Raw genomic sequence first — 55817 nt, 5'->3', positions numbered from 1 at the left:
CGCGGCGGCTGCGGGCCGGCGGGGTGGGCGTCAACACCGTCGGCCGCAACATGGAGGCCCCGTTCGGCGGCTTCAAACGCAGCGGGGTCGGCCGGGACGTGGGCTCCTACGCGCTGCACGCCTACAGCGAGGTGCAGTCGATCGTGTGGCCGGGGTGAGGGGCACCACGGTCATTGGTGTCACTGGGAGAAGTACGACGCCGGGTGCCGGGGGTCGGCCGCGCAGACGAACAGACCGGCGTGGCTGCCGCGGCCGACGGTCATGCCGACCGGTTCCAGGGCCGCCTGCCACTCCGGGCCGCGCGGCTCCAGATGGCGTTCCTCCAGGGGCTGGAAGCGGTGGGGCGCGCCGTCGGGGCCCCAGGTGCCGATGGCGTACTCGCAGGTGTCGAACTGGAGGAACAGCTCCAGCGGGGCCTGGCACTCACCGCACTCCAGGGCCTCCGGCAGGTCCGTCGTGCACCAGTTCATGTAGCCGCCGAGCTTGTAGCCGGGGACGGTGGTGAGGTCGTCGCGCAGGTTCCGTTCCCTCAGCCAGGCCTCGAAGCGCTCCCCGAGACCGTCCGGCAGCTCCTCGCTGTCCGGGTAGTCCGGGAGCCGCTCCGGGTGCAGCACACAGGCGCGCGGGATCATGTCCCAGTCGTGGTCCCAGTGTTCCTCGGGGTCCGGCTGCTCGGTGAGCGGGTCGGTGACCCGGTCGGCGCGGCGCCAGAACAGCCGGCAGGCCTGGCCCCAGCCCGCCGGATGCGGCTGGTCGTGCCACTCCGGGCACCACAGCAGCTGGACCAGGTCCGTGCCGTCCGGGAAGCGGATCTCCGGGAAGTCCGCCGCCGTCAGCTGGGCCACCGCGACCATCGGCATGCTGTAGGCGCGGCCGTTGACGTCCTTGTGGTCGGCGCACTCCGGCCAGGGCTCGGCGGCCGGCCAGAGCAGCGGGCCGCCGATGTGGCTGTCGCGCGGTCCGGGGGTGCCGCGGCGCGGATGCAGCCGTACGGCCGGGCGGGCGTGCGGCAGCAACTCCGGGAAGTCGCGGGCGGGTTCCAGGGCGGACGGGGCGGTGGTGAGCTTCACGGCCGCAGTCTTTCCCGGCTCAGTCGGCCAGGTCCACCCGGATGGTCAGCAGGCCGGTGCCGAAGGCCCGGACCGCCGCGCTGTTGAAGCGGGGCAGGGTGCGCAGACGGGCGACCGGGTCGTCGTCGGGCAGGAGGTGGGCGGTGCCGTGGTGCCAGCGGCCGGCGAGCCGGACGCGGACCCGGGGGTCGGCCTGGATGTTCCGGACGTACTGGGAGCGGTGCCCGAACTCCGAGACCAGCCAGAAGGACCGGCCCACCCGGCGCCCGCCGACCGGGGTCCGGCGGGGCAGCCCGGAGCTGCGGCCGGTGGTCTCCAGCAGGGTCTGGAAGGGCATGCGCCGGGCCAGGGGGTTGGCCAGGTGCCGCTGGAAGCGGGTCACGAGCCGGTGTTTGAGGTCGCTGCGGGGTGCCATGTCTCTCGCTTCCGTCGCTCTCGGGGCTCAGCCGGCCCCGAGGAAGACCGGGTTGGTGAACGCCGCCATCATCCCCGGCACCGGGCCGAGCGCCGACTCGTGCCGTACCTCGGCGCGCACATGGGCCGCGTGCGCGGGCGTGGTGCGCCACTCGACGGTGCCCGACCCCGCCACCGGCAGCGGCCCGCCGGTGCACAGCACGCCCTGGTCGGTGACGAACCGGACGGTGCAGCGCGGCGCCCCGGTGACCGCCAGCCGGACGGTCACCGGCTCGTCGGCCCCGGCCGCCAGCCGTTCGCCGACCCCGGCCCGCGCACCGCTCGCGGCGGTCGCGGTGAGGGACAGCGCCACCCGCCGGGACTCGGCGACGTACGACCGCCCGGCCCGCAGCCCCTGCTGGATCGCCTCCCGGGTGAGGTCGTCGGCGAGGACCACCGTCTGCGGGTGCCCGACCGTGTCCGGGGGCCGGTGCGCGTCACTGCCGCCCATCGCCGGAAGCCAGGGCCGCCCCTCGGACGCGGCGGCCCCCAGCAGCCCGTCCCAGGCGGCCAGCGCCACCTCGTCGTCGGGCGTCCACGGCCCGTTCCACACCTCGAGCACGTCCGCGTCCGCGAACCCGAACTTCCAGGCGCAGCCGACGCAGGGGGCGTACGGATGGGCCGGTACGACCAGTCCGCCCGCGCCGTGGATCCGGTCGGCGAAGCGGGCCCTGCGGTGGTCCCGGGCCCGGTGGCGCCAGTCGACGAAGGTGCCCGGGTCGGTGCCGAGGGCGAGGACGTGGCCGTTCCTGGTGGTGACCTCCTCGCCCAGCAGCACCAGCAGGTCCTCGCCCGCCGCGTCGGCCCAGTGGGCGTGCGAGGCGTGGGTGTTGTGGTCGGAGCTGTTGACGAAGTCCAGCCCGGCCGCGCGGGCGAGCGAGGCGATCTGTGCCGGGGTGCGGGTGCCGTCGGAGTGCCGGGAGTGCAGATGGCAGTCGCCCCGGTACCAGTCCCGGCCCCGGCCCCGGGCGCGGGACGGCGGATACCGGGGCGGCGGGGTGGGCGCCGGCTCCCCCTCCGTGAGGGTCACCCTCACGTCGTACGACAGTCCCTGCGGCGCGATCGTGTACGGGCCGAGCGCGATGTGCCAGACGCCGGGGTTCAGCGGGCCGGGGAGATAGCCCGGGGTCGCCGTGTCGCCGCGTACGGAGAACTCGCTCCGCGCCCCGCCCGACCAGCCCCGGAACCCCTCCTCGACCCCCCGCTCGTCGAAGAGCCCGATGTCGAGCGCGTTGCCCGGGACTCCGCCGGGGGTGGCGGGCCGGTCGTAGCGGTAGGAGACATGCAGCCCGGCGGTGCGGGGCGGCACCTCGAAGGGGAGGTAGACGTAGTCCGGTGAACCTGGTGCGAGTCTGCCGCGCAAGCTGGTCACAAGGCCCACGCTAGGCGCCGGGAGGCCGCATGAGGAACCACACGTCCACGACAGGTGACCAACCAGTCGGTACGATGGCTCATGCGTATCGCCGTCACGATCTTCCTCACCGACGAGACCGTCACCCCCGTGCGCCTCGCCCCCGAGCTGGAAGCGCGCGGTTTCTCCGGGCTGTATCTGCCCGAGCACACCCATATCCCCGTCGAGCGCACCACTCCGTATCCGGGCGGGGGCGAGCTGCCGCCCGAGTACGGCCGTACCCTCGATCCCTTCGTCGCCCTCGGCCAGGCCGCGGCCGTCACCTCGCGGCTCGGGCTGGGGACCGGGATCACTCTGCTGGCCCAGCACGACCCGATCGTCCTCGCCAAGCAGATCGCCACCCTGGACCACCTCTCCGGCGGCCGCTTCACCCTCGGCCTCGGCTACGGGTGGAACGTGGAGGAGGCCGCCGACCACGGCGTGGACTGGCGTACGCGCCGGGACCTGGTGCGGGACCGGGTGCGGATCATGCAGGCGCTGTGGTCCGCGGAACCGACCGCGTACCAGGGCGCGTTCGGGGGCGTGCGGGCCAGCTTCGCGCACCCCAAGCCGGTGCGGCGGCCGCGCGGCCCGGTGGTCGGCCCGCGCACCCTGGTGGGCGGGGCCGCCGGACCCCGGCTGTTCGCGCACATCGCCGAGTACGCCGACGGCTGGCTGCCGATCGGCGGGCGCGGCCTCACCGAGTCCCTGCCGCGGCTGCGCGCCGCCTGGGCCGACGCGGGCCGCGATCCGGCCGATCTCCAGGTCGTCCCGTACGCGGTCCACCCCAGCCCCGGCAAGCTCGCCCACTACGCCGAGCTGGGCATCGAGGAGGTGGTGGTGCAGCTGCCGCCGGCCGGGGAGGCGGAGGTGCTGCGGGCGCTCGACTCATACGCGACCTTCCTGCCGGGCAACCAGTCTCAGGCGTGATCGCCGCTTCCGTATCCTCGAGAGATGACCACTTCCGCGACCTCCGGAACCGGCCCCACCGAGAACTCCATGCGTCGCGCCCTCAAACGCGCCCGGGACGGCGTCGCCCTCGACGTCACCGAGGCGGCGGTGCTGCTCCAGGCCCGCGGCGAGGCCCTGACCGACCTCGCCGCGTCCGCCGCCCGGGTGCGGGACGCGGGCCTCGCCCAGGCGGGCCGCCCCGGGGTCATCACGTATTCGAAGAGCGTCTTCATCCCGCTCACCCGGCTGTGCCGGGACAAGTGCCACTACTGCACCTTCGTCACCGTCCCCGGCAAGCTGCGCCGCGCCGGGCACGGCATGTTCATGTCCCCCGACGAGGTGCTGGACATCGCCCGCCGCGGCGCCGAACTCGGCTGCAAGGAAGCCCTGATCACCCTCGGCGACAAGCCGGAGGACCGCTGGCCGGAGGCGCGCGAGTGGCTCGACGCGCACGGCTACGACGACACCATCGCCTATGTCCGCGCGATCTCCATCCGCATCCTGGAGGAGACGGGCCTGCTGCCCCACCTCAACCCGGGCGTGCTGACCTGGACGGACTTCCAGCGGCTCAAGCCGGTCGCGCCGTCCATGGGGATGATGCTGGAGACCACCGCGACCCGCCTGTGGTCCGAGCCCGGCGGCCCGCACCACGGCTCCCCGGACAAGGAACCCGCCGTACGGCTGCGGGTGCTGGAGGACGCGGGCCGGTCCTCGGTGCCCTTCACCTCCGGCCTGTTGATCGGCATCGGGGAGACCTACGAGGAGCGTGCGGAGTCCCTGTTCGCGCTGCGCAAGGTCGCCCGCGCCTACCACGGCATCCAGGAACTGATCATCCAGAACTTCCGCGCCAAGCCCGACACGGCGATGCGCGGCATGCCGGACGCCGAGCTCGACGACCTCGTCGCCACGGTCGCCGTCGCCCGGCACCTCATGGGCCCCTCCGCCTGCCTCCAGGCCCCGCCGAACCTCGTCGCCGGCGAGTACGAGCGGCTGATCGGCGCGGGCATCGACGACTGGGGCGGGGTCTCCCCGCTCACCATCGACCACGTCAACCCCGAGCGCCCCTGGCCGCAGATCGAGGAGCTGGCCGAGCGCTCGGCGACGGCCGGTTTCGAGCTGCGGGAACGGCTGTGCGTGTACCCGGAGTTCGTGCGCCGCGGCGAACCCTGGCTGGACCCCCGGCTGCGCCCGCACGTCGCCGCGCTCGCCGACCCGGAGACCGGCCTGGCCCGGCCCGACGCCCGCCCCCGGGGCCTGCCCTGGCAGGAACCGGAGGAGGTGTTCGTCCCCTCCGGCCGCACCGAGCTGCACCGCACGATCGACACCGAGGGCCGTACCGCCGACCGGCGCGACGACTTCGACGAGGTGTACGGCGACTGGGCGGCCCTGCGCGAGGCGGCCGCCCCCGGCATGGCGCCGGAACGGATCGACACCGACGTACGGCAGGCCCTGCGCACGGCGGCCGACGACCCGACGAAGCTGACCGACGCGGAGGCCCTCGCCCTGCTGCACGCGGACGGCCCGGCGCTGGACGCGCTGTGCCGGGTGGCCGACGACGTGCGCCGCTCGGCGGTCGGCGACGAGGTGACGTACATCGTCACCCGGAACATCAACTTCACCAACGTCTGCTACACCGGCTGCCGCTTCTGCGCCTTCGCCCAGCGCCGCACCGACGCGGACGCCTACACCCTCTCCCTGGAGCAGGTCGCCGACCGGGCCCGGCAGGCGTGGGACGTCGGTGCGGTCGAGGTGTGCATGCAGGGCGGTATCCACCCCGACCTGCCCGGCACCGCCTACTTCGACATCGCGCGGGCGGTGAAGGCCGCCGTCCCCGGCATGCATGTGCACGCCTTCTCCCCGATGGAGGTGGTGAACGGCGCCACCCGTACCGGCATGCCGGTCCGCGAGTGGCTGACGGCGGCGAAGGAGGCCGGCCTGGACACCATCCCGGGCACGGCCGCGGAGATCCTGGACGACGAGGTCCGCTGGGTGCTGACCAAGGGCAAGCTGCCCACGGCCACCTGGATCGAGGTGATCCGGACCGCCCACGAGCTGGGCATCCGCTCCTCCTCGACGATGATGTACGGCCATGTCGACCAGCCCCGCCACTGGCTCGGCCATCTGCGCACCCTCGCCGGGATCCAGCAGGAGACGGGCGGTTTCACCGAGTTCGTCACCCTCCCGTTCATCCACACCAACGCGCCGGTGTATCTGGCGGGCATCGCCCGTCCGGGCCCGACGACCCGGGACAACCGCGCGGTGACGGCCATGGCCCGGCTGCTGCTGCACCCCTGGATCCCGAACATCCAGACCAGCTGGGTCAAGCTGGGCACCGAGGGCGCGGCGGAGATGCTCCGCTCCGGCGCCAACGACCTGGGCGGGACCCTGATGGAGGAGACGATCTCCCGGATGGCGGGCTCGTCGTACGGCTCGTACAAGTCGGTCCGCGACCTGGTGGCCGTGGCCGAGGCGGCCGGCCGCCCGGCGAAGCCGCGCACCACGCTCTACGGCGAGGTCCCGCAGGAGCGGCAGCGGGCGGCCGAGGCCTCCGACGGCCACCTGCCCGAGCTGCTGCCCGTACTGGACTGAGTACGATGATCCGACCCCCGAACCGAGCGGGGGCCCCGTAGCGGAGGAGATGCGTACCCGTGGCTGCCCGACTGCCCTCCTGGGCCTGGGTCACCGGTCTGACGGCTGGGGCGACCGCGGCCGTCATCGCCCTCGCCGTCCAGGCGAACCACGGGCCGCATCCCACGGCCGCCGTGGCGAAGCCCAGCCCGTCGGCGTCCGCGGGCAGCCACGCGCCCGCCGACCCGAAGCCCTCGGGCCCGCCCGCCCTGCCCGAGGCGTCGGGACAGGGCCGCCGGATCGTCTACTCGCTCGCCGGGAAGCGGGTGTGGCTGGTCGACGCGACCGGCCGGGCCTCCCGCAGCTTCACGGTGTGGCCGGGCACGGTCGCCCCGCAGCCCGGCCGCTACTCGGTCACCCTGCGCATCCAGTCCCTGAAGGGCTCGGACGGGGTGGAGATCGAGCACGTCATGTACTTCACCAAGGCGGAGGGCGTGAACATAGCGTTCTCCAACGCCCTGGACGGCTCCTCGCCGCCCCCGGCCGACGGCAGCAAGAAGCTGGGCGGCATCCGGATGCACAAGGAGGACGGCGCCGCCCTGTGGGCCTTCGGCGACGCCGGTACCAAGGTGATGGTCGTCCCGTAAGGGGCTGCCGGTCGTCCGGCAGGGGTCAGTCCCGGGTGCGGGACGGCAGCTGGTTGACGATCAGCGCGACTCCGCTGAGCAGGAAGATCCGGGTGGCGGCGTCCAGCCCGTTCCAGCTCTTCGACTGCCACATCGAGAACCACTCGCCGCCGATCGCGATGAACCCGGCACCGAACAGCACCAGCAGCATCAGCAGCCCGTAGGTGGACCAGCGCCGGGCGGCCGCCTCGTCCCGGCCCCGCGCCCACAGCCAGGTGCCCCACACCAGCACCAGGGCGGCCGCGGTCTCCCACGCGATGATGAGGACGTACGCGGTGTCCTCCAGCCCCTTGCTGGTCACGGCCCGCCACATCAGGCGGTCGTCCCCGAACGTGGTGTCCATCGCCAGGACATGCCGTACGAACTGCTGGTTGGTGCCGAAGTCGGTGATGTTGCCGAGCGCTACCAGGGCGATGTAGAGCGCGAGTATGCCGGTGAGCACACCGGCGGCAAGCCTGAGGCCCGAGTTACTGGTGGGGGTGGTGGTCATGGCTGGATTCTGCCTGACGAACGCCCCGTCCCGGCACGCGCATTGAGCCACAATGAACCCTGGCCGGGGGAGGTCGGGGCATGGCGCAGGGGCAGGCACGGCGACCATCGATGCACGAGCTGATCGGGCGGCGCAGACGCGCGGGGTTCATCGGCCGCAGCGACGAACGGGCCGCCTTCCGGGAGAACCTGGACCTGGCCCCGGAGGACGAGCGGCACCGCTTCCTCTTCCACATCCACGGCCAGGCCGGCGTCGGAAAGACCTTCCTGGTCCGGGAGCTGGAGCAGATCGCCCGGGAGCGCGGCGCGGTCACCGCGTACGTGGACGAGAGCGCCGGCAGCGTGCCCGAGGCGCTCACCGCGATCAGCCGCCGACTCGCCGAACAGGGCCACCGGTTGAAGAAGCTGGAGGAACGTCTCGCCGCCCACCGGGAGCGCCGGCACGAGGCCGAGGCCGAGGTCGCCACCCTGGAACCCGCCCCGGACCTGCCCGGCGGCCCGTCCCCGCTCACCACCACGGCGGTACGGCTGGGCATGGCGGGCCTGGGCGCCCTGGTCCCCGGCGCCGGCGCCTTCGTGGGCGCGGTGGACGCGGCCCAGCTCGCGGAGGGCGCGACCCGGCTGAAGGCCCGGCTCAGCGCGCGCTTCCGCGACCAGGAGGACGTCCAGCTGGTGCTGTCCCCGGAGCGGGTCCTGACCCCCCGGCTGCTGGAGGAGCTGCCGGCGGTCACCTCCGCCGTCCCCTGGCTCGTCCTGTTCTTCGACACCTACGAACGCACCGGCCCGTTCCTCGACGCCTGGCTGCACACCCTGATGACCACCGACCGGTACGGCGCCCTGCCCGCCAACGTCATCGTCGTCACCGCCGGTCAGCGGCCCTTCGACACCGCCCGCTGGGGCGGCTTCGCCGACTTCATGACGGACCTGCCGATCGGGCCGTTCACGGAGGCGGAGGCGCGCGGGCTGCTCGCGGACCGGGGGGTGCTGGACGAGCCGGTGGTCGCGGAGGTGCTCCGGCTGACCGGCGGCCTGCCCGTCCTCGTCTCCACCCTCGCCGCGACCCGCCCGGCCGACCCCGACGACGTGGGCGACCCGAGCGCCACCGCCGTGGACCGCTTCCTGAAGTGGGAATCCGACCCGGTACGGCGGTCCGTCGCCCTCGCCTGCGCGCTGCCCCGGCGCCTGGACGCCGACGTGTTCCGGGCCGTCACCGACTGCCCCGAGACGGAGGCCGACGCCCTGTACGACTGGCTGCGCGGGATGCCGTTCGTCAGCGAGCGCGCCGACCGGGTCCAGTACCACGACGTCGTACGGGCACCGATGCTGCGGTTGCAGCGCAGCCGGTCGCCGCGCGGCTGGGCGCGGCGCCAGCAACGGCTGGCGGAGGTGCACGCGGCCTGGCGGGAGGAGCGCGCGGCCGGGCTGGACGACCAGTGGGCCGACGACAGATGGCGCGAACTGCGGCTGGCGGAGGCCTACCACCGGCTGTGCGCGGGCGAGCCGACGGCACTGCCGTCGGCCCTTCGGGCCGTGGTGCGGGCCTGCCGCCGGGGGGACGAGGAGGCCCGCCGCTGGGCCCGGATGCTCGCGGAGGCGGGGGAGGACGCCCAGGACGCGGCACCGGCCCGCTGGGGCCGCGACCTGCTGACCGCCCTCCAGGCACCGAACACCGCCCCAGCGCTCGCCCTGCTCCTGGACCGGGCCCCGCTCGACACCACCTCCCGGATCCGCGCGCACCTCTTCCGCGGCGAGATCTTCCACGCCGGTGAGGACTACGACCACGCGCTGGCCGAGTTCGACAGGGCCGTCGCGCTCGACCCCGGGCAGGCCCGCACCTACACCGTCCGGGCCCTCACCCGGGCGAACGTGGGCGATGTCGAGGCGGCCCTGGCCGACCTGGACCGGGCGGTCGAGCTGGACCCCGAGGACGCCGCCTCCCTGGGCTTCCGCGGCGAGCACCGCAGGCGGGCCGGCCGCTACGAGGAAGCGCTCGCGGACCTCGACCGGGCGCTCCGACTCGACCCGGCCCTGACCCTCGCCCGTGCCACGCGGGGCGCCCTGCGGCACGTACTCGGCCAGGACGACCTGGCCCTCACCGACCTGGACCGGGCGCTGGCGGCCGACCCCGGCTATGTGTGGGCCCTGGTCGTCCGGGCCCGGGTCCGGCGCTCCCGCGGCGAACGCGCACAGCAACTGGCCGACCTCGACCGCGCGGCCGAACTCGACCCCGAGGCGCCGTGGGTGCTGTGCGAGCGAGGCGACGCGCTCGCCGCCGCGGGCCGCGAGACGGAGGCACTCGCCGACTACGCGAAAGCCATCGGCCTCGACCCCCGGTACGCCTCCGCCTACGCCAGCCGGGGCGCCCTGCACAGCCGGCACGGCCGGGACGCGGAGGCGCTCGCGGACCTCGACCACGCGCTCGGCCTCGCCCCGGACTATCCCTGGGCCCTGGTGCACCGCTCCCAGGTCCACCGCCGCCGGCGCGCCTACGACCGGGCACTCGCCGACGCCCACCGCGCGGTGGAACTCGACCCGCGGGGCGCCTGGGCCCTCACCAACGCGATCCGGACGAACATCGCGGTGGGCCGCCTGGAGCAGGCCCGCACGGACCTGGAGCGGCTCCCCTCCCTGAGCGACGACCCCGCGTGGGCCCGCTACCAGCTGGCCTGTGTGCATGTGCTGGAAGGCCGGTTCGCCGAGGCGCTCGCAGAGTCCGACCCGGCCCCCACCCGGTGCGCCGTCCATCTGCGGCTGCGCGACTGGGACCTGGCCCGGCAGGCCGCCGAGGAGTGGCGGACCGAGGACGAGCCGATGGGCCTGCTGCACCTCGCCCTGGCCGTCGGCGGCAGCCGGGGCATCGCCGCCGCCCGCCCGCTGTGGGCCCGCCTGGCCCACGACATCCGGCACCGCACCGACCACCCCGCGCAGGACAGGGCGGTCCTCGAGGCCACGACGAGCGCGGCCCTCGGGGACTGGCCCCGCCTGGACACCGTCCTCCACCACGGCCCCACCGAGTACGACGCCCTCTGCCTCCTGGCCGACTCCCTCACCCTCCTGCTCCACACCCCCGGCACCGACCGCCCGAGACTCACCCCCCGGCTGACGAGGGTCGCCGGAGCCAGGGACGGGCTGCGGGCGCGCTTCGCCGAGTGGCCGGTGTCGGACCTTGTGTGATGAAGCGACGGAGATTGACGCCATGCGGCGGCCTGTTTGACCGTACGGGGCCGGTTTGCCCCACTGAACGGGGTGTTCACGGTCGATTACAGTGCCTACGGTCGTACGGGCGCACGGTGCCGTAAGGAGGTTCGGGTGGGTGGGACGTCCGGTGCCGTCTGGGGCCGTTCCGAGCAGCAGGACTACCGCAGCCGGGTGCGCGGCGCGCTGCTCGGGGTCGCCCTGGGGGACGCGCTCGGCGGGCCGGCCGACGCGCTGTCCCTGGAGGAGATCCGGGCCGCGTACGGCCCCGAGGGGCTGCTCGACCTCGCCTTCGGGCACGGGCGGCGCGGCAGCATCACCCACCACACCCAGCTGACCCTGTTCACCGTGGACGGGCTGATCCGGGCCCAGGTGCGCCGGGACACCGGTGCCTGGCACCCGCCGACCGATCTGCACCGGGCCTATCTGCGCTGGGCGGCCACCCAGCGGGACTGGGGCCCGGACGAGCGCCGCAAGGACGACGGCTGGCTGGCGCGGGAGGAGTGGCTGTACGCCCGCCGGGAGCCCAGCCGCGCGCTGCTCATCGGGTTCGGCGACGAGGTCATGGGGACGCTGGAGCGGCCGAAGAACCCGGGCGAGATGGGGCCGGAGGCGGTCGCCCGGTCGGCGCCGTTCGGGCTGCTGGTCGGCTGGGAGCCGCAGCTGGTGGTGCAGCTGGCGGTGGAGTGCGCCGCGCAGAGCCATGGCCATCCGCTGGCCTGTCTGTCGGCGGGCGCCTACGCGGTGATCGTGCACACGCTGGCGCGCGGGGAGAGCCTGGACGCCGCCGTGCAGCGGGCGCTGGCGCTGCTCGCCGCCCGCCCCGGCCACCAGCCCGTCGCGGACGCGTTGCAGCACGCGCTGGGTGCGGTGCGGCAGGGGATCCCGAGCGCCACGCGGGTGGAGGAGCTGGCCGGGGACGGCACGGCGGACGGGCTGCTGGCCGCGTCGGTGTACTGCGCGCTGGTGGGCGAGGACGTACGGCACGGGCTGTGCCTCGCGGTGAACCAGGGCGGCCCCTCCGCCGCGGCCGGTGCGCTGACCGGCGGCCTCCTCGGGGCCCTGCACGGCGAGACGGCCCTCCCGCCGGCCTGGCTGGCCGAGCTGGAGGGCCGGCAGACGATGCTGGAACTCGCCGACGACTTCGCCATGGAGATGACGCAGGGCCCCGCCCTGCACGGCCCGGCGGGTTCGTCACCGGGCTGGCTGGCGCGGTATCCGCGGGCCTGACGGCCGACCGGCCCGGTCGGTCGTCAGGCGCGGACGGCGTGGTGGACCGTCATGCTGCCGCTGGCGTCGAAGTGCCGGATGCGCAGCCCGGACTGCCGGGTGTACTGCACGTCCAGGCGCTGGCCGGAGGCCGTGCCGGACTCGCCGGGCGGCTGCCAGGGCAGGCTGAGGGAGACGGAGTCCGCGACCCGGGCGGGCACGTTCTCGGCGGCGGCGGTCGGTCCCGCGGTGCCGCCCATGTCCTTGGGGACGCTGATCCGGAGCCGGCCGCCCTGGAGCGTCCAGGTGCCCTTCTCGGAGCCGCCGTGGCCGTTCAGCGCCCAGGTGCCGTCGGCGATGGTCATGGTGTAGCCGAAGGGCGACTCGTGGGGCGCCTGTGTGGTGACCTTCCAGGTGCCGCGCACGAAGGACGCGAAGGCCCTGCCGGTGACGCCGGAGGCGGGGGAGGGCGACGAGGTGTGCGTGCGGTGCGATCCCCACCTGGTCTTGGAGGTCTTCTTCCCCTTTCCGCCGCTGTGGGAGGTGCTGCTCTTGCATGCCGCGAGCACCGACCCCCCGACGCCGACGGCGAGAAGACGCAGGGCGGTCCGGCGGCCCACCAGCCGGGTGGCCGCGCGCCATGCTTGGATGCTCATCAATTCCCCGTTCGTGCCGATCCGTTGGGCAACCGGCACCCTACAGCGGCTGGTGGGGCGCTCCGACCGTGTCCTCCCCGGTGCCGGCCGGTACGGCCGCACCGGCCTGGCCGGCGTCCACATCTGTGTTGATCCGCTCGATGAGGGCGAGGCGCTCCGGGGTGTCCTCCGGCTTGAGGTAGCCGATCGCGATGTAGAGGACCAGGGAGACGGCGAGCGGCACGGAGACCTGGTACTGGAGCGGCACTCCGCCCGATATCTGCCAGCTGATGGGGTAGTTGACCAGCCAGAAGGCGAGCAGGCCGAGGGCCCAGCTGGTCAGCGCCGCGGTCGGGCCGGAGCGGCGGAACGGGCGGAGCAGGCCCAGCATCATCGGGATCGCGATCGGTCCCATGAGTCCCGCCACCCACTTGATCACGACCGTGATGATGTCGTGGAAGGTGGGGGAGTTGACCTGGGTCGCCACCGCCATGGACAGGCCGAGGAAGACCACCGTCGTGACCCGGGCCGCGACCAGACCGGAGCGTTCGCCCCAGGTGCGGGCCCGCGCGGAGACCACCGGCGCCACGTCCCGGGTGAACACGGCGGCGATGGCGTTCGCGTCGGAGGAGCACATGGCCATGGTGTGGGAGAAGAAGCCGACGACGACCAGGCCCAGCAGACCGTGCGGGAGCAGCTGTTCGGTCATCAGGCCGTAGGAGTCGGAGCCGTCCGGCTTGTGGGCGTGGACCAGGAGCGGGGACATCCACATCGGGAAGAACAGCACCACCGGCCAGACCAGCCAGAGCGCGGCCGACAGCCGTGCCGAGCGCTCGGCCGCGTGGGCGCTGCCGGTGGCCATGTAGCGCTGGGCCTGGTTGAGCATGCCGCCGTTGTACTCGAAGAGCTTGATGAAGAGGAAGGCCAGCAGGAAGACGGTGCCGTAGGGGCCGACCAGGGGCTTGCCGTGGCCGTGCAGTTCGGGCCGGTTCCAGGCGTCGAGGAAGCCGATGTGCCGGTCGGCGAGCTTGGCCACCACGGCGACGAACATCGACAGGCCGGCCAGTAACTGGATGACGAACTGGCCGAGTTCGGTGAGCGCGTCCGCCCACAGGCCGCCGATGGTGCAGTAGACGGCGGTGATCGCGCCGGTGATGAGGATGCCCTGGTTCAGGGAGATCCCGGTGAACACGGACAGCAGGGTGGCGATCGCCGCCCACTTGGCGCCCACGTCCACGATCTTCAGCAGCATGCCGGACCAGGCGAGGGCCTGCTGGGTGGGCAGGTCGTAGCGGTTCTTGAGGTATTCGAGGGGGGAGGCCACATGGAGGCGGGAGCGCAGCCGGTTGATGCGCGGGGCGAACAGCTTCGAGCCGATGGCGATGCCGAGCGCGATGGGGAAGGACCAGGTGACGAAGGAGGTGACGCCGTAGGTGTAGGCGATGCCCGCGTACCCGGTGAACATCACCGCGCTGTAACCCGACATGTGGTGCGAGATGCCGGACAGCCACCAGGGCATCTTGCCGCCGGCCGTGAAGAAGTCGGAGACGTTGTCGACGCGCTTGTGCGACCAGACGCCGATCGCGACCATCACACCGAAGTAGCCGATGAGCACGGCCCAGTCGAGACTGTTCATATGCCCGATCGTGAGTGCGGTCACATGAACACGACAAGCAACGGTAAGGTCAAGTCGCGGTAAAAATGTTCGGTGTGGTGACTCACGTTCAGCCACATGAACGGCTCATATGAAGCCCGGTTGGTCGCTCACCGCATCAACTCCCCCGCGTTGACCAGCAGCGACTGTCCCGTGATGGCCCGCGCCCGGTCCGAGGCGAGGAACACCGCCGCGTCCGCCACATCGGCGTCCGTGGCCAGCTCCGGCAGCGCCGTCCGCTCGGTCAGCCGCCCCAGCACCTCCGCCTCCGGCACGCCCTCCGCGTGGGCGGTGAACCGGACGTACGCCTCCACCGGCGGCCCCCACATCCAGCCCGGCAGCACCGAGTTGACCCGGATGCGGTACGGGCCCAGCTCGCGGGCGAGGGAGTACATCGCGCTCGTCAGCGCCCCCTTCGACGCGGCGTACGCGGCCTGCCGCACCTGCGAGGGCGCGGCGACGGCCGACTGGGTGCCGATGAACACCACCGCACCGCCCCCGCCCGCCTTCAGCGCCGGCAGGCAGGCCCGGGTCATCCGCAGGGTGCCGAGCAGATTGACGTCCATGACCGACTGCCAGGTCGCGAAGTCCGCGTCCTCCAGTCCGCCGAAGCAGGAGTCCCAGGCGGCCACGTGCACCACGGCGTCGATCCCGCCGAACCGCTCGCGCGCCAGCTCCGCCAGCGCCGCGCACCGGCCCTCGTCCGTGATGTCGGTCGCCCGGTACGCCGTGTGCCCGCCCTCCGGATCGATCCCGGCCGCGCTCTTCACCAGGTTCGCCTCGGTGCGCGCCCCGAGGACCGCGTTCCCGCCGTCCCGTACGACGGCCGCGGCCACCTGGTGGCCGAGACCGGCCCCGACTCCGGAGACGACGACGGTCTTGCCGCTCAGCAGGGACATGGGGTCCTCCTCCGATATGCACTCCGGTACGCACTCCGGTATGGCGCTTTATCTGACGGGGCGTCAGAGTATGGGCGACCGCAGCAGGACGGAAGCAGCAGGACGGAAGCAGCAGGACGGAAGGGGAGCCGCATGAGCGAGGAGACCCGCAGCGAGGTGTACGGCGAACTGGCCGCCGTCGGGCCGTACGGGGTGCGGCCCGGCCACGCCCTGATCACCATGGTCGAGCCGCACCCCGGCCACGAGTACGCCTACAACCGCTGGTACGAGGACGACCACTACTACGCCGGCGCGATGGCCATGCCCTGGATGTACGCGGGCCGCCGCTGGGTCGCCACCCGGGAGCTACAGCTCCTGCGCTACCCCGAGAAGTCCGCGGTCGCCCAGCCGGTCACCACCGGCTGCTACCTCTCCACCTACTGGATCACCGAGGGCCGCTACGACGACCACATGCAGTGGACCGTCGCCATCAACCGGCGCCTCAACCGCGACGCCCGCGTCCACCACGACCGCACCCACGTCTTCACCGCCTTCCAGGACCACATGGCGACGGTCTACCGGGACGGCGCCGCCGGACCCCGGGACGTCCACGCCCTCGACCACCCCTACGCCGGGCTGGTGCTGGAGGTGGTGGAGAGCGGCACCCCGGAGCAGCGCGCCGAGCTGCTGGAGTGGCTGGCCGGCCGCGGCCTGCCGCGCCGCCTCGCCGGCTCCCCGGCCGCCCTGGTGACCGTCTTCCGGCCCACCCCGCTCCCCGGCGACCGCATGACCTACGTCAAGCAGGTCGAGGGCGTCGACACCCGCCTCACCCTGCTGTGGTTCCTGGAGCGGGACCCGAGGGAGTGCTGGGCGGAGCACTTCACCGGGCTGGACGAGGAGGTCGCCGGGACCGGACTGGGCCGGGTGGAGCTGGTGGCACCGTTCATCCCCACGGTGCCGGGCACGGACCGCTATGTGACCGAGCTGCGCGACGCTCCCTGAGGGCGCGGCGCTACTTCAGCTCGTCCGGGCACGGCGTACCGCGCGGCAGCTGGTACGGCGCGGCCAGCCGGTACGTCCCCGCCCGCGGCGCCAGCAGCATGGTCCACTTGTCCCCGTTGGCGTCCTCCGGGGTCTCCATCAGACACCCGTTGACGTTGTCGTACGTCTTCGGCGTGCCCGGCGCCCGGTGCTTGGACGCCTCCGTCTCCTGCGGCGGCTTCAGGCTCTTGCCGTGCGCGTCCACGACGCTCAGCCACGGCGAGTACGGGATCCGGATCAGGATCCGCCCCGGCTTGCGCACCTCCAGCGTCATCTCGCCCTGGTCGACGACGTCCACCACCGCGTGCGGCTCGGCGAGCGGCGTCGGATCCGTCACCGCGAACAGCTGCCAGTTGGCGTCGCCCCACACCTGCCGCAGATACGGCATCCCGCGCTGGAGCAGCTGCCGCTCGCGCTGACCGCCGTCCCCGTCCGGGTCGTCCTTCGGCAGCACCACGAAGTGCACGGCCCACCGCTGGAGCCACTCGTGGTAGTTCGCCGAGTTCAGCGTGTCGTCGTAGAAGAGCGGGTTGCGCTCCATGTCGGCCTGCCGGTTCCAGCCGCGCGCCAGGTTCACGTACGGCGCGAGCGCGGAGGCCTCCCGGTGCGAGCGGGCCGGGACCACCTCGACGCGGCCCTTCTCCGCGCCGGCCTTCTGGAGCTGGTGGACCAGCGGAGCCAGCTCACGGGCCCAGGACGCGGCCGGGGTGGTGTGGATGATGTCGTCCACCGTCTTGAAGCCGACCCAGCCGGTGAAGCCCAGGAAGGCCAGCACGGTCACGTACCACTTGCGCGACTTCGGCACGGTGTACGGCAGCGCGGCGATCAGTGTCGCACCGGCGAACAGCATGGGCAGCCGGGAGATGTTCGAGCCGATCTGCGAGTTGATCAGCCAGACCAGCACCACCCCGACGCTGTACACGGCCGCCGTGAGCCGCACGGTCACCCACTGCTTCGGCACCAGGAACAGGCAGAGCAGGCCGTACAGCAGCGGCAGCACCACCGAGCCGAAGATCATCGGCTGGGTGCCGGAGAACGGGAAGAGGAAGTACGACGCGGCCACCACCAGGGACGGCGCGAGCCCCAGCGCCCAGGCGCCCGGCCGCCGCTTCTGGAGGAACAGCGCGACCGCGACCAGGCCCACGAACAGCCCGGAGACCGGCGAGGCCATGGTGGACAGCCCGGCCAGCGGAGCGGCCACCGCCGCCTTCGCCCAGCGCTTGTACCGCCACCGGTGCGGCCAGCAGAACACGGCCGCGACCGCGCCGAGCGCGAACATGGTGCCGAGCCCGAAGGTCACCCGGCCCGAGATCGCGTTGCACAGCAGCGCGAAGACCCCGGCCAGGGAGACCCAGAGCGGGTTGCGCACCGCCCGGCTGCGGATCAGCAGCAGTGTCAGCAGACCCGCCGAGGCCGTCCCGGCGATCATCATCGTCGTACGGACGCCGAGGACGGCCATCAGGTACGGCGACACCACGCTGTACGACACCGGGTGCATACCGCCGTACCACGCGAGGTTGTACGCCGAGTCCGGGTGCCGGCCGACGAACTCCGCCCAGGCGTCCTGCGCGGCGAGGTCGCCACCGCTGTTCGCGAAGGTGAAGAACCAGACGATGTGCAGGACGCCCGCGAGCGCGGTGACGGACAGCACGGGGTGCGCCAGCATGCGCCGGCGCAGCGGCTCGGCGGCGGCCAGCAGCCGCCCGAGCACACCGCCGCGTGCGGGCGCGTCGGTCCCGCCGGTTCTGTTGTTCCCGTCGGGCCGGTCGGGCCCGTCGGTCCCGTTCCCGCCGGTGTCCCGGCTGATGGTGTCAGTCGTGGACAGGCGTATTCGCGGGCCGTTTCCCGGGCCCGGATCGGCGTCGTCGGCGCGTGTCGGCTCCGCTGTGGCCACCTGAAGGCACTCCCCGTGATCCCGTCTTCTGTTCTTCTCGTCCAGTTCGCGGCCGCGTCCCTCGACCGACGACTGCCCGATTCGTGACGCTAGCACGCACCCCGCCGACGGGCCCCCCGGGTGGGGCTCCGCAGCGGGGTGCGGGGAGTGGCGGGCTCAGCCCAGACGGGTCAGCTTGGCGCCGAAGCCGGGCTCGGCCAGATCCTTCTGGAGGGTCACGGGCACCTTCACCGCGGCGGCCGTACCGTCACCCACGGTGAGCGTGCCGACCGTGGTGCCGGCCTTCGCGGTGTGCGGGACGGTACCGGCGACGAAGGACAGCTTCACCTTCAGCCCGGACCAGCCGACCGCCGTGACGTCCTTGGTGAGCACGACCGGGGTGTGGCCGCCGAGACCGTCGTCCACATACCCGACGACATCGCCCTTCTTCAGGATCGTCGCGGAGGTCAGCGCGCCCTGGGCGGCGAGCAGCGCGGTCTTGCTGACCGCGTTGGCCGTGCCGATGATCGGCGTCTTGTGCTGGCCGAGGATCGCGCCGACGATCGTGACCGTCTGGCCGCCGACCGTCTTGCGGGACGCGAAGAGCAGGTTACCGCCCGCCGCGGTGGTGCTGCCGGTCTTGATGCCGATCGCCCCGATGCGGTACGGCAGCTCGTTGACGTTGGGCCAGTTGTAGCCGGAGGGGTCCGTCCAGCTGGCGGCGCTGGTGATGGCGACCAGGGCCGGGTTCTTGACCACCGCGCGACCGAGCTTCACCTGGTCCCGGGCGGTGGAGATGGTGCTCTCCTTCAGCCCCGAGGGGTCGGTGTACGTCGTGTGGGTCATCCCCAGCTGCCTGGCGGTGGCGTTCATCTTCTTGACGAACGCCGCCTCCGAGCCCGCGTCCCAGCGCGCGAGGAGCCGCGCGATGTTGTTGGCGGAGGGGATCATGACGGCCGACAGGGCCTGCTTCTCGGTGAGGTACTGGCCGGCCTTGACGGTGTTGAGCGTGGACTCGCCGCCGCTCTTGTCGTAGCCGCCCTCCTTCTCCGCCGTCGCGTCGACCTTGATCCTCGGGCCCTCCTGGCCGGGCTTCAGCGGGTGGTCCCGGAGGATGATGTACGAGGTCATGGTCTTGGCGACGGAGCCGATCGCCGCGGGGGTCTGCTTGCCGAAGGAACCCATCGTGCCGATGCCGTCGACGTCGATCACTCCCTGGCCCTGGTTCGGCCAGGGCAGGTTCGTCGAGGCGCCGGCGAAGGTGTAGCTGTCCTTGCCGGTGAGCGCGAGGGTGGGGGACGGCAGCGGGCGTACCGCCTGGACGACCGCGAAGATGATCGCCAGGAGCAGGACCACCGGGGTCCAGATCTTGATCCGGCGAACGACCGTGCGGACCGGGGTCTCCGGGGGCGGCGGCGTGTTCGTCAGCTCCGCCAGCAGGTCCAGCGGGGGCTTCGGGGGCAGCGGCTGCTGGGTGGTGCGCTCCGGGCCGACCTGGGGGAGGGCGGTGGTCGGGGCGGTGAGGTCCGCCTTGGCGGCGGGCTTGGCGGCGGGCTTGGGGGCCGGCTTGGGGGCGGGCTTGCGGTCCGGCCTTATGTCGTCCTTGAGCTTGAGCATCGTCGTCGGCTGGTCGACGGGGGCGTCGGCCTTCGGACGTACGGCCTTGAAGACGGCGGTGGGCTGGTCCACGGGCTTGGCCTGCGGCGCCTTGGCCTGCGGCGGCTCGGCAGGCTTCGCCTCGGCTTCGCCGTCGGCGTCCTCGGCGGGGGCCGCCTCGGCTTCGCCTTCGGCGTCCTCGTTCCCACCCGCACGGGGTGCCTGCGGCGCTTCCGCGGGGGTCGCCTCGGCTTCGCCGTCGGCGTCCTCGTTCCCACCCGCACCACCCGTGCGGGATTCGTCGTCGGCTGCGGGTGGCCCCTGTGGGGTGTCCTCGCCGTCGGCGGCTTCCTCGTCGTCCTCGGCCTTCTCGTCGGCCGGGGTCTTGTCGTCCTCGGCCTCGTCGTCGGCCTCGGCCTTGTCGGCAGCCTTGGTTTCGGGGGCAGCCTCCGTCTCTGCCTCCGTCTCCTCCTCTGCCTCTGCCTCTGCCTCTTCCTCGGCCTTCGTTTCCTCTACTTCCGCCTCGTCCTTGGTCTCTGACGAGGTCTCAGCGGGGGCAGGCTTCGCGGGTGCAACCGGGTTGGTGTCGCGGACCCAGGAGGAGACGGCCTTGCGGAGGGCGGTGTCGTCGGAGTCCTCGGTGCTCTCGGCGTCGTCGGCGTCGTCGGCGTCCTTGGCGTCCTTGGCGACCTTGGCGTCCTCGGTCTTCTTCGGCGTGACCTCGCGGATGGAGAGGACCTTCGTCGCGGTGTCCGTCGTACCGTTCGAGGAATCCTTTTCGCGGGACACCGCGAGTCGCGGATCGCGCGCCTCGGGAACCGAGTCCGCGCTCCCCGGCGTCGGTTCCTCCGACGACCCGCGCTGCTTCGACCTGTCGGGGGACTCGCCCGCCACCGATGCCTCCTCATGCGCCGCACGCCCACTCGCGCGCCCTGTCCGAACCATGTACCAGTGTCCTGTGTGAGGGCCTGGCCGCTGCCGAAGACGAGAACGACATACCTACCGGTTCCCTCACGAACCGGTCACGCACCCTCGACAGACCAATGTGAGAGGGGTCACCCTGTCATTCATCCACGCGGGGAGGCATGGATGGGCAGGAGCCGCAGAACACTTCCGGAGGAGCTTCTGTTGCTCGCACTGGACCCGGCCACGGGTACCACTGCGCAGCCGCAGTCGCTCGACCTCGGTCTGGCCGGAGCACAGCTAGTGGAGCTGGCGCTGGCCGGACGGATAGCCCCAGACGGGGATCGTATCGCCGTGGTGGTGCCACGGCCGACAGGAGATCCAACCCTGGACTGCGCGTTGGAGCTGCTGCGAAGGCGCGGCGCTCCGGTGCGGGCGGTCCACTGGATCGGCGGGCCCCGGCTGGGGCTCCGTCAGACGTACCTCTCGCATCTGGAGCGGTGCGGCATGGTGCATGCCGTGGCCGGTCAGATGTGCGGGGTGCTGCCGACGACGCGCTACCAGGCGACGGACAACGAGATCAGCCGGGAGATCCGAGCCCGGCTGGATTCCGCGATCCGCACCGGCGTACCGCCGGACCCGCGGACCGCGGCGCTCGCCGCCCTGGCGCACGCCGTCGGGCTCGGCAAGCACCTGTACCCGGGGAACGAGGGACGCTCGTCCCGCTCCCGGCTGCGGGATCTCATCCGGCACGACCCCATGGGCGGGCTCGTCGCGCACGCCGTGATGGACGTGCAGAACGGCGCCGCCGCGGCGCCGCGGCGAGGCGCGGCCGCAGCCCGGCCCGAACCCGCGCGCGGTGTTCCGATGCAGCCGCGCCACGGATCCATGGCACGCGCCGTGGCTCACTGAGCCGCAGCCGTCACCACGGTCCCCCAGACCCGGTTCGGGAGCCGCTGGTCCGAGCGGGGCGGTGAGATCCTTCGCGGATCTCGCCGTCCCGCTCGACTGCGTCCCGGAGCCCGCCCGGCACCCCATCGGGTGGCGTACCGTGGCGAACTGACGCGTACGCGCCGCATATCCACCATTTCCCAGCGGTAGAAAGCACCTTGGTGGCAGTCTGCTCAACAGCAGATACGGAAAGTGTTAAGTCACAGGCAGACAGCCGGAGGTGCACGTCCCGTGGCGTCCAATGTCAATCCCACCGTCAGGCGACGCCGGCTGGGCCAGGAGCTGCGCAGGCTTCGCGAGCTCAAAGGCATGACGGCCGAGGAAGTGGCCGAGCGGCTGCTGGTGTCGCAGTCGAAGATCAGCCGGTTGGAGAACGGCCGGCGCAGCATCAGCCAGCGCGATGTGCGCGATCTGTGCGGGGTCTACGAGGTCGAGGACCAGCGGATCGTCGACTCGCTGATGGAGATGGCCCGCGACTCCCGGCAGCAGGGCTGGTGGCACACGTTCGGGGACATCCCGTACAGCGTGTACATCGGGCTGGAGACGGATGCCGAGTCGCTGCGCGTGTACGAACCCCAGCTGGTGACCGGGCTCTTGCAGACCCGTGCCTACGCCGAGGCGCTGGTGCAGGGTGCGCTGCCGGAGACGTCGACCGCCGAGATCGAGAAGCGGGTCTCGGTGCGGATGCGGCGACAGGAACGTATCACCGCCGAGAAGAACCCGCTCCGGCTGTGGGTGGTGCTGGACGAGGCGGCGCTGCGCCGGGTCGTCGGCAGCAGGCTGGTGATGCGGGAACAGCTGGAGCACCTGATCGAGATGTCCCAGCTGCCGCATGTCACCGTGCAGGTGCTGCCCTTCGACGTGGGCGCCCATCCGGGGCTCAACGGGCAGTACGCGATCCTGGAGTTCAGTGACGCGGCCGACTCCAGTGTGGTGTACCTGGAGGGCGTCACCAGCGACCTGTACCTGGAGAAGGCGCAGGACGTGCAGCGGTACGCCGTGATGTACGAGCATCTGCGGGCACAGTCCCTCAATGTGGAACAGTCCCGGCAATTCATCGACACGGTGGCGAAAGGGTACGCGGAATGAGCCGCTGACGGCGGGGGTGCCGGATCGTACACCGTCCCTCCGCTTCGGTGGAAGGCTCACCTGGAATATGCCATCCGGTCGAGTGAACGAGTACTCCGCCAGGGGCAGTTGCCCGGTAGCGTCGATCACGCCAATCAGTCGGACAGGTTGGCGTGAACCGCACCACCGCAACTCGCAACAGGAGTGGACATGGCACTGATTCAGGGCGCTTCGGAGACGTGGATGAAGTCCTCCTACTCGGCGGGCAACGGCGCCTGCGTCGAGGTCAAGTCGCCCACCGCCGCCGAGCTGGCCGTTCGTGACTCCAAGGACCTCCAGGGACCGGTCCTGGCCTTCCCCGCCGAGGCGTGGAACGCCTTCGTGGCCTCGGTCAAGGCCTGACCCAGGGGGCCTTTCTGACCCTCGACAACCGCACAGGCACCACCAGAAGAGCCCTCTCGACGAGTCGCCGTCCTTGCCGAGAGGGCTCGGCCATGTCCTCAGCCGAGCTGGGCCTCGATCGCCGAGACGATCTCGTCCGACTCCGGCTCGGTCTGCGGCGAGAAGCGGGCGACGACCGTGCCGTCCCGGCCGATCAGGAACTTCTCGAAGTTCCAGCGGATGTCGCCGCTGTACCCCTCGGCGTCGGCGAAGCCGGTCAGCCGCTCGTACAGCGGGTGCCGGCCCGCGCCGTTCACCTCGACCTTCTCGGTCAGCGGGAACGTCACGCCGTACGTCGCCGAACAGAACTCCGCGATCTCCTCGGCGGTGCCGGGCTCCTGGCCCAGGAACTGGTTGCAGGGCACGCCGAGCACGGTGAAGCCCCGGTCCGCGTACCGCTCCTGGAGCTTCTCCAGGCCCGTGTACTGCGGGGTCAGGCCGCACTTGGAGGCGACGTTCACGATGAGGACCGCCTGGCCGGCGTACTGGGAGAGGTCGGCGGGGCCGCCGGTGAGGGCGTCGATGTCTACGGTGAGGACGTTGGTCATGCCCGGATGCTATGCGCTCCGCGGGTTCGGCTGGTGAACGGCGGGGGCTGTGGGTGCGTTTTTGGCTGCGGGTTCGTTGTGGCTGGTCGCGCAGTTCCCCGCGCCCCTTACGGGGCGCGTCCCCCACCGCCGTTCGCGCAGTTCCCCGCGCCCCTGGGGGTGCGTTTTTGGCTGCGGGTTCGTTGTGGCTGGTCGCGCAGTTCCCCGCGCCCCTTTGGGGCGCCTCCGCCGCCGCCGTTCGCGCGGTTCCCCGGGCCCCTTACGGGGCCGCTTTCGCCAGTGCGTCGCCCACCGGCGTTCGCGTGTACAGCACTGACCGGCCCGAGCGGCGTCCCTCCACCAGGCCCGCTTCCCGCAGTACCCGCAGATGCCGGCCCACCGAGCCGAGTCCCTGGCCGGTGAGCGCCGTCAGGTGGGTCGTGCTCAGTGGGGTGGCCAGGAGGACCAGCACCTCCGCGCGGGCCGGTCCCAGCAGCGCGCCCAGGCCCGGTGGCACCGGCCGGGACCCGGCGTCGGCCAGGACGCCCCCGCACGGGTAGATCACCGCGTACCGCTCGCCGTCCTCCCACGCCACCCAGCCCTGGCGCTGCGGGGTGACCGGCACGAAGAGCAGTTCGGCGCCGGAGATGTCCCGGGGCGGGTACTCCTGGAGGTTGATGCGGAGCCGGTTGCCGCCGAGCCAGCGGGTGCGCCCGGGCCGCAGCGAGTCCAGCACGCTCACCCATCCGCCTCGGCTCACCTGCGCGGTCCGCGCGACGACATCGGCCTCCAGGACCCGCCGCTGCCGCCCCCAGTACGGCCGTACGGTCTCCTCCCACACCCACTCCAGCAGCGCGGCCCCCCGCTCGGGCAGGTCGTCGCGGTCCAGCTCGGCGGGGAGCGGGCCGGCGAGGGCGGTGCGCAGATGGGCGCGGGCGGCGGCCGGGGCGGTCCCGCGCACCTGGGCGACCGCGTCCGCGAACCGCTCGCCGTCCCGGGGCGTGGGGGTGAGGAAGTCGGCGATCCAGTGCCGGCCGAGCCCGGCCCGTACCAGCAGGGCCGTCACCGGGTCGGCCGCCAGCCGGGCCCGGTAGCCGGGCAGATGGCGGTCGAGCCACTCCCGCTCACCGGGGTGCGCCGCGCACCCGGCGTGCAGCAGCTTCAGCCGGGCGAAGGTCTCCGCCGACGGGGACACCACGAACCGGCTGCGGGCGAGGGTGTCCGCGTCGAGCTGCCACGACCCCACCCCGGCGCCCCCTCACGGCCGTACGACCTTTCGCACCACGGCGAAACATTAACGAGCCGGGTGCGGGGCGCCCCAGACTCCCCGGCATGCCCAGTTACCGGTCCCTTTTCCGCACCCCTGAGTTCACCCCGCTCTTCCTCGGCTCGGCGGCGCAGACCGCCGCGCAGACCGTCGGCGGACTCGCCCTCGGCACGCTCGTCTACCGGGCCACCGGCTCCCCGCTGCTGTCGGCGCTGAGCATGTTCGGCCCGTCCCTCGCCCAGGTGCTGGGCGCCACCGTCCTGCTGTCCGGCGCCGACCGGCTGCCCCCGCGGACGGCCCTCACGGCGATCGCGCTGGCCTTCGCGGCCGGTACGGCGGTGCAGGCGCTGCCCGGCCTGCCGGTGGGCGCGGTCCTCGGCGTCGTCCTCCTGCTGGGGCTCGTCGCCTCGCTCGGCGGCGGGGTCCGCTGGGGGCTGCTGAACGAGATCCTCGCCGAGGGCGGCTATCTGCCGGGGCGTTCGCTGTTCAACATGGCGAACGGGCTGATGCAGATCACCGGGTTCGCCACCGGCGGCGCACTGCTCGCCGCGCTGTCCCCGCGGGTCTGCCTGCTGCTGTCGGCGGGGCTGTATCTGGCGGCCGCGCTGGTGCTCCGGCTGGGGCTGGGCGAACGCCCGCCCCGCGCCCAGGGCCGCCCCTCCCCGGCGGCGACCTGGCGGACCAACGCGCTGCTGTGGTCGTCCCGTCCGCGCCGGCTGACCTATCTGGGCCTGTGGCTGCCCAACGGCCTGGTCGTCGGCTGCGAGTCCCTCTTCGTGCCGTACGCCCCGCACACGGCCGGGACCCTCTTCGCCTGCGCGGCGCTCGGGATGCTCGCCGGGGACGTGACGGTGGGCCGGCTGCTGCCGGGCGCGGTCCGGCGGCGGCTCGCCACGCCGCTGTTGCTGCTGCTGGCGACGCCGTACCTGGTGTTCTGCGCGCATCCGCCGCTGCCCGTGGCGGTGGTGTGCGTGATGCTGGCCTCGGCCGGGTTCGGCGCGAGTCTCGTCCAGCAGGAGCGGCTGATGGAGCTGACCCCGGGTGAACTGGCCGGGCAGGCGCTGGGGCTGCACTCGGCGGGCATGCTCACCGGGCAGGGCCTGAGCGCGGTCCTCGCCGGCGCGCTGGCCCAGCTCACCTCGCCCGCCGTCGGCATGACCGTGCTGGCGGCGGGCTCGGTGGGGGTGACGCTGGCGCTGGCTACTGCTGGGGCTCGGCGTTCTGCGGGTTCTCCTGGGCCGGAGCCGGAGCCGGAGCCGGAGCCTGCGGAGCCGGAGCCTGCGGCGCCCGAGGCGTGCTGAGGTCGGCGTCGATCTTCTGCACGGCCCGGTCGAAGTAGCGCAGCAGCTCCACCGGGAACGGCATCACGAGCGTGGAGTTCTTCTCCGCGGCGACCTCGACGACGGTCTGGAGCAGGCGCAGCTGCATGGCCTCCGGGGTGTCCGCCATGATCCGGGAGGCGTTGGCGAGCTGCTGCGCGGCCTGGAACTCACCGTCGGCGGTGATGACCCGGGCCCGCCGCTCCCGCTCGGCCTCGGCCTGGCGGGACATGGACCGCTTCAGCGACTCCGGCAGCTGTACGTCCTTGATCTCGACGCGGTCGATGTGGATGCCCCAGCCGGCTGCCGGGCTGTCGATCATCAGGGCCAGCCCCTCGTGCAGCCGCTCCCGGTCGCTCAGCAGGTCGTCCAGGTCGCTCTTGCCGATGATGGAGCGCAGCGAGGACTGGGCGACCTGGCCGACGGCGAACATGTAGTCCTGCACCTCGATGGCGGCCCGGACCGGGTCCGTCACCCGGAAGTAGACGACCGCGTCGACCTTCACCGACACGTTGTCCTTGGTGATGCCCTCCTGGGTGGGCACCGGCATGGTGATGACCTGCACGTTCACCTTGCGCATCCGGTCGGCGAACGGGATGAGGAAGGTGACGCCGGGCTGCCGGAAGTGGGGCAGCGCCTTGCCCCACCGGAACACGACCCCGCGCTCCACCTGGTTGACCACGCGCATCCCGCTCTTCAGCACGAGCAGCACGAACACGGCCACGACCACCACTGCGACGACGGTGCCTTCCATGGCACTCCCATCTCCGACACGCTCTTCCGTCCGGTACAGGACAACCGGGAGGACAGCGAGGAGGGTCGTCCCGGATCCCGTTCCGATGTCAGGGATGCGTAAAGAAAACGCATGGACGTCATTGAGTCCACGGCCGCTGCCGCCCGTAACACGGTCTGACCCGACACGCGGCAGCCGTTCAGGATGCGTTCAGGCGACCTGTGCCACGGTCGAGGGTCACGGCCGTCCGAACACGGGAGTTGATGTGGAGAAACCAGAGGTCCTCACCGACCTCGACGTGCCGCGCGCGTCGAACAGGACCGGGTCGGTGATGAAGAAGCTGCCCGAGGTCACGCTGGCTTTCTGGATCATGAAGATCGCCGCGACGACCCTGGGCGAGACGGCGGGCGACCTCTTCGCGCAGACCCTGAAGCTGGGCTACTTCCTGACCACGGTCGTCCTGTTCCTGGTCTTCGTGGTGACGCTGGTGGTCCAGCTGCGCTCCAGCCACTACAACCCGTTCTTCTACTGGACCGTGATCCTGTCCACCTCCATGGCCGGCACGACCATGTCCGACTTCATGAACCGCGACGCCAGTGCCAAGTACCTCTCGAACGGCGCGACGAAACTGGGCTGGGGACCGCAGGGCCTGGGCCTCGGCTATCCGGAGGGAGCGGCGATCCTGCTCTCGATCCTCCTGGTGATCTTCGTCGCCTGGAAGCTGAGCGGGATGACGTTCCAGATCCGCGACATCGTCACCTTCCGGGGCGAGGCACTGTTCTGGTCGGCGATCCTCGTCTCCAACACCCTCGGCACCTCGATGGGCGACTTCCTCTCCGACAGCTCCGGCCTCGGCTACCTGGGCGGCGCGTTGCTCGTCACCGGGGTGCTGGCCGTGCTGGTGGCGCTGATGAAGGTCCCCGTGGTGCCGAACGTGCTGCTGTTCTGGATCGCGTTCGTCCTCACCCGTCCGCTGGGCGCCACCGCCGGCGACTTCCTCACCAAGCCGGTCGCCAAGGGCGGCCTCAACCTGGGGACCATGGGCTCGTCCGCCGTGCTCCTCGCCGTCCTGTTCGGGCTGATGGCCTACGCCCAGGTGCAGGAACGCCGCTCGGGGCGGGAGGGGCGGACGCCGGTCACCCGGCGGGCAGACTGACCGTGAACCGGGCGCCCGGGGTGTGCCGGGGGTCGTAGGACACCTCGCCGCCGACGGCGCGGGCCAGACGGCGCGCGAGCGGCAGCCCCAGGCCCGCGCCGTCGTGTCCGTCGCCGGGATCGGCACGCCGGCCCGGCTGGAACAGCTCGTCCCGGAAGGTCTCCGGCACACCGGGGCCGTCGTCGACGACGTCGATCCGTACGGCTCCGGGCACCCGCCGGGCGGACACGGTCACCCGGGAGCGGGCGTACCGGGCGGCGTTGGTGAGCAGGGGGCTGAGGATGCGTTCGAGGGGAGCGGGGGCGACACCCGCCTCCAGCACCGGCGCTTCCGCCTCCACCGCGGTCCGCACCCGGTCCGGGGGGCCGAGGTGCCGGAGCAGGCGGTCCAGGACGGGCAGTACGTCGGTCGTCCCGGGGACCGTCGCCGGGCGCACCGCGTTCTCGCGGGCGTCGTTCAGCAGCGTGTCGCAGATGGCCCGCATGGACCGGGCGGCCTCGGCGATCACGTCCTGGGCGGCGCGGGTCTCGGCGTCCGTGCGGGGCCGGGCCCGCCACCAGTCGAGTTCCATGACGATCCGGGTGAGCGGGGTGCGCAGTTCGTGGGACAGCTCTCCGGTCAGCTGCTGCTCGTGGCGCAGGACGGTGCGTATGCGGTCCAGGAGTGCGTCCAGGGAGGCGCCGAGGCGGGCGAGTTCGGCCGGGTGGTCCTCCGTACCGAAGCGCTCGTCGGAACCCACCGCGCTCCACTGGGTGGCCTGGTCGGTCATCGTCCGCACCGGGCGCAGCGCCCGGCCGACGGCCAGCCGGGTGAGGACGTAGGTGCAGCCCAGCATCACGCCGTCCAGGACGAGTGATCCCACGAGCAGGGTGCCGGCCGAACTGCGGTACGGGGTCAGGTCCAGGGCGGTGACGACGGTGGCGGTGGCGCGGCGGCCCGGGATGTGCTGGGCGCACAGCCGTACGGGCCGGTGACCGGGTGCCTGAACCGTCGCGCAGGCGTCCCCCGGCCGGGCGGCCAGTCGGCCGGCGGCACGGGCCGTCGGGTCGCCGGCCGTCGCGGACGGCGGCTTCTCCAGCAGCCGGGTGCCGGCGTAGATCCACACGTTGGTGTCGAGGAGGCGGTCGTCCGCGCCTTCCAGGACCCGCACCCGGGGCCCGGTGGTGTCGACGGTCGCGGCCACCGCCGCCGCCCGGGTGCGCAGTTCGTCGTCCGCCCGGTGCTGGAGGTGCCGGGCCATCACGGCGTTGAACACGACGGTCAGGACCGTCATCAGCAGGGCCGCGGCGGTCAGCGCCACCAGGGAGAGCCGGCCGCGCAGGGTGCGCGGGGCGAGGCGCCGCAGGGCACGCGAGGCACGGTTCACGACAGCCGGTGTCCGATCCCGCGCGCCGTACCGATCGTCAGCCCGCTGCCCGCCTCCCGCAGTTTGCGGCGCAGCCGGCTCAGGTACTGGTCCAGGGTGTTGTCGCTGACCTGCGCGCCCTCGGGCCAGCCGGCCCGCACCAGCTCACGGCGGCGTACGAGGGTCCCGTGCGCGGCGACCAGGGTGGCCAGCAGCCGGAACTCGGTCGGGGACAGGGCGACCCGGGCGCCGCGCACGCTCGCGCTGTGGTCCACCGGGTCCAGGACCAGGTCACCGGCCGAGACCACCGCCGCGCCGGCCGTCCGCCGCAGGACGGCCCGCAGCCGGGCGGCGAGTTCGGCCAGGTGGAAGGGCTTGGGCAGATAGTCGTCGCCCCCGGCGGAGAAGCCGGACAGGCGGTCGGTGAGCCGGTGCCGGGCGGTCAGGAAGATCACCGGTCCGGGGAAGCCGTTGGCGCGCATCGCCTGGCACACGTCCCGGCCGTCCGCATCGGGCAGGCCCACGTCCAGGACGGCCGCCGCGACGTCGTCCGTGGCGAGCCGGAGGGCGGTGGCTCCGTCGGCGGCCGGCACCGGGGCGAAGTCCTCCTCGTACAGGCCGCGGCGCAGGGCGTCACGCAGGACGTGATCGTCCTCCACCACGAGGATCTTGGGGCGCATGGTCCTCCGTCGGCTCGGCGGCCGGACACTTACCGTCTACAGCTCCGTAGACGGTCTACGGAACTGTAGACGATCGCGGACGGAGGAGCGTTCCCCTGAGCCGGGCAAAGACCCGGCGAGGAGAAGGGTCAGGACGGGGGGTGGAGGACCGTGTCGATGACGTAGATGGTGGCGTTGGCGGCCTTGATGTTGCCGCAGACGATTTTCGCCGTGCCGTTGACCTTGAAGTCGGTACCCGACCCCGACGTGGTCAGTTTGCTGCCCTCCACCGTCGTGAAGGAGCCCTTGGAGAGTTCGTCCGGGGCGATCTGCTTGTCCACGACGTGATAGGTCAGCACCTTCTTCAGCTGCCCCTCGTTGCGGAGCAGCGAGGCGAGCTGCGACACGGTCACCTTCTGGAACGCCTGTTGGTCGGGAGCGAAGACCGTGATGTGCGGCTTCCCGTCGAGCCTGTTACTCAGCCCGGCCCTGACCGCGGCGGAGACCAGCTGGCTGAGCTGCGGATATGCGGCCGCAGCTTCCATCACCTTGTCCTTGGCCGTGTTGGCCTTCTGGCCGATCTTCGAACAGCCGGGACCGAAGGTCCCCGAAGGGCTGGGAGACGCATCCCGTGCGTGGCTCTGCGACGCCAGACCGCCAAGACTCAGCGGGATGGCCATCGCCACTGCCACGGCGGTCTGTGCCGTACGTGTGCGGGAGAACCTCATCGCAACCTTCCTCTCGTGGAGGTGTGAACACAGAGGGTTCCGCTGCGGAAGTCTTCGTTTCCCCGGGTGGTGGGGGCGGCTGACGAGCCACGGCCCGGGCGATCGCCACCGGGCCACTCAGCGAGCGTATCCAGCAGGTGGTGGTGACCGCATCCGGAGGCCCGGACCCCCGCGAGTCCCGCGGTGGCGGCGTCCATGAGCGCGCGGCGCGGCCCGCGTTCATCCCCACGGCGTCTCCAGGGAGCTCCGCGGTCAGGCCTCTCCGGCTGCGCCGACCGGCAAGTCGGGGGAGGATGGTCGCTGGGGGAGGGGCTGCGCGGCCGAGTCCGGAGATCTTGCCCGTGATGCGGTGGAGCGAAGGGGTGCCGAAATGCCCGAACCATCACAGAGCCCTGTCTGGCGGCGGATCCCCGAGGAGGTGGCCGGCGCCGCGGCCACGGCGGCGCGGGCCGCCGGACGCGCGGTCCTGCACCCCGTGTCCACGATCGACCGCGCCCGCCGTCTGCCCGAGATCGTGCCCGCCCTGGGCCAAGCCGTGAAGCCGATCCTGACGGGGCGCATGGACGACTGGCGCGGCGAGTACGCCTACACACTCGGTGAGCAGGCGTTCGTCTACGGGTTTCCGTACATGTACAACGCGCGGCTGCGGTACGACTGGGTGACGCAGCCGCGGAACCCGTCGACGGTTCCGTACGCGCCCGTCAACCACTTCTGGCACGCCGAGAGGCTGCTGGACGCGACCTACCAGGACGGCGGGTGTCCCAACAACGACACGATGTACTCGGAGGCGTGGGTACATCTCGGCGACGAGCCGGTCATCCTCTCCCACCCGGACATGGGCGACCGGTACTTCGCCTTCGAGCTGGTGGGGATCACGTCCGACAACTTCGACTACGTCGGTCAGCGCACCACTGGTTCCGGGGCGGGCAGCTTCGCCCTCGTCGGCCCGGGCTGGGACGGAAAGCTGCCCGACGGGGTGCGGCGCCTGAAGCAGGCCCCCAGCCCCTGGGTGCTGGTCCTCGGCCGCACCCTGGTAGACGGCCCGGACGACGTGCCACGCGTCCGTGCGCTTCAGGAACAGTTCCGGCTCGTGCCGCTCAGCCTGTACGGCCGGCCGGACGCGCAGGTCCCCGAGAACCGTGACGTGCTTCCTCCGATCTCGGCGGAGGAGGATCCCCTGGGACCGTGGAAGACCCTGAACGCGATGCTGGCCGAGAACCCCCCACCGCCCCATCACCAGCCCCTCCTCGAGCAGTTCGCCCAGATCGGCATAGGTCCCGGCCTCGATGTCGAGGCACAGCCCGAGGTGGTCAGACGAAGTCTGGTCCGGGCCGCCGCTGTCGGCGCTCCCCTGCTCAAACAGCAGATGCTCAGCGGCGACTGGGCCCAGGTCGTCAACGGCTGGCGTTACCCGCCCCCGCAGATGGGACGCTTCGGCGACGACTTCCTCAAACGCGCCGCCGACCAGTCGCTGCTCGGCGTCGCCGCCAACGACCCGGCCGAAGCGGTCTACTTGCTCAACTTCGACGACGCGGACGGCGACAAGCTGGTTGCCGCGGGCCGGTACGAACTGCACTTCCCCAGCGGCGCCCTGCCGCCGGTCGACGCCTTCTGGTCCCTGTCCGCCTACGGGGAGGACCTGAACCTCATCGCCAACCCGGCCGACCGCTACTCGTTGGGTGACCGCAGCCCCGGTCTGCGTGCGGACCCGGACGGCGGACTGACCATCTACCTGCAGACGGAACCGCCCGAGGAGGGCAGGCAAGCGAACTGGCTGCCCTCGGCGAAGGACGGCACCTGGTTCGTGGCCCTTCGCATGTACCGGCCCCGCCCCGAAGTGATCGACGCCACCTGGGAATGCCCGCCACTGGTCCGCGTCGCCTGACGAGGCGGCATGCCCGCACGGGTAAGGGAACTTGCCGAGCAGGAAGGCCAGGACATAGGGCCGGCCGTGGGTGACCGGGGTCAGGATGGCCAGAAGGGCCCAGACCGAGGGCAGCGCCAGAGCCAGCCAAGCCGCCCAGGGGACCCCCGCCTGCGCACCATCGCCCCAAGAAGTACGGCGGTGGCCACGGCCCAGAGACCGAGTACGGCATCGAAGAAGACGGCGTTGTATGCGCCCAGGGTGAAAGCGGGCCACCACACGACGAGGGTTCCGCCCGTTGACGCGGCCGCCACAGCGCGCAGGGTCGGGCCCAGCTCGGGCAGGCTGCGCTTCGGCTTCGCGCTGGAATCGCGTCGTGGGTCATCGGCCATGTTCGGCTTACCGTCCGACGAGAGAGTGACGGAGAACCGCTGCCGGGTGCGGCGAACGGCGGCAGGAAGTCAGAGCAGGACCAGTGCGGCGAGCATGGCCAGACCGGTGACGGCGGCGATCGCCATGACCGCGCGCGACCGTGTCGGGGCGAAGACTCCGCAGTCCAGTTGTCTGCCGACGGACCGGTAGCGCGTCGTGCCGTAAAGGGCGACCAGCAGGCCGCTGAAGACGAGGATTGCGGCTGAGGCCACGGCGTGAGCGCCTCTCTGCGGGGCGAACTTGGCGATGGCCACGCCGAGGCCCGCCACAGCGATGCCCGTACGCAGCCACGCCAGGTACGTGCGCTCATTGGCGAGGTGGTCCCGAGCGCGGCTTCCGGTGTTCGGTGTGGCGTCACGCGGAATGTCCCGGTCCATTCAGCCTCCCTCAGCGCGTCCCTGTGTCTGTCGACCGTTCTCAGCCTGCCGGGTCCACGCCCTGCGGGCGTGTCCTGTCGCCTGGACGGGTGGGTCTCCGATGGCCGGTGTGCTGCTCACTGGCTAGCATGACGAAAGAGTGGTAAAGCGCCGGCCGGGCGGAAGAGCCCCGTCGAGGAACGCGACGGTGCCCGCTCCCTTTTACGTGCTCCGAATCGCTGAATGCCGACTCAATCTGCGTATACGGCGCCCTCGGCGCGCGGCTCCCTGAATTCAAGCCCCTTTGGGAATGGTCACCGCGACCGGGAGGAACAGGCAGATGACGGCGAAAGAGTACAAGCCGGGGGCCGCCTTTCCCGGCGTGATCGGCCGCACGGCCGACGAATCGACGCCCGCATGGCCACAGCCGGTCAGGGCCGTTCCGGGAACACCGAACGTCCTGTTCATCACCCTCGACGACACCGGATACGGCCAACTCGGGTGCTACGGCGGCCCCATCGCGACACCGAACATCGACTCCCTGGCCGCGAACGGGCTGTTGTACAACAACATGCACACCACCGCTCTGTGCTCTCCCTCGCGTTCCTGCATCATCACCGGGCGGAACCACCACGCCAACGCCATGGCCCTGGTCACGGAGTTCTCCACCGGATATCCCGGCTACAACGGCCGTATCCCGTTCGAGAACGGGTTCATCTCCGAGATGCTGGTGGAGCAGGGATACAACACCTACGCGATCGGCAAATGGCACCTGGTGCCCTCGGAGTTCGAATCCGCGGCCGGCCCCTACGACCGGTGGCCACTGGGCCGTGGCTTCGACCGGTTCTACGGTTTCCTCGGCGGTGACAGCAGCCAGTGGTACCCGGACCTCGTCTACGACAACCACCAGACAGAGCCGCCCGCCACGCCGGAGGAGGGGTACCACCTGACCCCCGACCTGGTGGACAGGGCGATCGCCTTCGTCGCCGACGCCAAGCAGGTCGCCCCGGACAAGCCGTTCTTCCTCTACTTCTGCCCCGGTGCGACGCACGCGCCGCACCACGTCCCCAAGGAGTGGGCGGACCGCTACCGCGGCCAGTTCGACGACGGCTGGGACGCCTACCGCGAGGCTGCCTTCGCGCGGCAGAAGCGGCTGGGGGTCGCGCCGCCCGACGCCCGGCTGTCCCGGCACGACCCGGACGTGCCGGAGTGGGACTCGCTGTCGCCCGACGCCCGCCGTCTCGCCGCCCGCATGATGGAGGTCTACGCCGGATTCCTGAGCCACACCGACCACCACATCGGACGGCTGCTGGACTTCCTCAAGGAGACCGGCGAGCTCGACAACACCCTGATCATGCTGGTCTCCGACAACGGCGCCAGCGCCGAGGGCGGCGTCACCGGGACGACGAACGAGTCGCAGTTCTTCAACAACGCCCCCGAGCCGATCGAGGACAGCCTCCGGTCCCTCGACGAGATCGGCGGACCGAACACGTTCAACCACTACCCCTGGGGCTGGACCTGGGCCGGCAACACCCCCTTCCGCAGGTGGAAGCGCGAGACCTACCGGGGCGGCGCCAGCGACCCGTTCCTCGTGCACTGGCCCCAGGGCATCAAGGCCCGCGGCGAGGTGCGTACCCAGTACGCACACATCATCGACATGGTCCCCACCGTGCTCGACGTGCTCGGCATCGAGCCCCCGGCCGCCATCAAGGGCGTCCCCCAGTCACCGCTCCACGGCGTGAGCTTCGCCCACACCTTCGACAGCGCCTCCGCACCGACGCTCCATCACACGCAGTACTTCGAGATGATGGGTCACCGCGCCATCGACCACGACGGCTGGCGGGCGGTCTGCCCCTGGCCGGGCCCCTCCTTCACCGAGGCGGGCAAGCCCTTCGGCACCCCCATCGACTCGGAGACCCTCGCCAAGCTGGACCACGAGGGCTGGGAGCTCTACCACATCGACCAGGACTTCGCCGAGACCAGCGACGTGGCAGCCGAGAACCCGGCCAGGCGTGTGGAGATGGTGTCCCTCTGGTACGTGGAGGCCGGAAAGTACGGCGTCCTGCCCATCGACGCCAGCGGCGTGCAGCGACTGATGACCGAGCGGCCGCAGATCTTCGCCGAACGGACCAGCTACACGTTCCGGCCGGGCACCGAGACACTGCCCGCCGCGGTCGCACCCCGCGTCCTCAACAGGCCTTTCGCCATCACCGCCGACGCGGAGATCCCCGCAGCCGGCGCCGAGGGTGTCTTCCTCTGCCAGGGAACCAACGTGGGCGGCTTCACCTTCTACCTGAAGGACCGCAAGCTGCACTACGCGCACAACTACCTCCGACGCGCGATGTACGGCGTCACCTCCACCGAGGAGGTACCCGAAGGGCGGCACGAGCTGCGCTTCGAATTCGAACCGACCGGAAAGCCCGACATACCCGCGGGCAAGGGCGTCCCGGGCCGCGCCCAGCTCTACATCGACCGTCGCCTGGTCGGCGAGACCGAGATCCCGGTCACCACACCGATCATGTTCAACCCGGGCGGCATGACGTGTGGCGCCAACCCGGGCTCACCGGTGACATCCGACTACAAGCCGCCCTTCCGGTTCACCGGAACGCTGCACACGGTGGCCGTCGACCTGTCCGGCGAACTGATCACCGACGCCGACAGCGAGCTGCGCATGCATCTGGCCCGCCAGTAGGCCGACCGCACGCGAGGGCTTCAGCGGCCGTTGCGGCTCAGGAGCCCTCCGCGCCCCAGTGCAACTGAATCTCCAGCCACTGGCTCTCCTGCCGCCAGGCATCCAGCACGGACACCAGGTGCCGGCTCAGTCCGGCCGCAGTCAGGGACTGCCACCGGACACCAGCCAGGAACCGGTTCAGCACGGCGATCCGCTCATCCTGACGGGCAACCCGTGCCACCCCCTCGATCACATGGGGCTCGACCGCGCCGAGAACACGGCGGCTGACCGCCTCGGGCGTGAAGCCCTGCCACGCATACGGGGCCAGTGCCGCGGTCACGGCGCCGACCCGCGGGTCGTCCGGGGCGACGAGTCGCACCATCTGAGGATGCCCTTCGCAGAGATTTCGGACAGATGGTACGACATTCACATATGCATGGCTACCCTCTGAAAGGGCCCGGACACCATGACCCGCCAGCTGCGCCCCGAAGATCCGGGCTTCATCGATCACGCCCCCTTCCGCCAGACCTGCACCCGGGACCTGCGCGCTTCCGCCGGCGTGATCTTCGAGCAGCTCGCCGCACGGCCGGAGAACTGGCCCCGCTGGTTCGCCCCGGCGGACGACGTCCACTTCGAAGGCTCACCCCCCTACGGCGTGGGCTCCCTTCGCTTCTTCCGCCTGTACCGCGTGATCCGGGCGCGCGAACGGATCACCGTGTGGGATCCCGGCAAACGCTTCGCCTACTGTGCTGTGGAAACGAACGCGCCCGGCGTCTCGGCGCTGGTGGAACTGTGGACACTGACGCCCTCCGCGGACACCCGAACGACCGTGACCTGGACGCTCGCCATCGACTCCAGCCCCCTGGTCGGTCTGCTCCTGCGGGCGAGTCGACGCCCCATCGAAGGCGTCTTCCGTGAGGCGATCCAACGGCTGGAAGCCCTGTGCCGTGACCGGTGAAAGGCCCCTCGGAGACGACTTCGGGAGGTCTTTGCGGCGCGGAGGCCGGCTCAGGAGCAGGTGGCGTCGTTCACGGTCTCTCGTATCTCCAGCACGGCGTCGGTTCCGGTGATCGCAAACAGGCGCTGAAGCTGCCTCGGCGGCGCTGCCACGCGCACGGTGCCCGTCTGGTGGGCACGGATCAACAGGTTGAGGAACGACGAGTCCGCGAAGTCGATGCCGGAGGCGTCCAGGACCACCTTCGCGTGCTTCCTGACAGCGGCGTTCAGTGCCGCCTCCAGAGGCGGGACCGAGTGGATGTCGTAGGAGCCCTGAGCGGCGATCACCCAGGCTCCGTCGCATTCGTACTGCTGCAACGCAGCCGCTGCTCCTGGCCCACCGACCTGGTCCGCCCCCTGCGTGGCACCGGCGCTACTCATGAGCTTTGGCATGACGGCCTCCAGGACACCTTCGATGCCCCTTCTCGCTGCGCGCAGCGCGGAGCACGTCGTCAGTTACCGGAAAAGTATGTCATGTATCTGGCTTCGTCAATGAGGGTCCCCTAAAATGCTGGGCATGGTTGGAGTGCCCGAACCTCACAGCGGATGGACGTTCATCACCAGCCACGCGCGCGTACTGGCGGCCATCGCCGACAACCCGAACGTCCGGATCCGCGACATCGCCGCCCGCTGCCGGCTCACGGAGCGCGCCGTCCAGCGCATCATCGCCGATCTCGAGCAGGACGGTTACCTCTCCCACACTCGGGACGGGCGCACGAACACCTACCGCATCGAGTCCGACAAGGTGCTGCGCCATCCGGCAGAAGCCGGCCTCTCCGTGGCCTCCCTGCTGTCCCTGCTCGTGCAGGATGAAACCGATCGGGGCACAGCGCCGGGGCCGACCATGGCGCACACCCCCTGAACCCACCATTGCCCGGCGGAGTGGAGCGCAGCCGGGGCTTGAGGGCCGGCGCGGCGTCTTGCGGCGCACTGCCGGGCAGCCGCCGTCCCTGCGTTCAGTGCGGGTGCGAAACCTGGGCCAGGAGGTCTCTGATCTCCCTCAGTGTCGACCCGACGCTTCCGTCACCGTCCCTGTCGGCGATCTTCTCGAAGTGTTGCGCGGCCGTCTCGAGGTCGCCCCTGCGGCGGGCGAGGATGCCGGCGTAGCGGTTGCCGTGCAGGTGGCCCGGGTACTCCTCCAGAATCCTCGCCACGACGTCTGCGGCCTCCTCGTCCTGCTCCGACTTCATCAGCAGTTCGGCGAGTTCGGGCCGGGGATCGGGCCTGTTGAACCCGTACCGTTCACGCTCGAACTCCGCATACCGCTCGACGGCGCGCCGCAGCCACTCGACGGCCTCCGCCTCGCGCCCGAGACCGCGCAGCGCACGCCCCAAGTGGTACGACGCCTCGACGATGCCCTCGTCCCAGGCCATCACCAGCCATCGTTCCGCCTCGGCATGGCGGCCGTACCGGACCATGCTCATGCCCGCCAGGTAGGCCGGCCGGGCCAGGCCCGTCTTCGCCGCCCGTACGGCTGCCCAGCTCGGCGCCCCGCGCGTACCACTCCTGAGCCCCGGACCGATCCCCTGCCTCCTTCAGCAGTGAGTGGTCAGATCTGGCCGAGGTCGATCTGCACCGGGAAGGGGGCCGCTACCTTGAGGACGCCGGTGAACACGTCTCCGTCCCGGTAGGCCTTCGTCGCGGGGTCGAGGACGTAGGTGTACACGAGAGGAACACCTGTCGCGGCCTGCTCGATCCGCCAGTAGAAGCCGATGCCTGCCTTGGCGTACTGGTCGACCTTCACGATCCGGTCGGTGGTCTCCGATCCTGGTGACACCACCTCCGCGACCAACAGCACGTGCTCCGGGCGGGTGGGGGTGATGTCGATCGTGTCTGCGCGGTACACGATGACGTCCGGGCGGCGATTGGTGAGCGGGACGTCCTGAAGCCGGACGTCGAAGTCAGTGTCGGCGTTCCACTCCGGGCCCGCGGCGGCATCCAGGGCGTTCGCCAGCATCCGCGCGAGCCGGTTGTGCCGCTTGGACGCACTCGGACTCACGACGACCATCCCGTCCACGATCTCGATACCGGCGCACTGGTCCTCGGACCAGGAGTCGTACTCCTCCGCCGTGATCTGCTCATGCATCCACGCCGGGGCCACCATTTCGGCCGTCATGAAGCACCTCCCGGACACTGGGCCGCGGGCCCGATCCCGCTGGGTTCAGCGTACTGTCTGCCGTCCTTCCGGCACGCTGATCTCGCTCACGCCCACTCCCGTCGGCCGACATCGACGGACATGTCTTCGTCGGCAGCTCACGGGCCGCGGGCACGTAGTGGCACGTCCGTGGCACGACCCTCAACAAGGCGAAGGGCCAGCCTGGGAGGACACCCCTCCTGAGCTGGCCCTTCTGTTGGTGCCCCCGGCAGGATTCGAACCTGCGACACCCGCTTTAGGAGTTTTCCCTGGGCGGGGCTGTGACCTGCGGAGATGTCGGTCGGAGTGCGTCTGGCCTGGGAAAACACCACTCCGTAGTTCTCCAGTGTTCACGGGGCTTCCCGACTTCATGTGTGCTGGATCGGTTTCGTCGGGGGCGGGGCGGGAGGGCGGGCGATCTGCGGACGTCGGTGAGTGTGGCGCCAGGAGTAGCGTGGGAGGTGCGGGGCGGGGTCCCGTCGTCGCACCGGCCCTACCGACGGGTGGTCCTCATGACCAGCTCGGACACACCACCTGTTCCCCGGCGTCTGCCCAGTGGCGTCCACGAGGCCGTGCGACCGGGATCTGCGCTTCTGCGGCCTGGAGGCGACCGCATCACGCAGAGGCGTCCTCGACGGCGCGTGGTGGCCGCGCTCGCGCGACATCGGTGCCGAGCTGCCCGCCCTGTTGGGTGCCCTCGTCGCCCACGTCGGCCCCGTGTCGCGTGTGGGGCTGGATGCCGCCGATTGGGAGGGTCTGCCGACGCGTATCGTCGTGGACGACCGGGTGGTGCACATCGACTCCTTCCCGGTCGGTGACGACACGGTCCTGATCACCCGGGGTGACCGGGACATCTTCTCGTTGCTGGTCGTCCCGCCCGACGCGGCACGGGATGCCGCCCGTGCCGCGATGGCCCGGGCGGTCCGGGTGGACAACGTCAGCGACGCGGAACAGATCCTCATCGACACCGGGAGCGGGCGTGGTCCTGTCGGCTGACAGGGCGGCGCGGGGAAAGACGGGCGTACGGCTTGACCGGCGCACCAACGCCTCCCGTCCGGTGGCCCGTTCCCTGGGGTGCTTCTGTCGACGTCAGGCCCGCTGAGGGCGCGCCCCTTTCGGCTTCATCGGGTAGAGCAGACCGTCGGAGCCCGTGTCCATGAGCAGTCGTTCGGTCTGTGCGGATGGGTGGTGCAGCAGGAGGAACGCCTGGGACTCGGCGGCATGCTCGGACACGTCGAGGAAGACGCGCAGGCCGCTGTCGTCACAGCGGTCGACAGTGGTCAGATCGACGTCGATGAGGGTGATGCCGTCCCGAAGACACTGCTCGAGAGCGGCGCGCACCCGGGGCGCGGTGACGGGGTCGATCACACCGGCCAGGGTGACCAGGGCCCGCGCCCCCCGGTCGTGGCGGTAGATGTTCAGCCGCGGAAGAGTCATGACGCCTCGGTTCAGTCGCTCGGATCCTCGGGTGCTCCGGAGCCTGCGTCCACGCCCCGGGATCGCGTCGCCGCGGGCCGGGTGGGTGCCGGGGCGGGGCTGCCGGGTCGCCTGTCGGACGTCCGGACGCCGGCCCAGGGCGCGGGGTGCGGCTGGGGCGCGACACGACCACGGCGACCGGGCCGGGGGGTGCTGTACCGGTACGCCGCGATCCTGTCGGCGTGCTGGAGCCCGAGCCGGTGGATCACGTACGCCGCCACCGCGACGAGGACCAGGAAGGCGACGATCGTCAGGAAGGCGGTCATGGCGGCCACCTCACATACCGACGATCAGCCGGCTGGCCGCCCCCGGCGGACCGGCCTGCCCGGGAACGGCCGCGGGTACCGCCGAGGCGCCGCCCTCGTACTCCCACATGTCGTCCGGGCGCCCTGGCCGGTCGTTGCCCGGGACGTCGTCGAGGGCATCGTCCGCGGCGATGAGCGCGCTCGCGGTCAGCGGCGGCCCGTCGTGCCCGGACGCGGCCGCCATCAGCCGGGCCGCCGACGCCGCCCCGGTCTCGGGCGGAATGACGAGGAGGTCCCAGCGGCCGGTGCCGTACGAGAGCAGCAGCAGCTTGTGGGGGTCGAGTTCCGGGGTGAACCAGCCGGCCTTGACGATGTGCCCGGCCACGGGGATCTTGCGCGGGATGGCAGGCCAGTGCTCGGGGTTGACGGCGATACGGGTGATGCGGCCCCAGAGGGGATCCAGTACGTCCATGAGCGCCGGGAGTTCGTGCAGCAGGTCTCGGGACCTGGGCCACCACGCTCCGTCCAGGAGTCCCCGGGGGCCGTCGGTCTTCAGGGCGAGGCGCGCGGCCGGGGCTGCGGCGGGCTCGGCGTGCGCCAGGGTGGGAAGCAAGGTCGCCGACATGATGCGGACCCGTCTCCGGGCCGCTTCTGCGGCGGCCCGGGTTTCTTCGTTCGCCGGGAACGACCCGGCGTGGAAGCCGGTGTGCGAAATGCCCTCGGTACGGACCACACTACTCCGCGTTCCGTCGCGGTGCGGAGGGGCCGTGTGGCGAGAAGCGCTCACGAGGGGGCGGCCGTTCCCCGATCACGCGTCGCGCGGCTTCTACGGCGCCGTCGTCGAGCCGGACGGTGGCGGACCGGCGTGACCGCTCGCCGGGCGTGACACCGGCCTGTACTCCTCCCGCCCGTCCGGGTGGCCGCCCTGCTGGGGGACGGATCCGAGCCCTGTTCCCCGCTCCGGCGACGGCCCGTCGCATCGACGCGTACCGCGCCGCAGGAGGTGGGGCAGGAACGCGTAGAAGCGGTCGGGAAGGAACACCGCGTCGGCGACGATCATCGTGCCCGAGAAGAGCGGCAGTCCGAGCACCACGGCGATGGCGACGTGCATGCCCAGGAGCACGGTCAGGACCGGGTACTTGAGCCGGCCGAAGAGCACGAACGGAAAGGCGACCTGGGTGAGGACGGTCAGGTAGCCGGCGACCGCCATCGCGAGCGGATACCGGTCCATGGCGTGGGAGAGCGCGGGCCACGGCTGGAAGAGCTCCAGGTTCAGCACGTAGTGCAGGGCGGTGCCGTCGTCCCAGAACGAGCCCTGGACCTTGTACAGACCGGCCGATCCGTACAGGAAGCAGACCTGTGCCGCGATCACGAGGACGCCGCAGTTGTGCACCACGGTGACCAGCGTCCGCCGGGCCGCACGCAGGTCCTGGGCGACGACGTGGCGCGTGCGGGCGACGTCCGTACGCGCCGCTTTGATCCGCGCGCGGCGTGCGTCCAGTGACCAGCACCGACCGCACGCGGTGAGCGTGAGGTAGAGGGCCATCAGCAGCAGGAGATTGTCGCCGCCGTCCGTCATGAAGATCGCCCGGGCGTGGAAGGAGACCACCACGCCCGCGAACAGCACGGACGTGGCCCGGGTCCGCCAGCCCAGCAGGAAGAGCACGGACGTCAGGAGAGCCAGCGCATAGCAGAGTTCGAAGTAGGCGCGGCTGTCCGACAGGAGCAGGAAGCTCCACCAGCCCGTCTGGTCGAAGAGCTGCGCCGCCAGTGAGGGTGTCCACGGGGAGCCGGGACCCCAGATCTCGTCCCGGTGGGGGAACTCCCGGAGGAGGAAGGCCAGGTAGAGCAGCCCGTACCCGATCCGCAGGACCGATGTGGCGTACAGGGACACGGGACGGCCGGTGAGGAGGTCCCAGATGCCGTCGGCCCGGGCGAGGAGCAGACGGTGGACGCGGGCCCACGCGCCGTCCTCGGACCCGCCCGGTACGGCCGTGTCGGCCGGGAGGTCGCGGACCTTCTCACTTCCCACGGGGGGTCACCTTCCACCAGGGCAGGAGCCGGTTCTCCACCGGCTCGGGGGGCCGCCGGCCGGCCGCCGTGCCAGGCGCGACGACGGGCGAGGTGACGACCCGGAGCTGGATGAACTCGAACGTGCCCGCGCGCCGACCGGCGACGCGGTCCGCGGCGATGTTGCTCAGGTACGTCTGCATCATCACGGCCCGGGGAGAGCGTGCCCTGTCGTCCGCGCCGTGTGTGTCGACGTAGGAGGTCCAGGCACGGCGCAGGAGGTTCTGCGCCGTGTGGCTGGGAAACGGGTCGTGTGCGACGGCGGCACGGTCCAGGGCGGTCAGGTCGATCCAGGGGCTGACCCGCGCTGAGCCGTCGGGCCCACTGTGCGCGGTCCTGGCCCACACCCTGCGGTTGACGGAGTCGGGGTTGGGGGCGAACAACTGCCAGTTCTGCTCGAAAAGGGGATACACCCACGCGACGACCTGCCGGCTGTACCGCTGTGAGACGGGGTTGGGAGGTGCCACGTGGAGGAAGACGGCACCGAGATGCACCAGGGTCGTCACCAGGCACACGAGGACGGCACCGCGCAGGCCCGCTCTCAGGGCCCTGGCACCCCGGACCCGCTCGCCGGGCGGACCGGCGTCCGTTCTCCGTTCCCCCGGCGGCGAGCCGCCATCGGTCCGTCGGTGTTCCTTCACGCGTGCCGCGTCAGTTCCGCTCGACACCGCCCACCTTGCTTTCTCGTGTTCCGCCGCCCGGCGTCACAGGCTGTTCGTCCACCGGCAGCGGCAGCGGCGGCGTGCGGCGGGTTCGAGAGGTCCCGCCGCACGCCGTCATCCGCGGTACGGACCCGCGATCCGCCGACTAGCTCTCGTGGTCTTCCTGACCGTCGGACTTGGGCGCGTTGCCGTAGCCGTAGTTGCCGTAGTCGTTGCCGTAGTCGTTGCCGTAGTCGTGGCCGTTGTCGTCGCCAGGCCGATCACCCTGGCCGTGGTCCGGCTTGCCCGGCGCGCCCTGGTGGTCCTCGCCTGGTTTGCGGTGGTGTTCGTACCCACCACCGACGTCCGGTCCGCCGTGTTCGCCGGGCCTGCCGTGGTGTTCGCCGGGCCGGCCGCCGCCGTGCTGGCCGGCGGTGTTCCCGGCCGTGTTGCCCGCGGTGTTCCCCGAGGTGTTCCCCTTGGTGACGTTGTTGCCGGCGGTGTTGCCCGCGGTGTTCCCGGAGGTGCCGCCGCCCGTCACGTTGACGATCGGCCCGCCCAGGAGACCACCGCTGACCAGGCCGCCGCTGACCAGGCCCCCGCCGATCGCACCGGCGGTGGTGCCGGTCGTCGATCCGGTCGTGGTGCCCGTCGTCGTGCCGGTCGTGGTACCGGTCGTCGTTCCTGTCGTCGTACCGCTGGTGGTGCCGGTGGTCGTGCCGCCGGTCGTTCCGGTCGAGCAGGAGTTGAGGAAGATCCGGTTGGTGTCGAGCGTCACGGCGCCGTTGCGGGCCAGCGCCCGGCCCTCGATGTTGGTCCCTGTGGTCACGTGGATGTCCGTCAGGGCCATGATGGTGCCCACGAAGGTGGAGTTCGTCCCGAGGGTGGCCGAACTCCCGATCTGCCAGTAGACGTTGCACGCCGAGGCGCCGTTGGTCAGAAGCACGCGGCTGGAGGAGGCCGTCGTCAGGGCCTCCGGAATCTGGAACACCCACACGGAGTTCGGGTTTCCTCCGGCGTCCAGGATCAGATCGCCGGTGATGCCGACACCCGAGGTGGCGGTGTAGACGCCCGGAAGCAGCGTCGTGCCGTTCCCGATGCCCGCTGCGAGTGCGAAGTCCGTGGCCTGACCTGCCGCGTTGTTGTACGCGGTGACCAGGTCGGACTTGGCCTGAGCCGCCACGGCGTCGGCGGCGTGCACGGCGCCGAGCACCTCGCCGGGCGGGAAGCCGGTGATGGCCGGGTTCGGGTACGTCCCGAGGTCGTGACTGATCACCGTGGGGCCGGTGTTGGTGACTCCCGCGCCCGCCAGGACGGAGAAACTCGCCGCCGTGGCCAGCGGTACCGGCGTGGCGATGGCGACTGCCTGGGCGGGCGACAGGACGACCATCGCGGCGGCGACCGTGGCGGCGAGAGCTGAGGCCAGCAAGCCCGGCAGGGAGCGCGGGCGAGCCGTCTCAGGGATTTTCAGCTTCATCAAGAGGCCATTTCCTGTGGGGGCCGTGGCGTGCCGGGCTGCAACCGAACGCCCGGAGAGCCGTGATCTGGTGGTGCATATTACGGAGGAATCTTTCTGAGCCCGCGACAATAGAAGTGCGTTTCTGGTTTTCGAGCGTTCAGCTCTGGCGTGCGGCGCAATATTGCGGAATACGTACTTATTGATTATTTGGTGATAGCGATTGGTTGCGCGGACGAACTCCCGGGACCGCGCGAGGTGATCCCGCACATGCGGACGCACGTGAAAGCGGCACATGACGACGTCACGATCCGGTTTGGCCGGTGCCCGGGCGCGATGGTATGGCGGGTGATCAACATCGCTTTCCGCGTGGCAGTCTGCGGAACAGAACGATGACGTGAACCCGGAGGTACCCCGCCCGTGGCGGCGCACATCAATCCCACCGTCAGGAGACGTCGCCTGGGGGCCGAACTGCGTCGGCTTCGCCAGGCCAGTGGACTGAAGAGCACGGAAGTGGCCGAGCGGCTGATGATCTCCCAGCCCAAGATCAGTCACCTGGAGAACGGCCGCCGCGCAATCAGTCCCCGTGACGTGCGCGACCTGTGCGCGCTGTACGGGGTGTCGGACCAGAAGGCCGTCGACGCGTTGATGGAGATGGCGAGGGAATCCGGCACACGGGGGTGGTGGCATGCCTACGGCGACATTCCCCAGAGCGTCTACATCGGCCTGGAGACGGACGCCGCCTCGGTCCACGCCTTCGAGCCCCTGGTGATCCCGGATCTTTTGCAGACCCCCGCTTACGCCCATGCGGTCATCGAGGAATCGATTCCCCGGCTCACGGCCCGGCAGGCAGCCGCACGGCTGAAGGTGCGGCTGCGCCAGCAGCACCGGATCTACGACCCGGCGGGCCCGTTGCGCTTCCGGGCTGTCCTGGACGAATCGGTCCTGCGCCGTGCCGTCGGCTCTCCCGACATCATGCGGGAGCAACTCGAACACCTGAACGCGCTCGGCGCGGAGCCCAACGTCACCGTGCAGGTCCTCCCCTTCACGGGCGGCGCTCATCCGGGCCTGTCGGGGCGGTTCTCCCTTGTGAGGTTCGCCGACGGTCCCGCGGGGGCGGTGGTCTACCTGGAACGGTTCACCAGCGACCTCTACCTGGAGAAGCCGTCCGACGTGCGGCCCTATGACGTGATGTACGCCCATCTCCAGGCCCGGGCCCTGGACCCGGTCAGCAGCCGCCGTTTCATCACCGACGCCGTCAAGTGGCACGTCGGAGCGGCGAACCGTCCCTGACCACCCCTCGGACCAGGACTCGTACGCCTCCGCCGTGACCTGCTGGATCGGTTTCGTCGGGGGCGGGGCGGGAGGGCGGGCGATCTGCGGACGTCGGTGAGTGTGGCGCCAGGAGTAGCGTGGGAGGTGCGGGGCGGGGTCCCGTCGTCGCACCGGCCCTACCGACGGGTGGTCCTCATGACCAGCTCGGACACACCACCTGTTCCCCGGCGTCTGCCCAGTGGCGTCCACGAGGCCGTGCGACCGGGATCTGCGCTTCTGCGGCCTGGAGGCGACCGCATCACGCAGAGGCGTCCTCGACGGCGCGTGGTGGCCGCGCTCGCGCGACATCGGTGCCGAGCTGCCCGCCCTGTTGGGTGCCCTCGTCGCCCACGTCGGCCCCGTGTCGCGTGTGGGGCTGGATGCCGCCGATTGGGAGGGTCTGCCGACGCGTATCGTCGTGGACGACCGGGTGGTGCACATCGACTCCTTCCCGGTCGGTGACGACACGGTCCTGATCACCCGGGGTGACCGGGACATCTTCTCGTTGCTGGTCGTCCCGCCCGACGCGGCACGGGATGCCGCCCGTGCCGCGATGGCCCGGGCGGTCCGGGTGGACAACGTCAGCGACGCGGAACAGATCCTCATCGACACCGGGAGCGGGCGTGGTCCTGTCGGCTGACAGGGCGGCGGAGCCCGTCCCTCGGGATGCTCCGGTCGACTCACCCCGCTGAGGCGGCCCCCTGCCGGCCTCACCGGGTGGAACGGACCACGAAGCCCGTGTCCTTGAGCAGCCGCTCGGTCTGCGGTCAGCCGCGCCACTCCACCATGAGCAGCGTCGCGTCGTCGCTGGTCCGTCCGCCCCGTGCCCGCTTGAGCGTGTGGGACAGCGAGCGCGTCACCGCCCGGATGCCGCGGCCGGTCCTCTCCAGCCGGTTCACACAGTCGATCAGCTGGTCCTCCCCGAACTCCTCCCCGCCGCTCTTGTGTTCCTCGACCACTCCGTCGGTGAAGCAGAGGACTCGGTCCCCGGGCACCAGCCCCAGTTCCCCGGTACTTCCACTGGTAGAGGGTCTTCACCGGCACCCCGAGATAGGCAGCGACTTCCGCCGGAGTGGCCAACGGGCCGCGCCGGGCAGCGTCGGCGGAGGAAGGGGCGTTCGCGCTGCGGAGAGAGGTATTCGGCACAGGGCTCCTTTTCGGTCTTGGACAACGTGCCTGGACAACACAGCCACACCATCCGGAGAAAAGTCCAGAGTTGTTTCTGAAACTCTGTACTGCTTCTCTCGGTGTGGCCGGTGAGACGAGAACAGTAAGGCTGGATCCCCGGTTGCCGAAATCGCTCCCGCAGAACATAAAATGTTTTGCGGCGAAGCGGTCGGTAGAGGTGCCGGAATCCGATACCCTCGCAGCTCAGAGGTAGCTCGGAGCGGCCAGATGCCACTCGCAGGGCTCGCTGGATAGTTCGGCTGATACCTGCTTAAATCACCCATCTTTGCGACGCGATGGGAAGGTAGCACGGCGTCCTCGATGAAACGGCTCGTGATGTGCCGGAATTCGATGAGAGGAACGCCACTCGGTCCCGGGATGACTTTTGTAGAGTTTAAGAACCAACTCTTGCCATAGCATCCGGTCGCAAGTTACAGCTAACTGTCATGGCAACCCGACCTGTAGAAATAGGCCCCGCCGGCCTTCACACCGTCCGCGCCATCGAGCGCCTACGCCTCGTACGCGGGCTGACTCAGCACCAACTCGCAGCCCGTTGCACCGCACTGGGCCGCCCGATGACCAATACCGCGCTCAGCCGCACCGAACGCGGCCGTCGCCGGTGCGACATCGACGACCTCGTCGCCATAGCCACCGCGCTCGGTACCCCTCCCACGACCCTGCTCCTGCCGCTCCCCTCGGCGTCCAGCGACGACCGGAGGGGGTGCTAGTTGGCACGAGTCTGGATTGAGGACCGCATAGGGCACGTGGCGTATGCGGGGGCCGTGGCGAAGGCCAAGCGGGCGGGTCGTACGCCACCGGGGCGCTACCGCGTGCGCTGGTACGGCCCCGACGGCAAGCCGAAGATGAAGACCTTCGCCCGCAAGGTCGACGCCGAGATCGAGCGGACGAGGATGGAGTCCCGACTCAACGACGGCTCCTACCGTGATCCTGCCGCCGCGCGCGTGAAATTTGCCGAGGTGGCGGAGTCCTGGCTGGCCGCGCAGATCCACCTCAAGCGCTCCACCCGGGCTCGATACCGAGGCGTCCTCGACGTCCATGTGATCCCCAAATGGGGCACCACTCCGCTGGACCGCATCCACTTCGAGGACATCGCCGAGTGGCTCGCGGACCTGTTGTCCGGCGAGGCGACCGGCGGCAGGAAGCTCAGCCCCCGCTCGGTCCGCAAGGCGTACGTCGTCCTCAGCCGCGTTCTCGGCTACGCGGTCAAGGCTCGTCGTCTGGCGGTCAACCCGGCTGTCGGCGTGCCCTTGCCGAAGGCGGCGCCGGCCGACCACGTGTACCTCGATGACATGCAGGTCGACGCGCTGGCCAACGCGTCAGGTGCCTACCGGGTGTTCATCCTGCTGCTGGCCTACACCGGCCTGCGCTGGGGCGAGGCGTCCGCCCTGAAGGTGGGCCGCGTCGACCTCGACGCCTGCAGGGCCCACATCATCGAGGCGTACGCCGAGGACAACGGCAAGCTCTACCTCGACACCCCCAAGAACCACGAGCGCCGGTCCGTACCGATCCCGCGGTTCCTGGCCGAGGAGCTGAAGCCCCACGTCCAGGGGCGGGCAGACGAGGAGTTGCTCTTCACCGCCCCGCAGAGCGGACCGCTGCGGGCCCGTAACTTCCGTCAGCGGTTCTTCGCGTCGGCGGTCGTGAAGGCCGGGCTGGGGCACCTTAATGTCACCCCGCACAAGCTGCGGCACACGGCGGCTTCGCTGGCCATCGCAAGCGGCGCGGACGTCAACGTCGTACAGACGATGCTGGGCCATAAGTCCGCGACCCTGACGTTGGACACGTATGGCCATCTCTTTCCCGACCGCCTGGACGAGGTCTCGAAGAAGATGCACAAGCGCCGTTCCAAGCAACTGGCCAAGGCGAAGGCCAAGCTGGAGAAGGCGGAGAAGAAGGCCCGCAAGGCCGCCGAGGAGGTGGCCGCCCTGGAGGACGATGCAGCGTGATGTGGGTCTGATCCGGGCCGGGGAGCCGCAACACAAGGGGCCGCGCCCCCCCCCCCCGCGGGGGGGGGCGCCCCGCCCCCCCCCCACCCCCCACTCTGGACCCGCGGGCGCGGGCGCGCACCCCCCCGCCGCGCCGGGCGGGGGGGGGCGGCCCCTTGCGTCACCCTCGACTCAGGTCATTCGCGCGGTCGCCGGCTCTCCCGCCGGGCTCGGTCGATCGCAGCAGCGGTCTCGTCGCCGGCCAGCCGCTCGATCTCCTCAGGTACCTTCCGCTCGTCCAGCACGAAGAGCCGGTCACCGACAAGACGGGTGGTGGTCTTCCAGCCGAGACGACGTCCCGCTTCCCGAGCGGCATGCCGGACGTCCTTGAGGTCGCCCAACTCCGCAAGATCGTCGCCACTCAGGATCAGCTGACCGTGGTAGCCCGGGAACTGCGGCTTAAGAGCTGCCCGCATCATGGATTCGAGCCGGTCGATCAGCTTCTCGTACCGGCGCCGGGCCAGCTCATCCCTGACGGCCATCCTGCACAGCTCCCCACCATCCGCGCGCACGGCATGTGTGCCATATGTGTGCTGCAAGCGCAGAAGCCCTCCCGTCCGCTGGACGGAAGGGCGCCTGACCTGGTGTTTCTCTGTGCCCCCGGCAGGATTCGAACCTGCGACACCCGCTTTAGGAGAGCGGTGCTCTATCCCCTGAGCTACGAAGGCGGCTGTGGTCGGCGGTCCGTGGGGACCGCTGTTCCGCCGTCAGTGTAGCGGGTGGGTCGGGGGGGAGGGTGGAAGGGCGGGTAACGAACAAGTCTGTCTGGTTTCAACTAGAGCGCCTCTCGCGCCGTAGACGAGTTCCGGTAGATTTCCGGCCTCTTCGACATCAAGTTGCCAACGGGCTGTCACAAAAAACAGGCTGGGTTGTATGATTCCACTGTGTCGCTGGTCTCGGGCCTGCGGTGCCCACATGTTGGTCACATCTTTGGTGGGAAGGCAGGTGCAGCCTGATGCAGACTCGGTCGGAACAGACCCGTCAGGCTCTCGTCCGGGCCACGGCCGAGCTGATCGCGGACGGCCCGCTCGCCGAGGCCGGGCTGGTGAACATCTGTCGCCGGGCCGGGGTGACCAGGGGGGCGCTGTATCACCACTTCCCCTCCATAGCGGCGCTCGCGGCCACCGTGTACGAGGCGGCCCGTGACCGGGTTCTCGCGTTGACGGAGAAGGCCTTCGACGGGCCGGCGGAGGACGCCCCCGAGCGCTATCTCGTGGCGCTGGGCGCGGCGTTGCGGGCGGAGACGATCGTCCGCGCGGGCATGCAGCTCGCCGTGGACGGGTCCGCCGGGCCGCCCCGGCTGCGCGACGACATGCTGGCCCTGGTCCATCAGCGGGTCGAGGAAGGGTGTCAGGACGCCGCGTTCGCGGCGGCGGACCTCGCCGATCTCGCCGTGGTCGTCGCCGCGGGGCTGGAATCGCTCGGGCGCAGCGACGTCGGCTGGTGGGACGCCAAGACCTCGCAGCGCCTCTGGGAGCTCCTGCGCCCCCTCTTCCGTCAGGTGAAGTAGGAAGAGAGGGAAGAAAAGGGGAGGGTGGGGGAGGGGCCGCAAGGCCCCGGGTGGCTTCCCCGGGCCCCCGATGGGTCCCGGCCCACGAGAGGACTGTCCCGGGCAGTCGTGTGAGTGTCCCCGGGCAGCTGTGGGAGGCCCCGGCAGTCGTGTGAGTGTCCCCAGGCAGCCGTGGGAGGCCCCGGCAGTCGTACGAATGCCCCGGCAGCCCTAGGCGCCGGCCGCGCGTAGGCGCCCGCCCGGGTTCACGCCTCCAGGGCGATTTCCGGCACCGCCGCCGGCAGCGGCGTCGTGCGCAGGCGGCCGATCAGGCCGGGGATGACCAGGCCCGGCAGCAGGAAGCGCCAGAAGACGCCGATGCGCTCGGGCAGGTCCTGTCGCTTGCTGTATGCCTGGGACATGATCTGGAGTCCGGTGAAGCAGCCGACGATCGTCGCTGCGGCCTCCCGGACGTCGACGCCCGGGAGCAGCTCCCCGCGCTCCGCGGCCTGGCCCAGCAGCTCGGTGATGGCCGTCTTGGACTGCTCGTAGGCCGTTTCCGGCGGGCAGGAGAGGGAGGTCTGCTCCACCGTCAGGCGGACGGCGGCGCGCAGGACCGGATCGTGCTGGAGGCCCTGGGCGAACTGGAGGGTCAGGTCGATGACGCTCTGGATCCGGATCGGCTGGTCCGGCGCGCCCAGGGCCTCGGCGTGCGCGTCGATCAGAGCCAGGGCGATCGCTTCCTTGGAGGGGAAGTGGTGATAGAGCGAGCCGCGGGTGAGCCTGGTCCGGGCCAGGATCTCGTTGGTGCTCGCCGCGTCGTAGCCGCGCTCGTCGAACACCTGGGCGGCGGCCTCCAGGATCGAGCGCCGGGATCGCTTGCCGCGTTCCTGTTGTGCCATGGTGCCGCATCCTTACCCGTGATCTAACAGACTTGTCTGTATAGTATCGGCAAAGGTCGGCTGTGTAATACACCTTTGCCCGAGGGGTGGGGCGACCAGGGATTATGGGTGGCCGAGGCGGAAGCCGACGCCGCGTACGGTCGTGATCCACTCGCTGGAGCCGAGCTTGCCGCGCAGCGTGCTGACGTGGGTGTCCACCGTGCGGCCCTGCGGCGACCATGCGTCGTCCCAGACCTGGGCCATGATCTGCCGCCGCGGTACGACCTTGCCGGGCTGCGAGGCGAGCAGGTACAGCAGGTCGAACTCCTTGCGGGTGAGGTCCACCCGCCGGCCGTCCAGCGTGGCGACCCGTGCGCTCGCGTCGATCCGCAGGGCGCCGTGGTGGATGATCCGCGCCGGGGCGGGGCGCGGCCGGGCGCGGCGCATCACCGCCTCCATCCGGGCCAGCAGCTCGCGGAAGCCGTACGGCTTGACCATGTAGTCGTCGGCGCCGGCCTGGAGGCCGAGGACCCGGTCGAGTTCCGAGTCGCGTGCGGTGACGGCGATGACCGGCAGGTCGCTGATCGCCCGGATGCTGCGGCAGACCTCCAGGCCGTCCAGGTCGGGCAGGTCGAGGTCGAGCAGCACCAGGTCGGCGTCCTGGTGGGCGCGCAGGGCCTCGGCGCCGGTGGCCGCGCGCTGGGTGCTGTGCCCCTGCCGGACCAGGCCCTTGAGGAGGGTCTCGGCGGCTCGGGCGTCGTTCTCCACCACGAGCACGCGCAGGGCTCCCTCGTTGGCCGCGGGCTGGGGGCCGGCGGCAGCCTGCGCGGGGAACGGGCGCCGCGGCGGCTGGACGGCGGCCTGCGGGCGGTAGGGCTGGCGGCGCTCCGTCGTCGGCTCGAGTAGATCCACGGTCTGCCGATCCATGTGCTCCTCCTGGGACATCACAGTCACGTCATGACCGGATGGTCAACGCTCACAAGCATCACGGTACCAAACAGACTTGTCTGATTGTCAACGGTTCTTGTGGGTAGCGCTGCAAGGTTTGACCTTGTGCCGCTTGGCCTGCGGTGATGGACAATTACTCCCATGCGCTGGGCAGTTGGCGCGTTATTGGCGGCCGTCGGTCGTGTCCGGTCGAGGGGGGTTTGGGGTGTCGGGTGGACCGGCAACCGTACATGCCTGCCTGTTTCGCTTGGGGGCGTGGGCAGACCGGGGCAATACATGGTGAACCGGGGAAGCGGAAGTGTGCCGTCCATGTGCGAATCAAAAATTTACTTGAAAAAACGAACTGACCTGTCTGTATCTTTGGGATCGCAGAAAGTCGGCTGCGGGGGGAATCCGGCGTACGGCCTGCTGCCCCCTGCCCCGGTCACTGACAGGAGCGCTGCACATGTCGTACACCGACCAGAGATCCAGCACATCCACCCTGCCCGACCCGGATCCGCATCCTGGCAGGCCCGCCCGCGGGCTGACCAGCACGGTCCCCCGTGAGTACGTCCACCGCGCCGCCGTGTCGGAAGTCTTCCTGACGGGCTGGGAAGTGGACGCGACCCCGGCCACCGACCGGGCCGAGGCCTTCACGGTGCGCGCCCAGTGGCCCCGCAGCCACGCCCTCTTCGCCCGCGAGGACGGCTACCAGGACCCCATGCTCCTGGTGGAGTCGGTCCGGCAGATCGGCTCGCTCCTCGCCCACGCCGAGTTCGGCGTCCCCTTCGGGCACCAGTTCCTGCTGGCGGACATCTCCTGCACCACCGCGCCGGACCTGCTCGTCGCCGGGGTCGTGCCCACGGAGGTCGAACTGCGCACCGTCTGCCGGGACATCGTCCGCAGAAACGGTTCGCTGTGCGGGATGCGCTACGACGTCACCGTGCTGCGCGACGGCCGGGAACTGGCCACCGCCGGCGCGTCCTTCCGCTGCATGAGCCCCGGCGTGTACCGGCGGGTGCGCGGCGACCGGGCGGCGGCGTACACCCCGGCCCCGCGGCCCGCCCCGCCGACGCTCGCCCCGTCCGCCGTGGGCCATGTCAGCGCCCGGCACGTCGTCCTCGCCGAGCCCGCACCCGGCGAGCGGAACCGCTGGGAGCTGTCGGTGGACACCGCCCACCCCACCTACTTCGACCACCCCGTGGACCACGTCCCCGGCATGGTGCTGCTGGAGGCCGCCCGGCAGGCCGCGCACGCCGCCTCGGGCCGGCCCGACGCCCTGGTGCTCGGCCTGCGCGGCGAGTTCGCGCGGTACGCCGAACTGGACGCACCCTGCTGGATCGAGGCCCACCCCGAGCCGTGCGGCGACACCGACGACGTACGGGTCACCGTGCGCGGCACCCAGCACGACCGGACCCTCTTCACCGCGGAGCTGACCGTCGGCTCCCGTACCTCGAACAACCCGGCCACCGCCGCCCGTACCGCCCGCACCGCCTGACACACTGAGCCGATCGCATTCGGGGGAATTGCGCATGCTCACCATCCTGATCACCGGCGCGTCCGGCTTCGTCGGCCGGCATGTCGCCCGCGCCGCAGGACGCCAGCGGGCCGCCCTACGGCTCATGTCGTACCGCCGTCCCGTCTCCTGCCCCGGCCCCGCGTCCGGCTCCCACTCCGGGGTCCGGGTCGTCCAGGCCGATCTCGCCGACCCCGCCAGCCTGCGCGGCGTGTGCGACGGCGTGGACGTGCTCATCCACTGCGCCGCCCAGATCGGCGGCAGCGTCGAGGCCAACGAGGCCGTCAACGCCCGCGGCAGCACCGCCCTGATGGCGGAGGCGCGCCGCGCGGGCGTCTCCCGCATCGTGCAGCTCAGCACCGCCTCCGTGTACGGCCGCGGCACCTATGTCGGCAGCCGGCCCGAGCAGCTCACCCGCAATCCCGGCTCGCCCACCTCCCGCACCCGTGCCATCGCCGAGGACGCCGTCCTCTCGGCGGGCGGCATCGTGCTGCGGCCCCATCTCGTCTACGGCGAGGGCGACAGCTGGGTGGGCCCGGGCCTGACCCGCCTCCTGCGCACGCTGCCCGGCACCGTGGCCGGCTGGCCCGCCCTCATGTCGGTGATCGCCGTGTCGGAGCTGGCCGAACTGCTGCTGGCCACCGCCCTCGCACCCGCCTCCGCCCTGACCGCGTCCGTCTACCACGCCGGGCACCCGGTTCCCGTCACCGCCCACCGCGTCCTGCGCGCCGTCGCCGAGTGCACCGGGACCCCCTGGCCGGACCGTGACCTCACGCCGGACGAGGCCCGTGCGATGCTCGCCGGGGACGCCCGGTCGACCGCGGTGCTCGACATGCTGACGACCGACCACTTCTTCGACTGCGCGCCGCTCTGGTGCGCCCTGGGCCGGGTGCCCCGCGACGGTTTCGAGACCGCTTTCCAGCATGCCGCGCCCTGGTACCGCGCGTCCCTCCAGGCAGCCTGAAGCCTCGGTACGTCATGAACGCAGTCAACACACGAGTCAGGAGTAGGAACATCGTGCGCAAGGTGCTCATCGCCAACCGTGGCGAAATCGCTGTCCGCGTGGCCCGGGCCTGCCGGGACGCCGGGATCGCGAGCGTGGCCGTCTACGCGGACCCGGACCGGGATGCTGTGCATGTCCGCGCGGCGGATGAGGCGTTCGCCCTGGGCGGTGACACCCCGGCCACCAGTTACCTGGTCATCGACAAGATCCTGAACGCGGCCCGGGAGTCCGGCGCGGACGCCGTCCACCCCGGCTACGGGTTCTTGTCGGAGAACGCCGAGTTCGCCCAGGCGGTCCTGGACGCGGGCCTGATCTGGATCGGGCCGCCCCCGCAGGCCATCCGCGACCTCGGCGACAAGGTCGCAGCCCGGCATATCGCGCAGCGGGC

General features: G+C 71.2%; 52 protein-coding genes, 1 tRNA gene and 4 pseudogenes (1 of these 57 running past the window's edge). 25 read left to right on the top strand and 32 right to left on the bottom strand.

Annotated elements, in window-relative coordinates:
* On the top strand, positions 1–158 hold the 3' end of the coding sequence (locus ACFVIU_RS33425) for an aldehyde dehydrogenase family protein (protein WP_385847166.1). The gene continues 1294 nt to the left of window position 1, outside the view; only the last 158 of its 1452 coding nucleotides appear in the window; the start codon falls outside the window, past its left edge; the stop codon is at positions 156–158.
* Between the two features lie 21 nt (positions 159–179).
* Here the strand turns inward: ACFVIU_RS33425 and ACFVIU_RS33420 are convergent, their stop codons facing one another.
* From ACFVIU_RS33420 to ACFVIU_RS33410, 3 genes are read right to left on the bottom strand one after another with little or no spacing between them, the layout of a single operon-like run.
* A complete protein-coding gene (locus ACFVIU_RS33420) occupies positions 180–1070 on the bottom strand; it encodes a hypothetical protein (RefSeq protein WP_385847165.1) in 891 nt (296 codons plus the stop codon).
* 19 nt (positions 1071–1089) lie between these two features.
* Entirely contained in the window at positions 1090–1485 is a 396-nt protein-coding gene (locus ACFVIU_RS33415) for a nitroreductase/quinone reductase family protein (protein WP_385847164.1), read from the bottom strand.
* A gap of 27 nt (positions 1486–1512) precedes the next feature.
* Positions 1513–2895, bottom strand: coding sequence for a CehA/McbA family metallohydrolase (locus tag ACFVIU_RS33410; protein ID WP_385847163.1), 1383 nt, complete (start codon positions 2893–2895; stop codon positions 1513–1515).
* Positions 2896–2976: 81 nt separating this feature from the next.
* Here ACFVIU_RS33410 and ACFVIU_RS33405 point away from each other — a divergent pair, with 81 nt between their 5' ends.
* Genes ACFVIU_RS33405 through ACFVIU_RS33395 form a run of 3 tightly spaced genes read left to right on the top strand, consistent with a single transcriptional unit; the run spans position 2977 to position 7079 of the window.
* Entirely contained in the window at positions 2977–3843 is an 867-nt protein-coding gene (locus ACFVIU_RS33405; protein ID WP_385847162.1) for a TIGR03619 family F420-dependent LLM class oxidoreductase, read from the top strand.
* Positions 3844–3867: 24 nt separating this feature from the next.
* Positions 3868–6453 carry a bifunctional FO biosynthesis protein CofGH gene (locus ACFVIU_RS33400; protein WP_385847161.1) on the top strand — a complete coding sequence of 862 codons (2586 nt, stop codon included), beginning with the start codon at positions 3868–3870 and terminating at the stop codon, positions 6451–6453.
* A gap of 59 nt (positions 6454–6512) precedes the next feature.
* Positions 6513–7079, top strand: a complete 567-nt coding sequence (locus ACFVIU_RS33395) for a hypothetical protein (protein WP_385847160.1) — start codon at positions 6513–6515, stop codon at positions 7077–7079.
* Between the two features lie 25 nt (positions 7080–7104).
* Here the strand turns inward: ACFVIU_RS33395 and ACFVIU_RS33390 are convergent, their stop codons facing one another.
* On the bottom strand, positions 7105–7608 hold the full coding sequence (locus ACFVIU_RS33390; protein ID WP_385847159.1) for a DUF2165 domain-containing protein: 504 nt from the start codon (positions 7606–7608) through the stop codon (positions 7105–7107).
* Between the two features lie 80 nt (positions 7609–7688).
* On the opposite strand from ACFVIU_RS33390, the gene ACFVIU_RS33385 reads away from it, so the two are divergent.
* Both ACFVIU_RS33385 and ACFVIU_RS33380 read left to right on the top strand, forming a co-directional pair.
* Positions 7689–10781, top strand: a complete 3093-nt coding sequence (locus tag ACFVIU_RS33385; protein WP_385847158.1) for a tetratricopeptide repeat protein — start codon at positions 7689–7691, stop codon at positions 10779–10781.
* A gap of 135 nt (positions 10782–10916) precedes the next feature.
* The gene (locus ACFVIU_RS33380; protein WP_385847157.1) at positions 10917–12032 is read left to right on the top strand and encodes an ADP-ribosylglycohydrolase family protein; all 1116 of its coding nucleotides are present in this window, start codon (positions 10917–10919) and stop codon (positions 12030–12032) included.
* Positions 12033–12055: 23 nt separating this feature from the next.
* Here the strand turns inward: ACFVIU_RS33380 and ACFVIU_RS33375 are convergent, their stop codons facing one another.
* From ACFVIU_RS33375 to ACFVIU_RS33365, 3 genes are all read right to left on the bottom strand, one after another.
* Positions 12056–12667, bottom strand: a complete 612-nt coding sequence (locus ACFVIU_RS33375; protein WP_385847156.1) for a hypothetical protein — start codon at positions 12665–12667, stop codon at positions 12056–12058.
* A gap of 40 nt (positions 12668–12707) precedes the next feature.
* Positions 12708–14282 (bottom strand): sodium:solute symporter family protein, encoded by a 1575-nt coding sequence (locus ACFVIU_RS33370; RefSeq protein ID WP_385847155.1) that lies wholly within the window; start codon positions 14280–14282, stop codon positions 12708–12710.
* A 128-nt stretch (positions 14283–14410) separates the two neighbouring features.
* A complete protein-coding gene (locus ACFVIU_RS33365; protein ID WP_385847154.1) occupies positions 14411–15199 on the bottom strand; it encodes an SDR family oxidoreductase in 789 nt (262 codons plus the stop codon).
* Positions 15200–15331: 132 nt separating this feature from the next.
* Here ACFVIU_RS33365 and ACFVIU_RS33360 point away from each other — a divergent pair, with 132 nt between their 5' ends.
* On the top strand, positions 15332–16180 hold the full coding sequence (locus tag ACFVIU_RS33360; protein WP_385847153.1) for a hypothetical protein: 849 nt from the start codon (positions 15332–15334) through the stop codon (positions 16178–16180).
* A gap of 10 nt (positions 16181–16190) precedes the next feature.
* Here ACFVIU_RS33360 and ACFVIU_RS33355 read toward each other — a convergent pair whose 3' ends face one another.
* Together ACFVIU_RS33355 and ACFVIU_RS33350 are read right to left on the bottom strand one after the other, a co-directional pair.
* Complete coding sequence (locus ACFVIU_RS33355) at positions 16191–18113, bottom strand: MFS transporter (protein ID WP_385847152.1); 1923 nt, start codon at positions 18111–18113, stop codon at positions 16191–16193.
* A gap of 156 nt (positions 18114–18269) precedes the next feature.
* Positions 18270–20582 carry a D-alanyl-D-alanine carboxypeptidase gene (locus ACFVIU_RS33350; RefSeq protein ID WP_385847151.1) on the bottom strand — a complete coding sequence of 771 codons (2313 nt, stop codon included), beginning with the start codon at positions 20580–20582 and terminating at the stop codon, positions 18270–18272.
* A 195-nt stretch (positions 20583–20777) separates the two neighbouring features.
* On the opposite strand from ACFVIU_RS33350, the gene ACFVIU_RS33345 reads away from it, so the two are divergent.
* The 3 genes from ACFVIU_RS33345 (at position 20778) to ACFVIU_RS33335 (ending at position 23012) form a co-directional block, all read left to right on the top strand.
* Entirely contained in the window at positions 20778–21503 is a 726-nt protein-coding gene (locus tag ACFVIU_RS33345; RefSeq protein ID WP_385847150.1) for a GPP34 family phosphoprotein, read from the top strand.
* Between the two features lie 270 nt (positions 21504–21773).
* Positions 21774–22631 carry a helix-turn-helix domain-containing protein gene (locus tag ACFVIU_RS33340; protein ID WP_385847149.1) on the top strand — a complete coding sequence of 286 codons (858 nt, stop codon included), beginning with the start codon at positions 21774–21776 and terminating at the stop codon, positions 22629–22631.
* Positions 22632–22820: 189 nt separating this feature from the next.
* A complete protein-coding gene (locus ACFVIU_RS33335; protein WP_385847148.1) occupies positions 22821–23012 on the top strand; it encodes a DUF397 domain-containing protein in 192 nt (63 codons plus the stop codon).
* Positions 23013–23110: 98 nt separating this feature from the next.
* Here the strand turns inward: ACFVIU_RS33335 and ACFVIU_RS33330 are convergent, their stop codons facing one another.
* The gene (locus ACFVIU_RS33330) at positions 23111–23599 is read right to left on the bottom strand and encodes a glutathione peroxidase (protein ID WP_385847147.1); all 489 of its coding nucleotides are present in this window, start codon (positions 23597–23599) and stop codon (positions 23111–23113) included.
* A 259-nt stretch (positions 23600–23858) separates the two neighbouring features.
* Positions 23859–24824: an ArsR/SmtB family transcription factor gene (locus ACFVIU_RS33325; protein ID WP_385847146.1), complete on the bottom strand. Its 966-nt coding sequence runs from the start codon at positions 24822–24824 to the stop codon at positions 23859–23861.
* A gap of 86 nt (positions 24825–24910) precedes the next feature.
* Here ACFVIU_RS33325 and ACFVIU_RS33320 point away from each other — a divergent pair, with 86 nt between their 5' ends.
* Positions 24911–26146, top strand: a complete 1236-nt coding sequence (locus tag ACFVIU_RS33320; RefSeq protein ID WP_385847145.1) for an MFS transporter — start codon at positions 24911–24913, stop codon at positions 26144–26146.
* Here the strand turns inward: ACFVIU_RS33320 and ACFVIU_RS33315 are convergent.
* Positions 26046–26918: a slipin family protein gene (locus tag ACFVIU_RS33315; protein ID WP_385847144.1), complete on the bottom strand. Its 873-nt coding sequence runs from the start codon at positions 26916–26918 to the stop codon at positions 26046–26048. The two genes, ACFVIU_RS33320 and ACFVIU_RS33315, sit on opposite strands and share 101 nt — an antisense overlap.
* Positions 26919–27162: 244 nt before the next feature.
* On the opposite strand from ACFVIU_RS33315, the gene ACFVIU_RS33310 reads away from it, so the two are divergent.
* A complete protein-coding gene (locus tag ACFVIU_RS33310; protein ID WP_385847143.1) occupies positions 27163–28053 on the top strand; it encodes a hypothetical protein in 891 nt (296 codons plus the stop codon).
* Here the strand turns inward: ACFVIU_RS33310 and ACFVIU_RS33305 are convergent.
* The 3 genes from ACFVIU_RS33305 to ACFVIU_RS33295 all read right to left on the bottom strand — a co-directional run bounded on the left by ACFVIU_RS33305 (position 28034) and on the right by ACFVIU_RS33295 (position 30602).
* Positions 28034–29419: a sensor histidine kinase gene (locus ACFVIU_RS33305; RefSeq protein WP_385847142.1), complete on the bottom strand. Its 1386-nt coding sequence runs from the start codon at positions 29417–29419 to the stop codon at positions 28034–28036. The two genes, ACFVIU_RS33310 and ACFVIU_RS33305, sit on opposite strands and share 20 nt — an antisense overlap.
* Entirely contained in the window at positions 29416–30078 is a 663-nt protein-coding gene (locus ACFVIU_RS33300; protein ID WP_385847141.1) for a response regulator transcription factor, read from the bottom strand. Before ACFVIU_RS33300 ends, ACFVIU_RS33305 begins: the two co-directional genes overlap by 4 nt.
* A 128-nt stretch (positions 30079–30206) precedes the next feature.
* Positions 30207–30602 carry a fasciclin domain-containing protein gene (locus ACFVIU_RS33295; RefSeq protein ID WP_385847140.1) on the bottom strand — a complete coding sequence of 132 codons (396 nt, stop codon included), beginning with the start codon at positions 30600–30602 and terminating at the stop codon, positions 30207–30209.
* Positions 30603–31155: 553 nt separating this feature from the next.
* On the opposite strand from ACFVIU_RS33295, the gene ACFVIU_RS33290 reads away from it, so the two are divergent.
* Positions 31156–32670, top strand: a complete 1515-nt coding sequence (locus tag ACFVIU_RS33290) for a DUF1254 domain-containing protein (RefSeq protein WP_385847139.1) — start codon at positions 31156–31158, stop codon at positions 32668–32670.
* Positions 32671–33110: 440 nt separating this feature from the next.
* Here ACFVIU_RS33290 and ACFVIU_RS33285 read toward each other — a convergent pair whose 3' ends face one another.
* Positions 33111–33458: a YidH family protein gene (locus ACFVIU_RS33285; RefSeq protein WP_385847138.1), complete on the bottom strand. Its 348-nt coding sequence runs from the start codon at positions 33456–33458 to the stop codon at positions 33111–33113.
* A gap of 319 nt (positions 33459–33777) precedes the next feature.
* On the opposite strand from ACFVIU_RS33285, the gene ACFVIU_RS33280 reads away from it, so the two are divergent.
* Positions 33778–36129: an arylsulfatase gene (locus ACFVIU_RS33280; protein WP_385847137.1), complete on the top strand. Its 2352-nt coding sequence runs from the start codon at positions 33778–33780 to the stop codon at positions 36127–36129.
* A 37-nt stretch (positions 36130–36166) separates the two neighbouring features.
* Here the strand turns inward: ACFVIU_RS33280 and ACFVIU_RS33275 are convergent, their stop codons facing one another.
* Positions 36167–36490: a hypothetical protein gene (locus ACFVIU_RS33275; RefSeq protein WP_385847136.1), complete on the bottom strand. Its 324-nt coding sequence runs from the start codon at positions 36488–36490 to the stop codon at positions 36167–36169.
* An 84-nt stretch (positions 36491–36574) separates the two neighbouring features.
* Between ACFVIU_RS33275 and ACFVIU_RS33270 the strand changes: the two genes are divergently transcribed.
* The gene (locus ACFVIU_RS33270; protein WP_385847135.1) at positions 36575–37066 is read left to right on the top strand and encodes an SRPBCC family protein; all 492 of its coding nucleotides are present in this window, start codon (positions 36575–36577) and stop codon (positions 37064–37066) included.
* Between the two features lie 50 nt (positions 37067–37116).
* Here ACFVIU_RS33270 and ACFVIU_RS33265 read toward each other — a convergent pair whose 3' ends face one another.
* Positions 37117–37422, bottom strand: a complete 306-nt coding sequence (locus ACFVIU_RS33265; protein WP_385847134.1) for an STAS domain-containing protein — start codon at positions 37420–37422, stop codon at positions 37117–37119.
* Between the two features lie 199 nt (positions 37423–37621).
* Between ACFVIU_RS33265 and ACFVIU_RS33260 the strand changes: the two genes are divergently transcribed.
* Complete coding sequence (locus tag ACFVIU_RS33260) at positions 37622–37966, top strand: helix-turn-helix transcriptional regulator (protein WP_385847133.1); 345 nt, start codon at positions 37622–37624, stop codon at positions 37964–37966.
* A gap of 94 nt (positions 37967–38060) precedes the next feature.
* Here ACFVIU_RS33260 and ACFVIU_RS33255 read toward each other — a convergent pair whose 3' ends face one another.
* On the bottom strand, positions 38061–38528 hold the full coding sequence (locus tag ACFVIU_RS33255) for a tetratricopeptide repeat protein (RefSeq protein WP_385847131.1): 468 nt from the start codon (positions 38526–38528) through the stop codon (positions 38061–38063).
* Between the two features lie 125 nt (positions 38529–38653).
* Positions 38654–39220: a Uma2 family endonuclease gene (locus ACFVIU_RS33250; protein WP_385847130.1), complete on the bottom strand. Its 567-nt coding sequence runs from the start codon at positions 39218–39220 to the stop codon at positions 38654–38656.
* 530 nt (positions 39221–39750) lie between these two features.
* On the opposite strand from ACFVIU_RS33250, the pseudogene ACFVIU_RS33245 reads away from it, so the two are divergent.
* Positions 39751–40234: pseudogene (locus ACFVIU_RS33245) on the top strand (DUF5994 family protein).
* Between the two features lie 93 nt (positions 40235–40327).
* Here the strand turns inward: ACFVIU_RS33245 and ACFVIU_RS33240 are convergent.
* The 6 genes from ACFVIU_RS33240 to ACFVIU_RS33215 form a co-directional block, all read right to left on the bottom strand.
* Positions 40328–40675: an STAS domain-containing protein gene (locus ACFVIU_RS33240; protein ID WP_385847128.1), complete on the bottom strand. Its 348-nt coding sequence runs from the start codon at positions 40673–40675 to the stop codon at positions 40328–40330.
* 11 nt (positions 40676–40686) lie between these two features.
* On the bottom strand, positions 40687–40980 hold the full coding sequence (locus ACFVIU_RS33235; protein WP_385847127.1) for a hypothetical protein: 294 nt from the start codon (positions 40978–40980) through the stop codon (positions 40687–40689).
* 10 nt (positions 40981–40990) lie between these two features.
* Positions 40991–41692 carry a DUF5994 family protein gene (locus ACFVIU_RS33230; protein ID WP_385847125.1) on the bottom strand — a complete coding sequence of 234 codons (702 nt, stop codon included), beginning with the start codon at positions 41690–41692 and terminating at the stop codon, positions 40991–40993.
* A gap of 93 nt (positions 41693–41785) precedes the next feature.
* The gene (locus ACFVIU_RS33225) at positions 41786–42904 is read right to left on the bottom strand and encodes an HTTM domain-containing protein (RefSeq protein ID WP_385847199.1); all 1119 of its coding nucleotides are present in this window, start codon (positions 42902–42904) and stop codon (positions 41786–41788) included.
* A gap of 76 nt (positions 42905–42980) precedes the next feature.
* Entirely contained in the window at positions 42981–43697 is a 717-nt protein-coding gene (locus ACFVIU_RS33220) for a DUF5819 family protein (RefSeq protein WP_385847124.1), read from the bottom strand.
* A 139-nt stretch (positions 43698–43836) separates the two neighbouring features.
* Positions 43837–45147: an ice-binding family protein gene (locus tag ACFVIU_RS33215; protein WP_385847123.1), complete on the bottom strand. Its 1311-nt coding sequence runs from the start codon at positions 45145–45147 to the stop codon at positions 43837–43839.
* A 399-nt stretch (positions 45148–45546) separates the two neighbouring features.
* On the opposite strand from ACFVIU_RS33215, the gene ACFVIU_RS33210 reads away from it, so the two are divergent.
* Entirely contained in the window at positions 45547–46419 is an 873-nt protein-coding gene (locus tag ACFVIU_RS33210; protein WP_385847121.1) for a helix-turn-helix domain-containing protein, read from the top strand.
* Positions 46420–46596: 177 nt separating this feature from the next.
* A pseudogene (locus ACFVIU_RS33205) lies at positions 46597–47080 on the top strand (DUF5994 family protein).
* 127 nt (positions 47081–47207) lie between these two features.
* Here ACFVIU_RS33205 and ACFVIU_RS33200 read toward each other — a convergent pair.
* Positions 47208–47447, bottom strand: a pseudogene (locus ACFVIU_RS33200) (SpoIIE family protein phosphatase); the annotation flags it as partial.
* Positions 47440–47586, bottom strand: a pseudogene (locus ACFVIU_RS33195) (DNA-binding protein); the annotation flags it as partial. The pseudogenes ACFVIU_RS33195 and ACFVIU_RS33200, both read right to left, overlap by 8 nt.
* 467 nt (positions 47587–48053) lie before the next feature.
* Here ACFVIU_RS33195 and ACFVIU_RS33190 point away from each other — a divergent pair.
* On the top strand, positions 48054–48335 hold the full coding sequence (locus tag ACFVIU_RS33190; RefSeq protein WP_385847120.1) for a helix-turn-helix domain-containing protein: 282 nt from the start codon (positions 48054–48056) through the stop codon (positions 48333–48335).
* Between the two features lie 54 nt (positions 48336–48389).
* Positions 48390–49574 carry a tyrosine-type recombinase/integrase gene (locus ACFVIU_RS33185; protein ID WP_385847119.1) on the top strand — a complete coding sequence of 395 codons (1185 nt, stop codon included), beginning with the start codon at positions 48390–48392 and terminating at the stop codon, positions 49572–49574.
* A gap of 176 nt (positions 49575–49750) precedes the next feature.
* On the opposite strand, the gene ACFVIU_RS33180 is transcribed toward ACFVIU_RS33185, so the two are convergent.
* A complete protein-coding gene (locus ACFVIU_RS33180; protein WP_385847118.1) occupies positions 49751–50095 on the bottom strand; it encodes a hypothetical protein in 345 nt (114 codons plus the stop codon).
* A gap of 113 nt (positions 50096–50208) precedes the next feature.
* A tRNA-Arg gene (locus ACFVIU_RS33175) sits at positions 50209–50281 on the bottom strand.
* 287 nt (positions 50282–50568) lie between these two features.
* On the opposite strand from ACFVIU_RS33175, the gene ACFVIU_RS33170 reads away from it, so the two are divergent.
* Entirely contained in the window at positions 50569–51123 is a 555-nt protein-coding gene (locus tag ACFVIU_RS33170; protein WP_385847116.1) for a TetR family transcriptional regulator, read from the top strand.
* Positions 51124–51368: 245 nt separating this feature from the next.
* Here ACFVIU_RS33170 and ACFVIU_RS33165 read toward each other — a convergent pair whose 3' ends face one another.
* The gene (locus ACFVIU_RS33165; RefSeq protein ID WP_385847115.1) at positions 51369–52004 is read right to left on the bottom strand and encodes a ScbR family autoregulator-binding transcription factor; all 636 of its coding nucleotides are present in this window, start codon (positions 52002–52004) and stop codon (positions 51369–51371) included.
* Positions 52005–52106: 102 nt separating this feature from the next.
* Positions 52107–52910: a response regulator transcription factor gene (locus ACFVIU_RS33160; RefSeq protein WP_385847114.1), complete on the bottom strand. Its 804-nt coding sequence runs from the start codon at positions 52908–52910 to the stop codon at positions 52107–52109.
* A gap of 466 nt (positions 52911–53376) precedes the next feature.
* On the opposite strand from ACFVIU_RS33160, the gene ACFVIU_RS33155 reads away from it, so the two are divergent.
* From ACFVIU_RS33155 to ACFVIU_RS33145, 3 genes are all read left to right on the top strand, one after another.
* Positions 53377–54408: a ScbA/BarX family gamma-butyrolactone biosynthesis protein gene (locus tag ACFVIU_RS33155; protein ID WP_385847112.1), complete on the top strand. Its 1032-nt coding sequence runs from the start codon at positions 53377–53379 to the stop codon at positions 54406–54408.
* Positions 54409–54442: 34 nt separating this feature from the next.
* Positions 54443–55390 (top strand): NAD-dependent epimerase/dehydratase family protein, encoded by a 948-nt coding sequence (locus ACFVIU_RS33150; RefSeq protein ID WP_385847111.1) that lies wholly within the window; start codon positions 54443–54445, stop codon positions 55388–55390.
* A gap of 53 nt (positions 55391–55443) precedes the next feature.
* A partial coding sequence (locus ACFVIU_RS33145; RefSeq protein WP_385847110.1) for a biotin carboxylase N-terminal domain-containing protein occupies positions 55444–55817 on the top strand: 374 nt, incomplete at its 3' end.

It is taken from the genome of Streptomyces sp. NPDC127190, assembly GCF_042672505.1.
Taxonomy (GTDB): Bacteria; Actinomycetota; Actinomycetes; order Streptomycetales; family Streptomycetaceae; genus Streptomyces.
Note: the sequence above shows the minus strand (reverse complement) of the source record. Positions and strands in the feature narration are given on the sequence as shown.

Coding starts and splice junctions, on each gene's coding strand:
- ACFVIU_RS33415 (WP_385847164.1), bottom strand. CDS start 1,485: ATGGCACCCCGCAGCGACCTCAAACACCGGCTCGTGACCCGCTTCCAG.
- ACFVIU_RS33405 (WP_385847162.1), top strand. CDS start 2,977: ATGCGTATCGCCGTCACGATCTTCCTCACCGACGAGACCGTCACCCCC.
- ACFVIU_RS33400 (WP_385847161.1), top strand. CDS start 3,868: ATGACCACTTCCGCGACCTCCGGAACCGGCCCCACCGAGAACTCCATG.
- ACFVIU_RS33390 (WP_385847159.1), bottom strand. CDS start 7,608: ATGACCACCACCCCCACCAGTAACTCGGGCCTCAGGCTTGCCGCCGGT.
- ACFVIU_RS33385 (WP_385847158.1), top strand. CDS start 7,689: ATGGCGCAGGGGCAGGCACGGCGACCATCGATGCACGAGCTGATCGGG.
- ACFVIU_RS33375 (WP_385847156.1), bottom strand. CDS start 12,667: ATGAGCATCCAAGCATGGCGCGCGGCCACCCGGCTGGTGGGCCGCCGG.
- ACFVIU_RS33370 (WP_385847155.1), bottom strand. CDS start 14,282: ATGAACAGTCTCGACTGGGCCGTGCTCATCGGCTACTTCGGTGTGATG.
- ACFVIU_RS33365 (WP_385847154.1), bottom strand. CDS start 15,199: ATGTCCCTGCTGAGCGGCAAGACCGTCGTCGTCTCCGGAGTCGGGGCC.
- ACFVIU_RS33360 (WP_385847153.1), top strand. CDS start 15,332: ATGAGCGAGGAGACCCGCAGCGAGGTGTACGGCGAACTGGCCGCCGTC.
- ACFVIU_RS33345 (WP_385847150.1), top strand. CDS start 20,778: ATGGGCAGGAGCCGCAGAACACTTCCGGAGGAGCTTCTGTTGCTCGCA.
- ACFVIU_RS33335 (WP_385847148.1), top strand. CDS start 22,821: ATGGCACTGATTCAGGGCGCTTCGGAGACGTGGATGAAGTCCTCCTAC.
- ACFVIU_RS33330 (WP_385847147.1), bottom strand. CDS start 23,599: ATGACCAACGTCCTCACCGTAGACATCGACGCCCTCACCGGCGGCCCC.
- ACFVIU_RS33320 (WP_385847145.1), top strand. CDS start 24,911: ATGCCCAGTTACCGGTCCCTTTTCCGCACCCCTGAGTTCACCCCGCTC.
- ACFVIU_RS33315 (WP_385847144.1), bottom strand. CDS start 26,918: ATGGAAGGCACCGTCGTCGCAGTGGTGGTCGTGGCCGTGTTCGTGCTG.
- ACFVIU_RS33300 (WP_385847141.1), bottom strand. CDS start 30,078: ATGCGCCCCAAGATCCTCGTGGTGGAGGACGATCACGTCCTGCGTGAC.
- ACFVIU_RS33295 (WP_385847140.1), bottom strand. CDS start 30,602: ATGGAAGCTGCGGCCGCATATCCGCAGCTCAGCCAGCTGGTCTCCGCC.
- ACFVIU_RS33290 (WP_385847139.1), top strand. CDS start 31,156: ATGCCCGAACCATCACAGAGCCCTGTCTGGCGGCGGATCCCCGAGGAG.
- ACFVIU_RS33285 (WP_385847138.1), bottom strand. CDS start 33,458: ATGGACCGGGACATTCCGCGTGACGCCACACCGAACACCGGAAGCCGC.
- ACFVIU_RS33280 (WP_385847137.1), top strand. CDS start 33,778: ATGACGGCGAAAGAGTACAAGCCGGGGGCCGCCTTTCCCGGCGTGATC.
- ACFVIU_RS33275 (WP_385847136.1), bottom strand. CDS start 36,490: ATGGTGCGACTCGTCGCCCCGGACGACCCGCGGGTCGGCGCCGTGACC.
- ACFVIU_RS33270 (WP_385847135.1), top strand. CDS start 36,575: ATGACCCGCCAGCTGCGCCCCGAAGATCCGGGCTTCATCGATCACGCC.
- ACFVIU_RS33260 (WP_385847133.1), top strand. CDS start 37,622: ATGGTTGGAGTGCCCGAACCTCACAGCGGATGGACGTTCATCACCAGC.
- ACFVIU_RS33255 (WP_385847131.1), bottom strand. CDS start 38,528: ATGAGCATGGTCCGGTACGGCCGCCATGCCGAGGCGGAACGATGGCTG.
- ACFVIU_RS33250 (WP_385847130.1), bottom strand. CDS start 39,220: ATGACGGCCGAAATGGTGGCCCCGGCGTGGATGCATGAGCAGATCACG.
- ACFVIU_RS33240 (WP_385847128.1), bottom strand. CDS start 40,675: ATGACTCTTCCGCGGCTGAACATCTACCGCCACGACCGGGGGGCGCGG.
- ACFVIU_RS33235 (WP_385847127.1), bottom strand. CDS start 40,980: ATGACCGCCTTCCTGACGATCGTCGCCTTCCTGGTCCTCGTCGCGGTG.
- ACFVIU_RS33215 (WP_385847123.1), bottom strand. CDS start 45,147: ATGAAGCTGAAAATCCCTGAGACGGCTCGCCCGCGCTCCCTGCCGGGC.
- ACFVIU_RS33190 (WP_385847120.1), top strand. CDS start 48,054: ATGGCAACCCGACCTGTAGAAATAGGCCCCGCCGGCCTTCACACCGTC.
- ACFVIU_RS33180 (WP_385847118.1), bottom strand. CDS start 50,095: ATGGCCGTCAGGGATGAGCTGGCCCGGCGCCGGTACGAGAAGCTGATC.
- ACFVIU_RS33170 (WP_385847116.1), top strand. CDS start 50,569: ATGCAGACTCGGTCGGAACAGACCCGTCAGGCTCTCGTCCGGGCCACG.
- ACFVIU_RS33165 (WP_385847115.1), bottom strand. CDS start 52,004: ATGGCACAACAGGAACGCGGCAAGCGATCCCGGCGCTCGATCCTGGAG.
- ACFVIU_RS33160 (WP_385847114.1), bottom strand. CDS start 52,910: ATGGATCGGCAGACCGTGGATCTACTCGAGCCGACGACGGAGCGCCGC.
- ACFVIU_RS33155 (WP_385847112.1), top strand. CDS start 53,377: ATGTCGTACACCGACCAGAGATCCAGCACATCCACCCTGCCCGACCCG.
- ACFVIU_RS33150 (WP_385847111.1), top strand. CDS start 54,443: ATGCTCACCATCCTGATCACCGGCGCGTCCGGCTTCGTCGGCCGGCAT.